The 56,137-nt window shown below is 73.1% G+C and carries 46 protein-coding genes, 4 tRNA genes and 1 pseudogene (1 of these 51 only partly in view); 23 read left to right on the forward strand and 28 right to left on the reverse strand.

The window, feature by feature from the left end; all coding sequences use genetic code 11:
- Window positions 1–430 carry the 3' end of a UvrD-helicase domain-containing protein gene (locus AACH11_RS04830; protein ID WP_341373070.1) on the forward strand. 2,219 nt of this gene lie to the left of the window's left edge, so only the last 430 of its 2,649 coding nucleotides appear in the window; its start codon lies beyond the left edge, outside the window; the stop codon is at window positions 428–430.
- A gap of 170 nt (window positions 431–600) precedes the next feature.
- On the opposite strand, the gene AACH11_RS04835 is transcribed toward AACH11_RS04830, so the two are convergent.
- The 3 genes from AACH11_RS04835 to AACH11_RS04845 are packed head-to-tail and all read right to left on the reverse strand — an operon-like array spanning window position 601 to window position 3,754.
- A complete protein-coding gene (locus AACH11_RS04835) occupies window positions 601–1,251 on the reverse strand; it encodes a c-type cytochrome (RefSeq protein ID WP_341373071.1) in 651 nt (216 codons plus the stop codon).
- Complete coding sequence (locus AACH11_RS04840; protein ID WP_341373072.1) at window positions 1,248–1,808, reverse strand: pentapeptide repeat-containing protein; 561 nt, start codon at window positions 1,806–1,808, stop codon at window positions 1,248–1,250. The genes AACH11_RS04835 and AACH11_RS04840 overlap by 4 nt, the downstream gene beginning before the upstream one ends.
- A gap of 59 nt (window positions 1,809–1,867) precedes the next feature.
- Entirely contained in the window at window positions 1,868–3,754 is a 1,887-nt protein-coding gene (locus AACH11_RS04845) for a methanol/ethanol family PQQ-dependent dehydrogenase (RefSeq protein ID WP_341373073.1), read from the reverse strand.
- Between the two features lie 261 nt (window positions 3,755–4,015).
- On the opposite strand from AACH11_RS04845, the gene AACH11_RS04850 reads away from it, so the two are divergent.
- Genes AACH11_RS04850 through AACH11_RS04860 form a run of 3 tightly spaced genes read left to right on the forward strand, consistent with a single transcriptional unit; the run spans window position 4,016 to window position 6,901 of the window.
- Window positions 4,016–4,654, forward strand: coding sequence for a response regulator (locus AACH11_RS04850; protein WP_341373074.1), 639 nt, complete (start codon window positions 4,016–4,018; stop codon window positions 4,652–4,654).
- Window positions 4,655–4,668: 14 nt separating this feature from the next.
- Window positions 4,669–6,186: a histidine kinase gene (locus AACH11_RS04855; protein WP_341373075.1), complete on the forward strand. Its 1,518-nt coding sequence runs from the start codon at window positions 4,669–4,671 to the stop codon at window positions 6,184–6,186.
- Window positions 6,176–6,901, forward strand: a complete 726-nt coding sequence (locus AACH11_RS04860) for a response regulator transcription factor (RefSeq protein ID WP_341373076.1) — start codon at window positions 6,176–6,178, stop codon at window positions 6,899–6,901. The genes AACH11_RS04855 and AACH11_RS04860 overlap by 11 nt, the downstream gene beginning before the upstream one ends.
- 427 nt (window positions 6,902–7,328) lie before the next feature.
- Here the strand turns inward: AACH11_RS04860 and AACH11_RS04865 are convergent, their stop codons facing one another.
- The 10 genes from AACH11_RS04865 to AACH11_RS04910 form a co-directional block, all read right to left on the reverse strand.
- Window positions 7,329–8,351: a tripartite tricarboxylate transporter substrate binding protein gene (locus tag AACH11_RS04865; protein ID WP_341373077.1), complete on the reverse strand. Its 1,023-nt coding sequence runs from the start codon at window positions 8,349–8,351 to the stop codon at window positions 7,329–7,331.
- The gene (locus AACH11_RS04870; RefSeq protein WP_341373078.1) at window positions 8,342–9,157 is read right to left on the reverse strand and encodes a hypothetical protein; all 816 of its coding nucleotides are present in this window, start codon (window positions 9,155–9,157) and stop codon (window positions 8,342–8,344) included. The genes AACH11_RS04865 and AACH11_RS04870 overlap by 10 nt, the downstream gene beginning before the upstream one ends.
- Before the next feature lie 11 nt (window positions 9,158–9,168).
- Window positions 9,169–9,663, reverse strand: coding sequence for a hypothetical protein (locus AACH11_RS04875; protein ID WP_341373079.1), 495 nt, complete (start codon window positions 9,661–9,663; stop codon window positions 9,169–9,171).
- A 4-nt stretch (window positions 9,664–9,667) separates the two neighbouring features.
- Window positions 9,668–10,276 (reverse strand): hypothetical protein, encoded by a 609-nt coding sequence (locus AACH11_RS04880; RefSeq protein WP_341373080.1) that lies wholly within the window; start codon window positions 10,274–10,276, stop codon window positions 9,668–9,670.
- Between the two features lie 3 nt (window positions 10,277–10,279).
- Entirely contained in the window at window positions 10,280–11,038 is a 759-nt protein-coding gene (locus tag AACH11_RS04885) for a hypothetical protein (RefSeq protein WP_341373081.1), read from the reverse strand.
- A gap of 7 nt (window positions 11,039–11,045) precedes the next feature.
- Window positions 11,046–11,912 carry an ABC transporter permease gene (locus AACH11_RS04890; RefSeq protein ID WP_341373082.1) on the reverse strand — a complete coding sequence of 289 codons (867 nt, stop codon included), beginning with the start codon at window positions 11,910–11,912 and terminating at the stop codon, window positions 11,046–11,048.
- Window positions 11,909–13,156, reverse strand: coding sequence for a type 1 periplasmic-binding domain-containing protein (locus AACH11_RS04895; protein ID WP_341373083.1), 1,248 nt, complete (start codon window positions 13,154–13,156; stop codon window positions 11,909–11,911). Before AACH11_RS04895 ends, AACH11_RS04890 begins: the two co-directional genes overlap by 4 nt.
- 11 nt (window positions 13,157–13,167) lie before the next feature.
- A complete protein-coding gene (locus tag AACH11_RS04900; RefSeq protein ID WP_341373084.1) occupies window positions 13,168–14,157 on the reverse strand; it encodes a PQQ-dependent catabolism-associated beta-propeller protein in 990 nt (329 codons plus the stop codon).
- A 64-nt stretch (window positions 14,158–14,221) separates the two neighbouring features.
- Window positions 14,222–15,037, reverse strand: a complete 816-nt coding sequence (locus AACH11_RS04905) for an ABC transporter ATP-binding protein (RefSeq protein WP_341373085.1) — start codon at window positions 15,035–15,037, stop codon at window positions 14,222–14,224.
- Between the two features lie 91 nt (window positions 15,038–15,128).
- Window positions 15,129–16,004: an MBL fold metallo-hydrolase gene (locus tag AACH11_RS04910; protein WP_341373086.1), complete on the reverse strand. Its 876-nt coding sequence runs from the start codon at window positions 16,002–16,004 to the stop codon at window positions 15,129–15,131.
- Between the two features lie 533 nt (window positions 16,005–16,537).
- Between AACH11_RS04910 and AACH11_RS04915 the strand changes: the two genes are divergently transcribed.
- Window positions 16,538–17,572: a hypothetical protein gene (locus tag AACH11_RS04915; RefSeq protein ID WP_341373087.1), complete on the forward strand. Its 1,035-nt coding sequence runs from the start codon at window positions 16,538–16,540 to the stop codon at window positions 17,570–17,572.
- A gap of 48 nt (window positions 17,573–17,620) precedes the next feature.
- Here the strand turns inward: AACH11_RS04915 and AACH11_RS04920 are convergent, their stop codons facing one another.
- Complete coding sequence (locus AACH11_RS04920; RefSeq protein ID WP_341373088.1) at window positions 17,621–19,906, reverse strand: sigma-54-dependent Fis family transcriptional regulator; 2,286 nt, start codon at window positions 19,904–19,906, stop codon at window positions 17,621–17,623.
- 357 nt (window positions 19,907–20,263) lie between these two features.
- Between AACH11_RS04920 and pedF the strand changes: the two genes are divergently transcribed.
- Window positions 20,264–20,767: a cytochrome c-550 PedF gene (pedF, locus tag AACH11_RS04925; RefSeq protein ID WP_341373089.1), complete on the forward strand. Its 504-nt coding sequence runs from the start codon at window positions 20,264–20,266 to the stop codon at window positions 20,765–20,767.
- Window positions 20,768–20,840: 73 nt separating this feature from the next.
- Window positions 20,841–21,740 carry a substrate-binding periplasmic protein gene (locus AACH11_RS04930; protein WP_341373090.1) on the forward strand — a complete coding sequence of 300 codons (900 nt, stop codon included), beginning with the start codon at window positions 20,841–20,843 and terminating at the stop codon, window positions 21,738–21,740.
- An 83-nt stretch (window positions 21,741–21,823) separates the two neighbouring features.
- Here AACH11_RS04930 and AACH11_RS04935 read toward each other — a convergent pair whose 3' ends face one another.
- Window positions 21,824–25,546, reverse strand: coding sequence for an ATPase, T2SS/T4P/T4SS family (locus AACH11_RS04935; RefSeq protein ID WP_341373091.1), 3,723 nt, complete (start codon window positions 25,544–25,546; stop codon window positions 21,824–21,826).
- A gap of 382 nt (window positions 25,547–25,928) precedes the next feature.
- Here AACH11_RS04935 and AACH11_RS04940 point away from each other — a divergent pair, with 382 nt between their 5' ends.
- Entirely contained in the window at window positions 25,929–26,300 is a 372-nt protein-coding gene (locus AACH11_RS04940) for a BufA1 family periplasmic bufferin-type metallophore (protein ID WP_341373092.1), read from the forward strand.
- Window positions 26,301–26,312: 12 nt separating this feature from the next.
- On the opposite strand, the gene AACH11_RS04945 is transcribed toward AACH11_RS04940, so the two are convergent.
- Complete coding sequence (locus AACH11_RS04945; protein WP_341373093.1) at window positions 26,313–27,353, reverse strand: CDP-6-deoxy-delta-3,4-glucoseen reductase; 1,041 nt, start codon at window positions 27,351–27,353, stop codon at window positions 26,313–26,315.
- Between the two features lie 671 nt (window positions 27,354–28,024).
- Between AACH11_RS04945 and AACH11_RS04950 the strand changes: the two are divergent.
- Window positions 28,025–28,915: pseudogene (locus AACH11_RS04950) on the forward strand (Rossmann-fold NAD(P)-binding domain-containing protein); the annotation flags it as partial.
- Window positions 28,916–28,948: 33 nt separating this feature from the next.
- On the opposite strand, the gene AACH11_RS04955 reads toward AACH11_RS04950, so the two are convergent.
- The 3 genes from AACH11_RS04955 to AACH11_RS04965 all read right to left on the reverse strand — a co-directional run bounded on the left by AACH11_RS04955 (window position 28,949) and on the right by AACH11_RS04965 (window position 31,101).
- The gene (locus AACH11_RS04955) at window positions 28,949–30,232 is read right to left on the reverse strand and encodes a S1C family serine protease (RefSeq protein ID WP_341373094.1); all 1,284 of its coding nucleotides are present in this window, start codon (window positions 30,230–30,232) and stop codon (window positions 28,949–28,951) included.
- A gap of 141 nt (window positions 30,233–30,373) precedes the next feature.
- Window positions 30,374–30,967, reverse strand: a complete 594-nt coding sequence (locus AACH11_RS04960) for a rhomboid family intramembrane serine protease (protein WP_341373095.1) — start codon at window positions 30,965–30,967, stop codon at window positions 30,374–30,376.
- A 49-nt stretch (window positions 30,968–31,016) separates the two neighbouring features.
- A tRNA-Leu gene (locus tag AACH11_RS04965) sits at window positions 31,017–31,101 on the reverse strand.
- 101 nt (window positions 31,102–31,202) lie between these two features.
- Here AACH11_RS04965 and cysM point away from each other — a divergent pair.
- Together cysM and AACH11_RS04975 are read left to right on the forward strand one after the other, a co-directional pair.
- Window positions 31,203–32,135 carry a cysteine synthase CysM gene (cysM, locus tag AACH11_RS04970; protein WP_341373096.1) on the forward strand — a complete coding sequence of 311 codons (933 nt, stop codon included), beginning with the start codon at window positions 31,203–31,205 and terminating at the stop codon, window positions 32,133–32,135.
- A 98-nt stretch (window positions 32,136–32,233) separates the two neighbouring features.
- Window positions 32,234–32,464: a sulfurtransferase TusA family protein gene (locus tag AACH11_RS04975; protein ID WP_341373097.1), complete on the forward strand. Its 231-nt coding sequence runs from the start codon at window positions 32,234–32,236 to the stop codon at window positions 32,462–32,464.
- 152 nt (window positions 32,465–32,616) lie between these two features.
- On the opposite strand, the gene galU is transcribed toward AACH11_RS04975, so the two are convergent.
- Window positions 32,617–33,483 carry a UTP--glucose-1-phosphate uridylyltransferase GalU gene (galU, locus tag AACH11_RS04980; RefSeq protein WP_341373098.1) on the reverse strand — a complete coding sequence of 289 codons (867 nt, stop codon included), beginning with the start codon at window positions 33,481–33,483 and terminating at the stop codon, window positions 32,617–32,619.
- Between the two features lie 87 nt (window positions 33,484–33,570).
- On the opposite strand from galU, the gene AACH11_RS04985 reads away from it, so the two are divergent.
- The gene (locus AACH11_RS04985; protein ID WP_341373099.1) at window positions 33,571–34,677 is read left to right on the forward strand and encodes an NAD(P)-dependent oxidoreductase; all 1,107 of its coding nucleotides are present in this window, start codon (window positions 33,571–33,573) and stop codon (window positions 34,675–34,677) included.
- On the opposite strand, the gene AACH11_RS04990 is transcribed toward AACH11_RS04985, so the two are convergent.
- From AACH11_RS04990 to AACH11_RS05005, 4 genes are all read right to left on the reverse strand, one after another.
- A complete protein-coding gene (locus AACH11_RS04990; RefSeq protein ID WP_341373100.1) occupies window positions 34,622–37,498 on the reverse strand; it encodes a valine--tRNA ligase in 2,877 nt (958 codons plus the stop codon). The two genes, AACH11_RS04985 and AACH11_RS04990, sit on opposite strands and share 56 nt — an antisense overlap.
- A 105-nt stretch (window positions 37,499–37,603) precedes the next feature.
- A complete protein-coding gene (locus AACH11_RS04995; RefSeq protein WP_341373101.1) occupies window positions 37,604–38,464 on the reverse strand; it encodes a BPSS1780 family membrane protein in 861 nt (286 codons plus the stop codon).
- Window positions 38,465–38,601: 137 nt separating this feature from the next.
- Window positions 38,602–39,591 carry a homoserine kinase gene (locus AACH11_RS05000; protein WP_341373102.1) on the reverse strand — a complete coding sequence of 330 codons (990 nt, stop codon included), beginning with the start codon at window positions 39,589–39,591 and terminating at the stop codon, window positions 38,602–38,604.
- A gap of 79 nt (window positions 39,592–39,670) precedes the next feature.
- Window positions 39,671–40,084: a hypothetical protein gene (locus tag AACH11_RS05005; protein ID WP_341373103.1), complete on the reverse strand. Its 414-nt coding sequence runs from the start codon at window positions 40,082–40,084 to the stop codon at window positions 39,671–39,673.
- Between the two features lie 147 nt (window positions 40,085–40,231).
- Here AACH11_RS05005 and polA point away from each other — a divergent pair, with 147 nt between their 5' ends.
- Window positions 40,232–43,144: a DNA polymerase I gene (gene polA / locus AACH11_RS05010; protein WP_341373104.1), complete on the forward strand. Its 2,913-nt coding sequence runs from the start codon at window positions 40,232–40,234 to the stop codon at window positions 43,142–43,144.
- 48 nt (window positions 43,145–43,192) lie between these two features.
- Here the strand turns inward: polA and selD are convergent, their stop codons facing one another.
- A complete protein-coding gene (gene selD, locus AACH11_RS05015; RefSeq protein WP_341373105.1) occupies window positions 43,193–44,296 on the reverse strand; it encodes a selenide, water dikinase SelD in 1,104 nt (367 codons plus the stop codon).
- Between the two features lie 245 nt (window positions 44,297–44,541).
- Between selD and AACH11_RS05020 the strand changes: the two genes are divergently transcribed.
- From AACH11_RS05020 to AACH11_RS05050, 7 genes are all read left to right on the forward strand, one after another.
- Window positions 44,542–45,429, forward strand: a complete 888-nt coding sequence (locus AACH11_RS05020) for a putative selenate ABC transporter substrate-binding protein (RefSeq protein WP_341373106.1) — start codon at window positions 44,542–44,544, stop codon at window positions 45,427–45,429.
- 28 nt (window positions 45,430–45,457) lie between these two features.
- Window positions 45,458–46,288, forward strand: a complete 831-nt coding sequence (locus AACH11_RS05025; protein WP_423228697.1) for a phosphonate ABC transporter ATP-binding protein — start codon at window positions 45,458–45,460, stop codon at window positions 46,286–46,288.
- 59 nt (window positions 46,289–46,347) lie between these two features.
- The gene (locus tag AACH11_RS05030; protein ID WP_341373108.1) at window positions 46,348–47,205 is read left to right on the forward strand and encodes a PhnE/PtxC family ABC transporter permease; all 858 of its coding nucleotides are present in this window, start codon (window positions 46,348–46,350) and stop codon (window positions 47,203–47,205) included.
- Window positions 47,202–48,140: a PhnE/PtxC family ABC transporter permease gene (locus AACH11_RS05035; RefSeq protein WP_341373109.1), complete on the forward strand. Its 939-nt coding sequence runs from the start codon at window positions 47,202–47,204 to the stop codon at window positions 48,138–48,140. The genes AACH11_RS05030 and AACH11_RS05035 overlap by 4 nt, the downstream gene beginning before the upstream one ends.
- Window positions 48,141–48,216: 76 nt before the next feature.
- Window positions 48,217–49,296: a tRNA 2-selenouridine(34) synthase MnmH gene (mnmH, locus tag AACH11_RS05040; RefSeq protein ID WP_341373110.1), complete on the forward strand. Its 1,080-nt coding sequence runs from the start codon at window positions 48,217–48,219 to the stop codon at window positions 49,294–49,296.
- A 58-nt stretch (window positions 49,297–49,354) separates the two neighbouring features.
- Window positions 49,355–51,520: a polyphosphate kinase 1 gene (ppk1, locus tag AACH11_RS05045; protein WP_341373111.1), complete on the forward strand. Its 2,166-nt coding sequence runs from the start codon at window positions 49,355–49,357 to the stop codon at window positions 51,518–51,520.
- 108 nt (window positions 51,521–51,628) lie between these two features.
- Window positions 51,629–52,096 (forward strand): SixA phosphatase family protein, encoded by a 468-nt coding sequence (locus AACH11_RS05050; protein ID WP_341373112.1) that lies wholly within the window; start codon window positions 51,629–51,631, stop codon window positions 52,094–52,096.
- Window positions 52,097–52,181: 85 nt separating this feature from the next.
- Here AACH11_RS05050 and AACH11_RS05055 read toward each other — a convergent pair whose 3' ends face one another.
- The 3 genes from AACH11_RS05055 to AACH11_RS05065 form a co-directional block, all read right to left on the reverse strand.
- A complete protein-coding gene (locus AACH11_RS05055; protein WP_341373113.1) occupies window positions 52,182–53,702 on the reverse strand; it encodes a Ppx/GppA phosphatase family protein in 1,521 nt (506 codons plus the stop codon).
- 125 nt (window positions 53,703–53,827) lie between these two features.
- Window positions 53,828–54,262 (reverse strand): universal stress protein, encoded by a 435-nt coding sequence (locus AACH11_RS05060; protein WP_341373114.1) that lies wholly within the window; start codon window positions 54,260–54,262, stop codon window positions 53,828–53,830.
- A 248-nt stretch (window positions 54,263–54,510) separates the two neighbouring features.
- Complete coding sequence (locus AACH11_RS05065; RefSeq protein ID WP_341373115.1) at window positions 54,511–55,404, reverse strand: DMT family transporter; 894 nt, start codon at window positions 55,402–55,404, stop codon at window positions 54,511–54,513.
- 142 nt (window positions 55,405–55,546) lie between these two features.
- Here AACH11_RS05065 and AACH11_RS05070 point away from each other — a divergent pair.
- From AACH11_RS05070 to AACH11_RS05080, 3 genes are all read left to right on the forward strand, one after another.
- Window positions 55,547–55,623 (forward strand) — tRNA-Asp (locus tag AACH11_RS05070).
- Between the two features lie 209 nt (window positions 55,624–55,832).
- Window positions 55,833–55,909, forward strand: a tRNA-Asp gene (locus tag AACH11_RS05075).
- 137 nt (window positions 55,910–56,046) lie between these two features.
- A tRNA-Asp gene (locus AACH11_RS05080) sits at window positions 56,047–56,123 on the forward strand.
- Window positions 56,124–56,137: the final 14 nt, after the last annotated feature.

The following is a 56,137-nucleotide window of genomic DNA, read 5'->3' on the forward strand; positions in this document are numbered from 1 at the left end:
CGAGCTGCCCGAGGGCGCGCTGAAGTGGCTGGCGCCGCGCCAGCAGGGCTTCGGCTCCGGCTATGCGCAGTCCTACCAGCAGGCCTGGCAGCGGGGCAGCGGGCTGGGCGGCATGGTGGGGGCCGGCCGCCAGCCCTGGCGTGAGGGCGGCGGGCAGGCCGCGGGCCGTGCCGAAGGCGGCCGTGCGCCCTGGGTCGACCGTGACACCATGCCGCCGGCCCCGCCGCTGCCGCCGGCGCTCGCCAGCAAGGCCGGCGCGGGCCATGGCCTGCGCGTGGGGCTGCGCGTGTTCCACACCAAGTTCGGTGAGGGGCTGGTGCTGACGCTGGAAGGCAGCGGCAGCGATGCCCGGGCCCAGGTCAACTTCGGCCGCCACGGCAGCAAGTGGCTGGCGCTGTCGGTGGCCAAGCTGACGCCGATCGACGACTGAGGGCCGACGCGCGCACGGCGCGCGTTCGAAAAGGCATCGACCGGTGCCGCCGTGCAGGGCTGCGGGCCAGGGCGCGTGCGGTTCCACGTTCCTGGCCAGCGGCGCCGGTCGATGCGCCGCAGTCTAGGCGTCAGACTGCGGCGCGTACCGGGAGTCGCTCCCGACCGCCGTCAGGGTGCGACCGGAGGCAGATCGGCCAGGCGCCGTGGGGGTGGCACGGCCAGGGCTTCGGTGTAGCTGCGCACCGCCCAGATCTCCTCCTGGCTGATGAGGCCGCGCCAGGCCGGCATGTGCATCTGCCCCGCACGCAGCTTGCCGTCGAGCACCGACTGCAGGAAGTAGGTGTCGACATCGGTCTGGCAGCGCGGCACCCGGCTGCGGTCCGCCAGGCGCCGGCAGGCGCTGTCCAGACGACGCAGGTCCGGGCCCTCGGGCGACGGCGTGGCGGCCTCGGCCGCGCCATGGCAGACCGCGCAATGCCGGCCGTAGGCGGCGGCACCGGCCTCGCGCACCCGCAACAGGGCCTCGGCGGGCAGGCCGCGGTAGGGATTGGGCAGTTGCCAGCCGTCCGCGCGCTCCGGCCGGGGGCCGCCCGGTGCGGGCAGGGGCGGCAGGGCCGCAGCCCAGGCGGCGGGCACGGCCGCCGAGAGCCGGGCCGGATCCTGCGCCTGCGCCTGCGCCTGCGCCTGCGCGCCGAGACCGCCCAGGCCGGCGATCACCACCAGCACGGCGCTCGCCGGCCGGAGCGCCGCGCGCCAGCCGGACGGCGATGCGCGGCGTTGTTCGGCCGCGTCCGCGGTGCACGTCCACGACGGTTTCATGGGACCTCCGGACAGCCCTCGCAGCCTTCGGTGGCCACGTCGGGAAAGATGGCGAAGCGCAGCCGGTTGTCGCGCATCAGCGCACCGCGCAGATTGCTGGTCACGAACTTGGCCTCCTGCAGGTTCATGCCGACCAGCCGGGCGCCGATGAACTGCGCGAAGTTCAGGCGCGCGGCCTCCAGCGAGGCGCCGCTGAGGTCGGCCCCGCTGAAGTCGGCGCGGAAGAAGCGGCCCTGTTCCAGCACCGCGTCCTGCAGGCGCGCCTCGCGGAACGACACCCCCGGCGCGTTCAGTGCATAGCCATGCACGCCGCGCAGGTCCGCCCCGTCCAGCCGCGCACCGGCGATGTTGGCCGAGCGCAGGTCGGCACCGCGCAGATCGGCCTCGCGGAAGTCCACGCCGCGCAGGTCGAGCCCGACCAGATCGGCGCCGCGCAGGTCGGCGCCGCGGCACTGGGCATAGGGCCAGAGGTGGCAGTCGCCGATGCGGCGCACCTGCAGCGTCTGCGCGGGCTGGGCGCCGGCCGTCGCGGCCGCAACGGCCAAGGTCAGGGCCACGGCAAGGCCCAGGCCTGTGCCTGTGCCTGTGCCTGCCCCGCGGACATCGCCGCGCGGTGTCATCGCCGCGGCAGCTTGAAGGCCCAGTAACTGCCGCCCTGCGTCACCTGGCGGGTCAGCTCGGCCATGTCGCCGCCCCACAGCGGCACCGCACCGCCGTAGCCGTTGGACAGGCCGATGTACTGCTCGCCGTCCTGCTCCCAGGTCACCGGCACGCTGACCACGCCCGAGCCGGTCTGGAACTTCCACAGCTCCTCGCCGGTCCTGGCGTCGAAGATCTTCACGAAGCCGTCCGAGGTGCCGGTCACCAGCAGGCCGCCGGCCGTCGTCAGCGTGCCGGCCCACAGCGGGAACTTCTCCTTCTGCTGCCAGACGATCTTGCCGCTCAGCGGGTCGATCGCCCGCAGGATGCCGACGTGGTCGTCGTACAGGCGCTTGATGCGGAAGCCCTGGCCCAGATAGGCGCTGCCGGCCTTGTAGGTGATGTTCTCGGCCCAGTAGTCCATCGCCCAGTGGTTGCCCGGGATGTAGAACAGGCCGGTGTCCGGCGAGTACGACATCGGCATCCAGTTGGTGCCGCCCAGGAAGGGCGGCGAGACGAAGATCGCGTCGCCCTTGTCCTGCCCCTGGCGCGGCATCGGCGGGTACTGGCCGTCGACCACGTTGGGCATGCCGGTCTTCAGGTCGAAGCCCTTGGACCAGGTGATGCCCTCGACGAAGGGCCAGGCCGCGAGGATCGCGTTCTGCTTCCACGGATGGCCGCCGCCCTGGGCCAGTTTCTCGCGGTCGGTCAGGAAGAAGTAGCCGTTGCGGTCGGCATGGGCCGAGGCCTTGACCGTCTTGCCCGTCTTCGGATCCTTGTAGTCGAACAGCAGCACCGAGTTGTTGCCCGAGAAGTCCCAGGCGTCGTTGGGCGTGTGCGAGAAGAAGCCCTTGAGGTCGCCGGTGGCCGGATCGACATAGGCCTGGCCCGAGGTGTAGAGGCTGGGCCAGTCGGTGGGCTTGCCGCCGGCCGGTGTGCGCTTCCAGGTGTTCCAGGGCGCGGGGTTGCCGGTGCCGATGACGATGGTGTTGGTGTCGATGTCGAAGGAGGCGGTCTGCCACGGGGCGCCGCCGCCCTGGCTCCAGGCCTCGACCTTGCCGGTGGGCGAGTTCGGGTCGTTCGGCCAGGTCGGTGCCTTGGGGTCGCCGGTGTGGCTGCCGGGCTGGCCGTTCAGGCGGCCCTGGTGGCCTTCGACCATCGGCCGCATCCACACCTCCTCGCCGGTCTCCGGATCGCGCGCGAACAGCTTGCCGACGACGCCGAACTCGTCACCTGAGGAGCCATGCACCAGCAGCACCCGGCCGGTCTTGGCGTCCTTGACGACGAAGGGCGCGCCGGTCATGGTGTAGCCGACCTTGTGGTCGCCGAACTTCTCGTTCCACACCACCTTGCCGGTGGCGCGGTCCAGCGCCACGATGCGGGCATCCAGCGTGCCGAAGTAGACCTTGTCGCCGTAGATCGCCGGGCCGCGGTTGACCACGTCGCAGCAGGGCATGATGTTGTCGGGCAGGCGGTGCTCGTACATCCACAGCTGCTTGCCGGTCTTCGCGTCCAGCGCGAAGAAGCGCGAATACGAGGCGGTGACGTAGACCACGCCGTCGTGCACCAGGGCCTGCGCCTCCTGGCCCCGCTGCTTCTCGCCGCCGAAGCTGAAGCTCCAGGCCGGCACCAGGTTCTTGACCGTCTTGCGGTTGATCTGCTTGAGCGGGCTGTGGCGCTGTGCGGTCAGGCCCAGGCCGTAGCTCAGCACGTCCTGGCCGTTCTTCGCGTCGTTGGCGATGTCGTCCCAGGTCACGGGCTTGACGGCCCAGGCCGGCAGGCCGCAGGTGGCGGCGGCCGCGGCCGCGATCAGGCCGTGTCGCAGGGGCCGGCGGCGGCGCGGGGCAGGGTGGGCAAGGGTCATGGTCGTCTCCTGTGTCGGTGGGTCTGGTCGGCAGGACAGGCCGGCTCGGGCGGGGTCGGCGGCCCGGCGGCGCTGTGCTCCGGCCAGTCTAGGAAGCGGCCCCGTGGCCCGTCGCGGGAAAGCGTCCCGCGCAGGTCGGGAGTGATTCCCGGTGCCCGGGCCTGCCCGCCGTGGCCGGCCCGCGGTCCAATGCGGGACCGGCTCGACGGCCCGCCGCGCGGCGGGCGTCCAGCCCCTGAGAACGACAGGAAGGAGACGCGGGTGATCAAGGTCTTGCTGCTCGATGACCACGCGGTGGTGCGTGCCGGCTACCGGCGCTGGATCGACGAGACGCCCGATCTGCGGGTGGTGGCCGAGGCCGCGACCTCGGCCCAGGCCTGCGAGGCCGTGCGCGACCAGTCGATCGATGTGGCGGTGGTCGATCTGGCCCTGCGCGAGGACAGCGGGCTGGAGGTGATCCGCCGCATCCGGGCCCGCAGCCCGCGCACCCGCATGCTGGTGTTCACGATGTTCGACCATGCCGCCCATGCCCTGCAGGCGCTGCGTCTGGGCGCGCACGGCTATCTGACCAAGGACCACGAACCGCAGGCGGTGCTGCAGGCCTTGCGGCACATCGCGGCCGGCGGGCGGGTGTTCAGCCCCGCGGTGCTGCAGAGCTGGGCGACTGATTCCGCCGGCCAGGGCCTGAACCCGCTGTCGGTGCTGACCCCGCGTGAGTTCGAGGTGCTGCGCCTGGCCACCGACGGCCTGGCCACCCGTACCATCGCCGACGCCCTCCACGTCAGCGAGAAGACCGTGCACAACACCCTGTCCCTGGTGCGCCAGAAGCTGAACACACGCAGCGATTTCGCCCTGATGCGTCTCGTTGCGGAGCACGGTCTGGTGCCGCCTCAGGGATGACCATGAGAGCGGACGTGACGGAACGCGCGCTGCGTCCGGCCTTGCCGCGGCAGATCCTGGTGCGCAGCCTGTGGGCGGCCATGGCGGTGCTGCTGCTGGCGCTGACGCTCGGCCTGCTGCGCATGAACGACGACATCGAGGAGGAGGTCGATGCGGCGCTGAACATGGCCGCGTTGATGTCCGACCTCTCGGTGCTGCCGCGGCAGGACGACGAGGCCGCGCTGCGCACCTTGCGTGAGCGGCTGGAGGCCGGTGCGCCGCGCCACCTGGCGCTGCAGGTGCTGGACGTCCACGGCCGGGTGCTGCTGCAGCCGGCGGCCGGCGGTGACGACCACGCCGCCGCCGACGGCCCTGCCATGCGGGCCCTGATGCAGGCCCACCGGCTGCTGGCCGATCCGCCGGACGCCCGCACCGTGGCCTGGACGGTGGCCCGGCCGCAGGGCGGGGCCTGGACGGTGCGCCTGAGCGCCTCGCACGACAGCGAGCGGCGTGAGGCGCTGGGCTCCTTGCTCGACCTGTTGCTGATGCTGTGCCTGTGCGTGGGCCTGCTGCTCGGACTGATGGGCCTGACGCTGCGGCGTGCCTTCGCCCCCTGGGGCGCGTTGCTGGGCGCGATCTCCCGCATCGAGGACGGGGATGGCGGGCCGGTGCGCCGGCTGCCGGCCATGCCCATCGGCGAGCTGCAGGCCTTGCAGACCGCGCTGCGGCATCTGGTCGATGCACTGGACGAGGCCCAGTCACGGCGCCGTGCTCTCAGCCACCAGCTGCAGTCGCTGCAGGACGACGAGCGGGCACGGCTGGCGCGCGAGCTGCACGACGAGTTCGGCCAGCAGCTGACGGCGCTGCGCGTGGACTGTGCGTGGCTGGCCCGGCGCATCGGTGACGATGCCGAGCTGGCCCCGGTGGTCGGTGCGATGGGGGCCACCTGTGCCCGCATCCAGCAGGACATCCGCGCGCTGCTGGTCCGGCTGCGGCCGTTCGCCGGGCTGGAGGCCGACGGCCGCGTGCCGGTGGCCGAGCTGCAGCGTCTGCTGCAGGCCCTGGTCGAGGCCTGGCAGCCACAGGGGCTGGTCTGCCGGCTGCACGTCGAGTCCGGTTCGCCCACCTTGCCCGAGCTGCCGCAGGATCTGGCCCTGACGCTCTACCGCATCAGCCAGGAGGCGCTGACCAATGCCGCACGCCATGCGAATGCCACTCAGGTGGACGTGCAGCTGAGGCTGCAGGCACCGACCACGGCGGCCACCGAGACCGGTGGCGGTGGCGTGCAGTGGTCGGTCAGTGACGATGGGCGAGGGCTGCCGGCTGACGAGGTGCGTCAGGCCATGGGCCGTGGCAGTGGTCTGGCCGGACTGCGCGAGCGTGTGTGGGCCCTCGGGGCCGATCTGCGGCTCGAGCCGGCCCGACCGGGGGCCGCGCAGCCGGGTCTTCGGCTGGCCGCCGTCTTCGGCTGGCGCGGCGTGGCGGCAGAATCGGACGCTCCCGTCTGCCTTGACCGGGCGGCCGAGGCCGCCTCCCCGCGTGATGACCGCTGATCGATCCGATGATCCGGCTGCCGCACGGCTGCCGTCGCCGACCGCCACCCCGGGTGGCCGCACGGGATGCGTGCGGGTGATGCTGGTCGATGACCATGCGGTGGTGCGCACCGGCTACCAGCGCCTGCTCGAGCTCGAGCCCGACTTCCTCGTCGTGGCCCAGGCCGGTGATGGTGACCAGGCCTATCAGTGGCTGCAGCGCCAGGCGGCTCTCGGCCAGGGCCTGCCCGTCGACCTGATGGTGCTCGATCTGGCGATGCCCGGCCGTTCGGGGCTGGATCTGCTGCGTCGCGTGCAGCTGCGCTGGCCGGCCTTGCGGGTGCTGGTGTTCTCGATGCACGACAGCCCGGCCATGGTCACCCAGGCCTTGCAGGCCGGTGCCGGCGGCTACGTCACCAAGAGCAGCGAGCCCGAGCAGCTGGTGCAGGCGTTGCGCCAGCTGGCCTTCGGCCGGGTGCCGGTGCTGTCCCACGATGTGGCCCAGGCACTGAATGCCCCCCTGGCCCGACCGCCGCATCAGGTGCTGAGCGCGCGCGAGTTCGAGGTGCTGCAGGGACTGGCCGGCGGGCAGGGCATCGAGGCCATCGCTCGGCGCCTGAGCCTGAGCGCCAAGACCGTGGCCAACTACCAGACGCTGATCCGCCAGAAGCTGGGTCTGAGCAATGCCGTCGAACTGCTGCGCTATGCCCAGGATCACGGCCTGCTGCCACGCTGAGCCCGCCGGGTGAGCGAGTGCCCGCCCTCGCCGTGCGGTTCCGCATGCCGCCCGGACCAACCCCCCGATCCGTGGGGTGCGGCTCGCCTCTGTCCGCGGGCTCCGGGGCCCCGCCTGAGGGGTGAGCGGCTCCTGCGCATCTCCCCAGGTCGTACGCTTGCGCTCCACAAGGACGTCGTTGAGGGCAGTGCAGTGAATACGCAGACTCGTGAGTGGTATCGGACGCATGGTGGCAGCCGTGGCACGGGCCGGGGCTCGTGGTCCGGCCGTGTGCCGCGCAGCTCGCGCCGCGATGCCCGGGGCTGGGCCCGTCTGCTGGGGCTGGGGGCGGGTTTCGTCGGCCTGGCCGTGGTCATCAACTGGGTGCTGCTGCAGCTGATGCGGATGTGAGCCGGCGCGGCCGGCCCGATGACCGTGCCGCAGGGGCTCAGCTGCCGCCGCGGGCCAGCCCCAGGCGCTCGACGGTGCGCCGCTCGGCCTCGTAGGCGCGGCGCAGCGCCCGCCCGTAGTCCTCGGGCCCCAGATAGGCCAGCTCCTGGTCATAGACCTGCAGTTCGGCCAGATGGGCCGGGTCGTGGATCGCGGCCTTGAACGCATCGTGCAGCGTGCGCACGATGGGCGCCGGCAGGCCGGCCGGCCCGACGATGCCGTAGGGCGAGTTGGCGACGATGCCATGGCCCAGCTCCTTGAGCGTGGGCACCTGCGGCCAGCGCCGGGTGCGCTGCTCGCCGAAGGTCGCCAGCAGGCGTAGCTGGCCGCTGTCGACGAAGGGCGCGAAGCCGTTGCTGTTGATGCCGACCATCACCGTGCCGGCCGCCACCGCCAGCATCTGCTCGGACGTGCCCTTGTAGGGCACATGGGTGTAGCGCAGGCCGCGGCGCTCGAACAGCTCGTCGATCACCACGTGCGGTGTGGTGCCCACGCCGTTGGTGGCGATCGTCAGTTCGCTGCCGGTGTGGACCTGGGCCCAGCGCAGCAGGTCGTCGAAGCTGCGCAGCGGGCTGGCGGCCGGCACCAGCACACCGAAGGTCACGCCCGAGACCTGCAGGATGGGCGTGGTGTCGCGGATCGGATCCCACAGGGTCTTGCGCAGCCAGGGCGCGCGCAGCGCGGGCTGCGGCAGCTGCGCCAGGGTGTAGCCGTCGGGTGCGGCCTGCTGCAGGATGGGCATGGCCAGCGTGCCGCCGGCCCCCGGCTTGTTCTCCACCAGCACCCGCTGGCCGAGCGTGCGCGCCGCGGCCTCGGCCATCACGCGGAAGGTCAGATCGGTGGCGCCACCGGCCGGCCAGGGCAGCCAGATCGCCACCGGGCGGTTCGGAAAACCGCCTTGGGCATGAACGGCCGGCGCCAGGGCCGGCAGGCCGTGGGCGGCCAGCGCCGCGCCGGCGGCCAGACACTGGCGGCGGGAGAGGGCCGCGCGGCTGCGCGGGCGATCGGGCGTCATTGCCATGCGGTCAGCTCCATGACGGTGGTGCCGCCAATCAGGAAGGTGGAATTCTGGGTCGGTTCGTCGCGCTGCAGCTTGACCAGGCCCACGCCGCGGCAATACCACTCGGTGGTCGTCAGCGGCAGGTCACGGAAGCCGTTGACCGGGTCGGCGAACAGGCGGATCACGGCCGTGCCCTTCACGCGCAGGCAGTCGCTGAAGTCGCCGGCCGGCGTGCCGACCTTCAGCCCCAGCGCCTCGATGCGGTAGGTCATCGGCACCGGTGGATGGGTGTTGCGGATCTCGGGCGGGAACTCGGCATGGCGGCGCAGCAGGTAGGCCGGGGTCGGTGCCTTCCATTCGGTGCCCACGCGCAGCGGCATCTTCAGCACGTAGCGCGGTGGCTGGTCGGGTTCGGGCTCGGCCTGCAGCTCATGGCGCATCGCGACGCGGTAGATGCCGCTGTCATCGGCCTTGAGCCAGTAGTGGACGCCGTCGTCGCTGCGGCGGTGCCAGGCCGGCCCCAGGCCCTCGGTCGGGCGGTCCTCGCCCAGGGTCTCCAGCAGCAGTTCGCTGCGCTCGCTGGTCTGGTTCTCCCAGTCGCTGCGCACGGCGTAGGTCCAGCGGTGGCCGGATTCGAGCGGGAAATAGCCGGTGGCCGGCGGCGGGCTGCAGCCGGCCAGCGCGGCCACGGCGGCCAGCGTGGCGGTGGCCAGCAGCGTGCGGGCACACAGGGGCCGCCGGCGGGCGGTGCCGCGGGTGGCGTGGCGTGCGGCGCCGCGGCGGGGTGTCGGGTGCGCGGCACCCCGGGTGCAGGACGGCGGGGCCATGGTCCGGTGCCTCATTTCTCGGGCAGCTGCGGCGCGGGCAGATCGCGGATCTTGATCTCCTGCTCATCGCGGCCCGGGCGCAGCCAGGCCAGCCCGCGCTTGCCCTTCTTCGGCGTGGCCGTGCCCATCTGCGAGACGCCCTGGCGCGCCTTCTTCATGCCCTCGTTGAGCACCGCGTGCAGGTCCTTGGCATAGGGCAGACGGTAGGCGCGTGGCAGGGCCACCGGCTTGCCGCCCTCGATCGCGTTGACCCACAGGTAGAGCGCACCGGCGGTCTTGGCATTCGGCTCCTCGACGACGACGGCCAGCAGCGAGAACCGCTCGGGCAGCGCGTCCTCGGTCGGCCAGCCGCTGAGCTCGTGGACCGTGTGATCGGCATAGAAATGGAAGACGACCACGCCGACGCACAGCGCCAGCTTCAGCCAGCTCGGCCAGTGGCTGTAGAGCAGGGCCAGCAGGGCCAGCCCGGCCAGTACCGCGAGACAGATCGTCAGGGCGAGGGACATCGCTTCACATCCTCTGCACCAGCGGCCGCGGCAGCGTGGTGATGTCGGTGACGCTGCCGTCGGGCAGCAGGGAAAAGCGCACCAGCGTCGCCTCGTCGCCCTTGCGGGCCAGCGTGGCGCTGCCGTAGTAGACGACCTCGGCGCGCGGATTGACCTTGACCACCGAGACGGTGACCTCCACCGGCTGGCCGTCCTTGCTCTCGTAGTAGTGCGCGTTGAACGTGTATTCCCCGGTGGCCATGCCGCGCAGCGTGATGACTTCCTGGTTGAGGGGATTCACGATCGCCTTGCCGTTGACCACGAGGGTGTCGTTGGCCAGCCCGCGGTCATCGCGGTCCAGGTGCATCAGCCCGGCCTCGCGGGCACGGAACCACACCAGGTTGCCCCCCGGATCCTGGCCCCAGGCGTCGATGTCGTCCGGGTTGTTGTCGGGCCAGCTCAATGTGACGATGTACTCGGCCTTGGCCGGGATGTCGCCCGCCTTCAGCGCCTTCGGGTTCATCGCCAGCAGCGCGACGATGAAGCAGAAGACGAAGGCGATCAGCATGTTGAACAACATGTCGTAGAACGGATCGACCTCGGCCTCCGCGCCGTGGCGTCTGCGGCGGGCCATCGCTCAGCGTTCCGTGGCCGGGCGGGGAACTGCCGCCGCAGGCGGCAGGGCCAGGCCGGCGCGCTGGATGTCGGCCGACAGCGCGTCGGCCCAGCGGTCCAGCCGCGTCAGCTGCAGGCCCAGCAGGATGTTGCCCACCAGGCCCACCATCGTCGTCAGCAGCGCGATGCCCAGGCCCGAGGTCAGGCTGCGCAGCAGGTCCTGGCTCTGCGAGGCGTCGAAGCTCTGCACCTGGCCGATCTGCAGTGCCAGCACCGAAAAGCCGATCACCTTGCCCAGCAGGCCCAGCTTGAGCTGGATGCCGTTGACCCACCAGGCGGTGGCGTGCGGGCCGTGGGTGTGCTCGGCCAGCAGCTCGGCCGGGGCGTCGGCGTCGCGCGCTCCGTCGCGCAGTGCCTGCAGGTACTCGCCGGCCCAGCCCGCGCGGCCGCCGGCCACCGCCTGCGCCAGCAGCGCGCGCTGGCGCTGCAGCTCGCGGGCGCGGCCGCCGCACCAGGCGGTGGCGCCGGCGAACACCAGGATGATGACCAGCGTCAGCCCGGTCGGATCGCTGCCCAGCAGCAGGGCCCAGACCCCGCGCGTGCCCAGCACCCAGGCACCGAACAGCAGCAGGCCGCCGAGGGCCAGCCATTCCAGCCACAGCGGCTCCACCGGTTCGCGGCGGCGGTCGGCCGCACCCCGGTGCGTGGCTTCGCCGCCCGTCGATGGCGCGGACAGGCGCGCACCGCGGCCCCGCGTCAGGGCCGTCCAGATCGCGTGCATGGTCACCTCAGGATCCGCGCTTGGTCAGCTGACCGAAGCCGCGCTGCGGGTCGTAGCCCCAGGCCGCCAGCGCGAAGCACAGCGCCAGCGTGCCCAGCACGATCCACGGGCTGACGCCGGGATCCTTGCCGTACATCGCGAAGCGCAGCCACTCGACGGCATGGGTGAAGGGGTTGAAGCGGGCGATCTGCCAGACCCAGGTCGCGCCCGCCTCCTCCAGCTTCCACAGCGGGTAGAGCGCGGTGGACATGAAGTACATCGGGAAGATGACGAAGTTCATCGTCCCGGCGAAGTTCTCCAGCTGCTTGACGTGCACGCTCAGCAGCAGGCCGAGCGCGCCCAGCATCAGGGCGCCGCAGACGGCCGCCAGCAGCAGCGCCGGCGTCTGCGGGCCCAGCAGCGGCAGCTCGGTGCCGATCAGCCGCGCGACGATGACGAAGGCCAGCGCCTGGGCCAGGCTCAGCACGGCGGTGGCCGCCAGCTTGGCGAACAGGATCCACCACCGCGGCAGCGGCGCGGTCAGCAGCAGGCGCATCAGCCCCATCTCGCGGTCATAGACCATGGCCAGGCTGGACTGCATGCCGTTGAACAGCAGCACCATGCCGATCAGCCCGGGCGCGATGTAGACCTCGTAGGGGATGTAGGTGTCGTAGGGCTCGACGATGGCCACGCCGAAGACGTTGCGGAAGCCGGCGGCGAACACCGCCAGCCACAGCAGCGGCCGCACCAGCGCGCTGACCAGGCGGCCGTACTGGCGGCCGAACTTCATCAGCTCGCGCGCCACGATCGCGCGCAGGGCCTGCAGCGCGTGCGGCAGGCCGTGGCGTGCGCCGCCGGCCTCCGGCGTCGGTCGAGGATCGGGCGTGCCGCTCATGGCCGGGCCTTGCAGAGCTTCTCGGGCGCGTCGGCGCCGAGCGTGTCCAGCACGTTCTTCGGGTGCAGCAGGCCGTCGATCGGTGCGGTGCCGATCACGGCCTGGCCATCGGTCAGCAGCAGCGGCTGGCGCAGCTGGCCGTCCCAGGGCCGGAAGCTCATCGCCACGCCCTTGCTGCCGTCGACCTCGACCGCGGCCAGCGCCTTCTGCGTGGCCGCCAGCGGGCCCTTGGGCGCGGCCACCGCGGCGGCCACCAGCGCCTTGCCGGCCAGCCAGGCCGTCCAGTCGTGCGATTCCATGCGCCGGCCCACGGCCTTGGTCAGGCGGCGCGAGACCTGCGGCGCACCATAACGGTCGTACTTGCCGGACCAGGCCAGCGCCACCAGACCGGCATCACCGACCACCGGCCGCGGCAGCGCGGTCCGGTAGGGCAGCATCTGCGCGAACTCGCCGTCGGTGTCGACGATCCAGATCGCGTCGTAGGCGCCGACCGACGCGGCCGTCAGCAGCAGCGGGTTGGCCAGGTCACGCTCGCGCGGATCGGCCGAGAGCTTGAAGGGCTTGCTGGCCACCGTCTTCAGGCCATAGCGCTTGAGGCTGGCCTGCACGATGGCGCCGCGCGTGGCGTCGGCCGGTGTCGGGCCGGTCAGCAGCAGCACGTTGCGCCAGTTGCGGGTGGTCAGCCATTGGGCGACGGCGTCGGCGCGCATGCGCTCGCCCGGGCCGACATGGAACAGGTGCGGCCGGCAGCCGGTGCCCCGCAAGGCCTCGTCGGCGGTGTCGACGTTGAGCACCGGCAGCTTGACGGCGTCGACCGCGGCCGACAGCCAGGGCGCGGGCAGGTCGGCCAGCAGGGCCAGCGCCCCGGCCTTCTCGGCCTTGGCGGCGGCGGCGCGGGCGGCGGCGGCGTCGGCCACCTCCACCGTCTCCAGCGTCAGGCTGGCGCCGGCCGTGTCCAGCTCCAGCCGGCCTTCCTTCAGCGCCACGGCCACCGCATCGGCCACCGGGCCGGTGGCCTGGCCCAGCACGCCGCGCTCCAGGCGGTCGCGTTCCAGCCGCGGGTCATCGGCCGGCACCAGCAGCACGGCCTTGAAGCTGGCGGCTGCGGCCGGGAGCGCACCGGCCAGGCCCGCGGCCGCCGCCAGGGCGAGGCCGGCGGCGGCCAGCGGACGCCTCAATTGGCCCGTCAGGTGGCCCTCCAGGTGGCCGGTCAGGTGACGGGTCTGGCCCGCGCTCGTCCCCATGCCCGCTGTGCTCACTCGACGATGGCCACGCTGTGCGGCACGCGGCCGACCTTGACGGTCTTCAGCGCCTTGGCGCCGTCGATGTCGACGATCGACAGGTCATCGCTCATGCCATTGGCCACCAGCAGCGTCTTCTCGGCCTTGTCGAGACCCAGACCCCAGGCCCGCTTGCCGACCAGCACCGTGTGCGTGACCTTGCGGCTGGCCACGTCGACGAAGGCCACGTGGTTGGCCTTGCCGAGCGCGACGAAGGCCCGCTTGCCGTCGGCCGTCATCGTGATGCCCACCGGCGTGATGTCGGTCGCGCGTGCGCCCTTGATCTCGAAGCGGATGGTGTCGGCGACGGCCTGCGACTTCGTGTCGATCACGCTGACCGAGGCGTCGAGCTCGTTGGTGACGAACAGCGTGGCGCCGTCGGGCGTGATGGCGAAGCGGCGCGGCCGCTTGCCGGCCTTGATGTTCTTGGCCACCTTGCCCGAGGCCACGTCGACCACGTGCACCATGTTGGCCGCTTCGGACGTGACATAGAGCGTCTTGCCATCGGGCGACAGCAGCACGCCCTCGGGCTCCTCGCCGACCTTGATCGCCTTCGTCCGCTTGCCGCTGGCCATGTCGACGATGCCGACCTCGCCGTCCTCCTCGTTGCTGACGTAGAGCGTCTTGCCGTCGGCGCTGACGTCGAAGATCTCCGGGTCCTCGCCCAGGCCGATCTTGCGCAGGCTCTTGCGCGTGGCGGTGTCGATGAGGTCGGCCTGGCCCGAGTCACCGCAGGCCACCAGCAGCTGCTTGCCGCCATCGAGCAGCTTCATGTGGCGCGGCCGCTTGCAGGTCTTGACCGTGCCGGTGACGGCCTGGGTCTTCAGGTCCAGCACCGTCAGCGCATGGTCCTTCTCGCTGGAGATGAAGGCGGTCTGGGCGCTGGCCACGGTGCCGAGCGTGAGCATCAGTCCGGCGGTCAGGGCGGCGCGCAGCACGAGCGGTGGGCGAAGGGTCGCGTTCATGTCGGGTGGGTCTCCTGTCGGCTTGTCGGGGGGAAAGGGATTCCGGTCGTCGTCGGGCGCCGGCTCAGCGGGCCGTGGCGCGGATGAAGGCTTCCTCCAGCGTGCCGCCGCCGAGGGCCTGCGCGACCTGCGCCGGCCGGCCGTCGGCCAGCAGGCGGCCGCGGTGCAGCACGATCACGCGGTCGGCGGCCTCGGCCTCCTCGACCAGATGGGTGGCCCACAGCACGCTGCTGGAGCGGCTCGCCACATCGGCGCGGATCGTGGCCAGCAGCTCGCGCCGGCTCTGCGGATCGAGGCCGACGGTGGGCTCGTCCATCAGCACCAGGGCCGGCTGGTGCAGCAGCGCGCGGGCCAGCTCGACCTTGCGGCGGTTGCCGCCGGACAGCTCGCGCACCGTGCGGCCGCGTTCGGCCTGCAGGCCGACGGCGCTCAGGCCGGTGGTGATGCGGGTGGCGGCCAGCGCCGCCGGCAGGCCGTGCAGGTCGCAGTGGAAGCGCAGGTTGCGCTCGATGCTCAGGTCCAGGTCCAGCGACATCTGCTGGAACACCACGCCGATGCGCCGCAGGGCGGCCACCGGCTGGCGGCGCAGGGACAGCGCGTCGACCTGGACGTCACCGGCATCGGCCGCGAACAGCCCCGTCAGCACCTGGAACAGCGTGGACTTGCCGGCGCCGTTGGGCCCGAGCAGGGCGGTCATCTCGCCGGCCTGCAGCTGCAGGCTCAGGCCGTCGAGCGCGGTGCGGCTGCCGTAGCGCTTGGTCAGGCCCTCGATGCGCAGACGCGCGGTGCCTTCCCCGGCAGGTGAGGGGGCCGTGCGGCCCTGGGCGTGGGCCTCTGCGTGGGCATCGGTGACGGGATCCGTCGGGGGCGCGAGGTTCATGGGTGTGGGTTTGTACCGGCTCGTGCACTGGCGGGCCACCTGCGGAATGCCCGGGCGCGACCGGGAAGATTTCCCGGATCCCGGGCCGCCTTCACAGCGCGATCTCCATGCCGTCGTAGGCCAGCGCGATGCCTCCGCGCACCCAGTGCGCCATGGTGTCGCTGTCGGGCGTGGCCACGCCGCTGCCCGGGCCGTCGAAGACCACCTTGTGGCGCGCCGGCAACGCGCTGAGCAGGCCCAGCCAGTCGCGCGTGGCGCGGCGGCTGCGGCCGGGCTCCTCGCCCGGGCCGTCGAGCAGCAGGCAGTCGGCCTCGCGCATCCAGGCCAGCTCGACCTCGCCGAGCTGGGCCAGACCGGGCGCGGTGAACAGGCGCTGGCCGGTGTTCAGGTCGCGCACGGCCAGTGCGATCGCGTCGCCGACCCGCGGGTGCTCGGTGTGGGCCAGGTGGGGCGGCACCGGCGTCTCGACGGCCAGCGCGGTGAACTCCAGCTCCGGCAGGCCCTCGACGCGGAAACTGGCGGCCAGGCGGTCGCCGGCCACCGGCACCACGTGCCAGTGCACGCCGCAGTAGTGCTGCAGCACCGGCAGCACCGGCAGCGCCGAGGTCAGCTCCTCGAACACCGAGGGCGTGGCGTAGAGGTCGATCGGCGCGCCGTCGCGCAGGCTCAGCAGGCCGCCGACATGGTCGACCTGGGCATCGGTCAGCACCACGGCGCGCATGCGGGCGTCGGGTAGGCCGCTCAGACGCTCCAGGCGCGGGTCGCTGTCGAGCTGGTGGGCGACGGCCGGCGAGACGTTGACCAGCACCCACTGGCCCTGGTCGTTGCCGATGGCCAGGGCGCCGCGCTCGCGCGTGCTGGGCACCGGTGGCTGGCGGCCGGTGCCGCCGGCGCGGCCATCCTGCTCGTGCCGCGGCCCCTGCCGGCTGCGGCGCGGCGCCCCTCCGCGCAGGATCACCACCCGCATCGCGCGCCTCCGCTGGACCGCGGCGGCGGTCGTCTGGCCATCGGACGGCGGATCACTGACGGGCGTGGCGCGCGGGCCGGACGCTGGCGCAGTGGCAGACTGGGAAGCATGATGTGCAAGCCTTGAGGATCGAGCGGATGTCGCGGGCTTGCGCCGCGCCGTGGGCATCGGACGGGACCGCGCCGCGACGCCGGCGGCCCGGGGTGGCGCGGACGTCGGTGTCCACCCTCCTGGCTGTCTCGTCGTCGCTGCGGCCTCTGGCGGGTCGCTGGCGTCGGCCCTCCCGGCCTCTCCGGCCTCAGGCTGCAAGAGACGTGCCTTGGGTCGCGGCCGGTGGTCGGCAGGGCCCGCGGCGGGGTGTCGGACGTCCGGCGACCGTGCGGCGATCGGGATGTCTGCCCGAGGGCTCCGGACTGTCCCGGGGGGTGTGTGCCGGTGTGTGGCGTATTTGTGGCATGGTGGAACAGTGTTTTCCCGGATCTGAGCGGTGGCTGGCGCGGCTGCTCCGTGGGGCAGCGGTGGCGGCGATCGGCATGCTCCTCGCCCTGCCGTCGCGCGCGGAGCCGGCCTGTCCCGGGCCCGCGGTGCCGCTGCGGCCGCTGGCCCCGGGGCTGTGGGCGGTCGATGTGCGCGGGTCCGCGCTGTCGTCCGCGCTGTCCGGGACACCGGGCGGCCCGGGCGTGCCCGTTGCCCCCGCTGCGGTGGACGAGGGGCCCGGCGGCGCGGCGGGCGAGGGCGTGCGGCTGCTGGTCGCGCGCGACGGGCCTGGGCTGTGGGCGCTGGGCAGCGGGCCCTGGCCGGCCTGGGGCCGGGCGCTGGCCTGCCAGTTGCCGCGGCGCCTGGGCCTGCCCCTGCGGGGCGTGATCAGCCCGCTGGCGCGGCCCGAGCAGGTGCTGGGGGCGGTCGGGCTGCCGGCCGGTGTCGTCCACATCGCGCACGAGGACGTGGCCGCGGCGATGGCCCGCCAGTGCCCGCGCTGCATCGCCCGCTGGCGCGAGCAACTGGCCGCCATCGGCGCGCCGGCCGCCGAATGGCTGCCGCCGACGCTGCAGGCGGCGGTGCCGACGCTGCGGCTGACCGGTGGGTCCGGGCGCATCGGGCCCTGGCGCTGGTGGCGGCTGCCCGTCGGCCCGGCCCGGACGCTGACGCTGTGGCGCTGGGTGCACGGCCCCTGGTGGCACGCGCCCGGCCTGCTGGCGGCCGAGGGCCAGCCGCCCGACGGCAGCGACAGCCCGCTCGATGGGCTGCGCGAGGCCTCCGCCCGCGCGCTGGCCCTGTCGGCCACCGATGGCGATGCCGCGCGCTGGACGGGCGGCGTGCCGGCCCGGCCGCGCCCGCGTGCGGCCCTGCAGGCCCAGCGCGACTACTGGGACGGTCTGGCGCAGGCGCTCGACCAGGCGCTGGCCGAGGGCCGGCCGGAGGCGGCGCCACCGCCGTCCTGGCCCGGTCTGCCGGCCGACTGGGCGGCCCGGCCCCGCCACGCGCTGAACTGGCAGCGCGCCTGGCGCGAGCGGGAAGGCCTCTGGCTGGATCCGCTGGAGGCGGCCGACGCGCCGCCGGCGCGCTGAGGACGTGGCGGGCGGTGGCAGGCGCCCGGCCTGCTCAGCCGGCCGTGCTCAACCCGCCGGCCGCTGGTTCCAGCGCAGCTTGCGGTAGATCGTGTTGCGGCTGATGCCCAGGCGCTTGGAGGCCTCGGAGATGTTGCCGCCGCAGGCGTCGAGCGCCTGGCGGATGGCCTCGATCTCCAGCTCCTCGAGTGAGCGGTTGGGCGGCGGTGGCGGCACCGGGCGCGGTGGCTCGGCGGGCAGGCGCGCCGGGGGCTGGCCCGACAGGTGCTGGGCCATGTCGCCGAAGGCATTGCCGACCGGTGCGCCCGCCGCTGGCCAGCCGGTCGGCGGCAGCCCCTGGGCGCCGCCCGGGCCCGCCGGCAGCACCGGCGGCCAGGCGCCGGCGCGCTCGGCCGGGCGGTCGCCCGCGCGGTCGTACAGCGGCGCGCCCATCGCGGACGCCTCCGCCAACGGCTCCTGGGCCCGCCGCGCGGCGGCCTGCCGCGCCTCGTCGAGGAAGTCGTCCGACAGGTGCTCGCGGGTGATCACCAGCTCATGGGCCGCCATCACCGCCGCCGTGCGCAGCACGTTGAACAGCTGGCGCACATTGCCCGGCCAGTGGTAGCGCTGGAACAGCTGCATCACGTCGGGCGAGACCTGCAGCATGCGGCCGTCGCTGCGCGTCTCGCCGAGCTGGCGCTCGAGGATGCGCTGCACCAGCGCGGCCAGATCGCTGCGCTCGCGCAGCGGCGGCAGGCGCACGGCCAGGCCGTTCAGGCGGTAGAACAGGTCCTCGCGGAAGGCCTTCTCGTCGATCATCTGCCGCAGGTTGCGGTGCGTGGCGCAGATGATCGAGACGTCGACCGCCACGCTCTTGCTGCTGCCCAGCGGCGTCACCTGGCGCTCCTGCAGCACGCGCAGCAGGTGGGCCTGCAGGCCGATCGGCATGTCGCCGATCTCGTCGAGGAAGAGGGTGCCGCCGTTGGCCTGCACGATCTTGCCGACCTGGCCCTTGCGGCGGGCGCCGGTGAAGGCGCCGTCCTCGTAGCCGAAGAGCTCGGCCTCGATCAGCGACTCCGGAATGGAGGCGCAGTTGACCGCGACGAAGGGCTGCTTGGCGCGGGCCGAGTCGACATGGATCGCACGCGCCAGCAGCTCCTTGCCGGTGCCGGTCTCGCCCAGCACCAGGATCGGGATGTCGCGGTCGAGCACGCGGCGGATCTTGTCGACCACGCTGGCCACCTGGGTGTCCCCTGTGCGCAGCTGGGCCAGACCGCCATGGGCGGCTCCCGGTGCGCCGCCGGCGGGGGCCGGGCGTGGGGAGAGACCGCCGGACTCCGCGGCGGTGCCCGGCTCGGTGCGCTGCGTGTTGCCCGAGACGGCCTCGGCCAGGCTGGTCCACACCGGCCAGTTGAAGCGCGCGTGCAGGTGGAAGCTGCGCCCCGCGCCCGAGGCCTGCAGCTGCACCGGCATCGGCGTGGCCAGCGGGCTGCGGAAGCGGTCGACCAGCGCGCCCACGGTGGTGCCGAACAGCGTGGTCAGCGTGTGCATGCGCAGGGCGGCGCCGCTCAGGCCGAGCTGCTCCAGCGCGCCACGGTTGGCGCCCACCAGCTTGCCATCGGCGCTGACGGCCAGGATGCCCTCCATCAGCGTGCCGATGAACTCGACCCGGCTGTGGAAGTGCAGCCGCATCACGTTGCGGTAGTCGTCCGTCAGCCAGTGGTTCTCGATCATGCGCGCCGACATCTTCACCAGCGCCATCGTGTGCTGGTGGTAGCTGCGCTGGTCGCCGGAGACGTCGAGCACGCCGAGGATGTTGCCGCGCGGATCGAGGATGGGCGCCGCCGAGCAGGTCAGGAAATGGTTGGCGTGCAGGTAGTGCTCGTCGGCATGGACGAGGGTCGGGATCTCCTCGACCAGCGCGGTGCCGATGGCGTTCGTGCCCTTGGTCGACTCGCTCCAGTTGACGCCCGGCTGCAGCGCGACCTTGCTGGCGCGGCTGAGGAAGTCGTCGTCGCCGATCGAGTGGATGATGGTGCCGGTGGCGTCCGTCAGCAGCACCATGCTCTGCGTGTTGACGATCTGCTCGTAGAGCATCTCCATCACCGGCGCGGCATGGTCATGCAGGCGGGCGTTGCGTTCGCGGACGACACCCAGTTCGTTGCGCGCCAGCGGTGCGAGGTCCGGTCGCTCGATGCGTGAGACACCGAGCGCGGCGCAGCGTTCGTGCGATTGGTCGATGGCCTCGGAATGCTCGTTGCTGAGGTTCAGGCCGGCCGCGATCGGACGGGCCACCTCTTCGCCCGCCCGACGGATGCCGATGGCACCGAAGCCGGGATGGAATGGACTTCTCATGTTGTCTGCCTCCTGGCGCTCAGTGCCGGTCCGCGGTCCGTCCGTCGGACAAGGGCGCTCCGGCCTGGCTGCCGGCGCCTGCTGTCGCAAGACGCGGGCCTGTACCAATTGTCCCACGCTGACACAGGCGTCCCGTCGCGGAAGCGGATCCTAGGGGCCAGCCCTGAGCCGCGTCCATCGGGTCGGCCCCCAGCGTGTGTCAGGACGCGCGCTGCCGACCCCCCGCGTGCGGTCCTTCACTCCTCGGACACGCCCCGATCTGACGCAGCGCAAGGCCGGTGTGACACCATCCGTGGCACGCCTGTTGCAGTCGGGCCCGGCAGTTTCTCGTCAACCCAGAAGCATGGAGACCGACCGATGTCCAAGCCCGCCCCCGCCCCCACCCGTTCCTTCCTGTCCTTCGTCCAGCGCGCCGTGCTGGGCACCGTGCTGGCCTCCGCGGCCGGCCTGGCCGCCGCACACGGCGACGTGACGCCGCAGGCCGTCGACACCTCCGAGCTGCAGCAGCTCGGCGAGGCGTGGCGCGAGACCAATCCCTACCGCGGTGACGAGAAGGCGATCAAGATCGGTTCGTCGGCCTACAACCAGAACTGCGCGCGCTGCCACGGCCTGGAGGCCGTCTCGGGCGGCATCGCCCCGGACCTGCGCCGCCTGGACAACGACTGCTCCAACGTCAAGCAACCGGTCCGCCGCGCGGCCTGTGTCAAGGACGTGGACGACTACTATCTGACCAGCGTGCGCCGCGGCAAGGTGCGCAACGGCGCGGTCTACATGCCGCCGTTCGAGGGCGTGCTCAGCCAGGAAGCCTTCTGGTCCATCAAGGCCTACCTGGAAACCCGCCGCGAGAAGCCGCTGAACTGATCCACCCGGAGGGCGCACGGTCCGCAGGAACGGGCCGGCGCCACCACGGGGGAGGCTGACACGGAGACACGAGATGAATGAACGTCCGACCCGTCCAGGGTCGTCGCAGCGGCCGGCCGACACGTTCGACCGGCGGACCTGCCTGACCGGCCTGGCCGGTGCTCTGGCCGCCGCCCTCGGCGCGGCCCCGTCCGCGGCCCGGGCCCAGGATGAGAAGACGGCGCTGCAGAAGGTGCGCGACCGCGGTCGTCTGATCGTCGGCGTCTACCACGAGATGCCGCCGTTCCATGTGGCCGGCCGCGGCATCGACGTCGGTCTGGCCGAGGCGCTGGCCAAGGGCCTGGGCGTGCAGCTGAGCCTGCTGCCGTTCAACGCCGGCGAGAACATGGCCGACGATCTGCGCAACATGGTCTGGCGCGGCCACTACCTGGGCTACGGTCCGGCCGACGTGCTGCTGCACGTGCCGGTCGACCGGCCGTTGATGGTCGACAACCCGCAGGTCCAGATCTTCGGCCCGTACTACCGCGAGCGGGTGATGATCGCCCGCGACCTGCAGCGCGCGCCGAAGATGGATGCGCTCGATGACCTGGCCGGCCAGCGCATCGCCGTGCCCGGCCAGAGCCTGGCCGGCTGGCTGCTGATCGGCACCGAGGGTGGCCGCTACCGCGAGCAGCTGCAGACCCAGTTCAAGGACGGCGCCGAAGCCGCCCAGGCCCTGCTGCGCGGCGAGGTGGCGGTGGCCGCCGGCCATGCCAGCGAGCTGGAGACGGTGCTGTCGGGCCAGCGTGAGCGCTACGCGATCGAGCCCTTGCCGCTGCCGCGCATGCGCGACGGCTGGCCGATCGGCATGGCGGTGCGCAAGCAGGCCACCGATCTGGCCCAGGGGCTGCAGGCCCAGTTGAACACGCTGGCCGGCAACGGCGAGCTGGCCCGCCTGTTCGCCCAGGCCAACGTGGGCTGGCGCCAGCCCTGAAACGGGAACGGCCACCGCGGGGCGGTGGCCGTCGGGATGGCGCGGCGGGCGCCTCGGTTGTCGTGCGCTGTCGCGCCGGTGTGTCAGCCGCAGGCGTGGAGCGCGTCCGCGCCGATCTGGCCGCCGAGCAGCTTGAGCAGCAGGTCCCGGCGCATCGGCTGCCAGCCGTCGGCGCGGGCGATCGTCCACCAGCTGCCGGGTGACTGGCTCTCGCGCAGGGCCTGGCGCAGGCCGGCGCCGGGCAGCAGCAGTTCGTGCACGCCGACCCAGCCCTCGGTGCCGCGGCCCTCGCAACGGGCGCAACCGGGGGCCTCCCACTGCAGCAGCTGGCCGTCGCGGCCGTGCTCGGCCCGCCAGCGGCGCAGCTGGGTCTCGGCCCCGGCTTCGCCCCGGGTCGCGTCCTCGGACCACAGACGCAGCAGTGCCTGCTCCCATTCCGGCCCGGCCGGGCGGGCCTGGCGGCAGGCCGGACAGCAGCGCGGCAGCAGCCGGGTCGACCACAGGCCGCGCAGGCCTTCGGCCAGCGCCCAGCCCGGGGCGCCGGCCGACTGCAGGCGGGCCAGCGCGTCCAGTGCGTCGGCCGCCCCCAGCGTGCCCAGCACCCGTGTCGGTGTGGCGCGGGCCAGGTCCAGCGCGGCCAGCAGATCGGCCGGTGCGTCCAGGCCCTCGATGGCGACGACGTCGGCATCGGCGTGGGCCAGGGCCTTGAGCGCGGATTCGGCGCTCCAGCCCTGCTGCGGCCGCAGGCGCACCTGGCGCAGGCCCGCGCGTTCGGCCGTGGGCTCCTGGTCCTCGGCCAGCCCCTGCCACAGCCGGCGCTGCGGTGACGCCAGCTCGGCCAGCATGGCCCGCACGCCGGTGCGCCGGCCGCTGCCGGCCGTGCCCACGCGCAGCAGCAGGCCGCCCGGGCGGCCGAGGGCCTGGCGCAGATCGTCCTGCATCGCCGGGCTCAGGCCCAGTGCGGCCAGACCACTGCGCGGCGCCGTGGCCGGCAGACGCAGCACGCCGTCGCGGCCGCCATCGGCCCGGCGCAGCGTCTGCAGCCGGGCATCCCCCCGTTGGCCGGGCAGGCAGCGCGCCAGCGCGATACGGCCATGCGTGGCCGGCGTGGCGGGGCGCGGTTCGTCGACCCCGGCCAGCTGGTGCAACCGGCGCATCAACGGTGCGGCGGCCGCGGCCGGCAGGCTGTGCCACGGGCGCAGTGCGCCAGCCTGACGCAGCTGCAGGGCCACGCCCTGGGTGTCGCAATGGATGTGCAGGTCCTCGGCCTGGGCGTCGAGCGCCGCGGCGATCAGGCGATCGGCCAGCAGGTCCTCGTCGTCCGGATCGAGCGTGGCCAGCGCCGGGCGGCCGTCGTCCGTCGGAGCCGGCGTGCCGGTGTCGTCCGCCTGGGCGGTCGCGAGGGCGGTTCCCGGTCCGGCCGTGAGGACCGGGCCCGACAGGCGACCGCCGGCCGCGCGGTCGTCGGGCAGTCGGGCCAGGGCCTCGTCGAGCGCGTCGCCGTCGCAGGCCACGGCGCGCACCGGCGCCTGGGCCAGTTGTTCCAGCCGGTCGACGACGATGCGCGCCGATGGATCGTCGAGCGCCATCACCAGCGCGTCACCGTGCCAGCACAGCGGCAGCGCCCGGTGCTGGCGGCATTGCGCCGTCGGCAGCGCCCGCAGCGCGTCGTCCTGCGGCGTCAGCGTGTGGAGGTCGACCGGCACATAGCCGAGCTTGCAGGTCAGCGCCGTGCGCAGCATGGTGCGGTCGATCATGCCGCCGCGCAGCAGCAGTTCGCCCAGCGCCAGGCCGGGGCCGCGGGCCTGGGCCTGCAAGGCGTCGCCGAGCTGGGCCTCGCTGAGTGCGCCGAGCGCCATCAGCGCCTCGCCCAGGCGCATCGCCGGCGCGCTCGGGGCGTCCAGCCGGGCGTGCAGCGTGGCGAGGTCCTGGACGGCCGGCGGCGGATCGGCCGGAACGACGGCCGTGCGCAGCGCGGCGGAGCGCGGCCCGGCGGCCCGTTCCGGATCGGCGGCGGGAGGCGTCAGGGGGGGCGAGGGCGGAACCGCGACCGGGGCCGGAACGGTGACCGCCACGGGCAGCGGCGTCGCGGTGGACGAGGTCTCGGTGCCCAGGTCGCCCAGATCGGTCAGCGACAGCTGCAGGTCGGTGTCCAGGCGGGGCAGGCGGGAGGTCGAGGCGGGAGCGGCAGCCGTGGCCGCCGCGATCGAGGACGCCACGGACGAGCGGTCCGCCGCGATCGGCGCGTCCGCTCGCCGGTCGGCCGTGTGCGTGTGTGCGTGCGTGTGTGCGGTGTGCGCGTGGCGGGCGTCGGGCCGTTCGTCCAGCGGCATCGGCAGCGTCGCGTCATGGGGCGGCTCGTGCAGGGCGGCGGGCTCGGTCGGGGCCAGATCGAGCAGGCTGTGCCGGGCGTCGAGCCGGGGCGTCCGCGGGGCCGGCGGCGCGGCGTGCGACGGGCCGAGATCGAAGCTCATCGGCAGCGTCGGGGCCTCGGCCAGCAGGCTGTCGATCGCGGTTCTGGCGGTGGTCGGGGCGGGCTGTGCGTGGGCCTGCGCCTGCGCGGCGACGCCGGCCGAGCGGGGGGGCGACGGGCGGGGCAAGGTGGGGCTCGGTGTGGGGCGCGATGCGCCGGCCGCCGCCGGGCCGCGCGGGGGGCCGCTCGGGGAGGGCGAGACCGGCATCAGCGCGGCGGGCAGCGTATCGGCCGGCAGCACATCGGTCAGGGTCGGCTCGCGACCGCTGGGCTGACCATGGGGCCGAGCGTGGGGCTGGCCGCTGGGCTGACCGCTGGATCGACCGCCGGGCTGGCCGTCGGCCGTGTCGGCGGCGGCAGCGTCGCCGGCCGTGCCGGTCGCGTGCGGGAGGAGGGGGGCGGCTGACGCCGTCCCCGTGGCCCGGCCGGCCTGTTCATGGCGCTCTGCGGCCTCGGCCCGTTCGACCCATGCGGCCAGCGGGGCGACCACCGTGCGCCGTGCCGCCGGTGCGGTCGGCGTGGTCGGTGCGAGGGCGGCGTCCTCGGGCATGCCGTGGTCGATGTCCGGCGCGGCCTGGCCGTCACGGCGGTCTTCACCGCTGTCCACGTCCTGTGCCGGGTGGGTGCCCAGCGCGCCGTGGGCCGCCTCACGCTCGGCCTTGGCCTCAGCCTCAGCCTCGGCACCGTCGCCCGTGGCGGTCTCCGTGGCAGTCCCCGTCGCCGTCTCCGTCGCGCCGTCGGCCCGGTCGCCCGTGAGCCCGGCATCGGTCGCCGCTTCCGGCGGTGGCATGAGCATCAGCGCCGCCGGCAGCGTGTCGGCCGCGTCGGCTGTGGGGGCTGGCGGGGCCGACATCACCTGCAGGCCGGGATGGAAGCTGCATTGCAGCTGGGCCGACGTGTCCACCGGCTGGTAGACGAAGACGCCGCCGCCCAGCGTCAGCGGGCTCAGCGCCTCGCACTGCAGCTGGGCGCCGCGGGCATTGCCCAGCGTCAGGGGGCGGGTCGGCGGGCGTGGGGCGGCCGGATCTTGGGGCTGCAGGCGCTCGCCGAGCGTCAGGCTGCGCAGCTGGTCGAAGCGCAGCGTCACCACCTGCGGGCCGCGGTTGCTGCGCAGCAGCGCGACCTGGCTGCCCAGGTCGAGCGCCGTCAGCTGTCCGCCGTAACGGCGGCCGATGCGGCTCTCGACGATGCAGGGCAGGCCGCCGTCGCGCGGGGCCCAGGCGGGATAGCCGCCTTCCAGCGGTGCAGGCCAGAGCGCGCCGTCGGCGGCGCCGCTGGGGGCGCCGGACAGGGCTCCGGCGATCGGGTTCAGGAGATGGGACAGATCGCTCACGGCACGGACCTCGCGGCATCAGGGCCCGCGGGCGTCCGACCGACCCGCAGGGCGGTCCGGTGGCGGCCACGGGTCGGGGCATGCCGGCGGCCAGGCCGGCGTCGTCCGGATGCTAGAGGGCCGGCCGTCCGCCGCAGCCGCGGAACAAGGCGGTGCTCGCCCGCCTGTTCCGCGTGACATCCGTCGCGCGGTGAGGGGGCCGTGGACGGTCGAGCGCCTGGTGCCCGTGCGCTGCGTCACACCCGGTGCCGCTCACGCCGGGGCAGGGCAGCGGCGATACTGCGCGCCCCGATCCTTCGGGACGGTGGTTCTGGCGCGCGGGCGGATGCCCGCCCCGCCGAACCCCCGCTCACCGACGCCCTGAGCCTGCCGGAGCCCTCCGATGACCGCTGATCCGACCCGCCGCCCCGCCGATGTCCGCTCCGTGCCGGAGCACGCACCGCCCGCCGCCGGGCGTTGGCAGGAGCGGGTGGCCCTGGCCGTCGGTGCGGCGCTGGCCCTCGGCCTGGGCGCGGCGCCCGCCGCGGCCCACGAGGCCGAGGCCGGCCCCGGGCAGGAGAAGTGCTACGGCATCGCCAAGGCCGGCGAGAACCACTGCGCGAGCCTGAGTGGCCGCCACGACTGCGCCGGGCAGTCGACGATCGACCGCTCGCCCGACGAGTGGCAGATGGTGCCCAAGGGCCGCTGCAAGGCGCTTGGCGGCCTGGACGCGGCCCAGGCCCGTGCCGCGCTCAAGCGCGCCAGCCGCGGCTGACGCGGCCGTCCCTCAGGCCTTGTCCTTGGCCGAGGTGAAGGCGTCGGCGTGGAACTGCTCGGCCGGCAGGCCGCAGCGGGCCACGAAGTCGCGCTGGGCGCTGTCGACCATCACCGGCGCGCCGCAGGCATAGACCTGGTGGCCCGACAGATCCGGCAGATCGGCCATCACCGCCTCGTGGACCAGACCGGTGCGGCCGCTCCAGCCGTCCTCGGCGCGCGGCTCGGACAGCACCGGCACGTAGCGCAGCCAGGGCAGCTCGGCGGCGGCCTGTTCGGCCCAGGCGTGCAGGTAGAGGTCGGCGGCGCTGCGGCAGCCCCAGTACAGCACCGTCGGGCGCACGTGATCCAGACCGCGCAGCTGCTCGATCAGCGCCTTGATCGGCGCGAAGCCGGTGCCCGAGGCCAGCAGCACGATCGGGCGCTGGCGGTCGGCCTCCTCGTCGCGCAGGTAGAAGCTGCCGAACGGGCCTTCCAGGCGCAGGATGTCCTTTTCCTTGAGCTTGCCGAAGACCTGGTCGGTGAACAGGCCGCCGGGCATGTGGCGGATGTGCAGCTCGATGGCCGCCGGCGTGCCGAGGTGGGCCGGGGCGACCGCCATCGAGTAGCTGCGCCGCGCGTTGCCCGGCAGCAGCACGTCGACGTACTGGCCGGCATGGAACTGGAAGTTCTGCGTCGCCGGCAGCTGCAGGCGCACGATCGCCACGTCGGGCGCCGGCTTGTCCAGCGACAGCACGCGCACCGGCATCTTCAGCACCGGGAACTGGCCCTCGGCGGCGACGTTGCGCGCCTCCAGCACGCAATCGGTCTGCGGCGCGGCGCAGCAGGTCAGCACCAGGCCGGCGGCCTCCTCGGCCGCGCTCAGCGCCTTTTCCTGGTGGGCGCCGTGGACCACGCGGCCCTCGACCAGGCGCGTCTTGCAGGAGCCGCAGGCGCCGTCGCGGCAGCCGTAGGGCAGGCCGATGCCGGCGCGGATGGCGGCGTTCAGCAGGGTCTCGTCGCGGCCTGCGGTGTACTGGCGGCCGGAGGGTTGCAGCGTGATGGTCAGGCTCATGACGGGGCTCGGAAACGGGGGAACGCGAAGGTGCCGGATCCCGCTGGCGGGTGCGGCCGGCCGTCCCGCGCGACGCGCGCGGATCGGCCGTGGCGCCGCGCGGGCGAACCCGCGATTGTGCCCGGCCGCGGACGGGGTACGGGCATGGCGCGGACAGGGCACGGGCCGTCGGCGGGCCGGCGGCAGACAGACGGCAGGCAAGGGCAGGCAAGGACGGGCAGGGGCGGGCAAGCGCGGCGCGGGCCGACAATCGCCCGACCATGCCGCGTTCCGCCTCCCGTGCCTTCCGTCCCGGCTCCGCGCCGGCCTCGCCCACGGCCCTGCCCAGCGCCTGGTGCGGTCCGCGTCGGCGCACGCTGCTGCTGGTGGGCTGCGGCGATGTCGGTTCGCGGGTGCTGCGCGAGCTGGGGCTGGGCCGCCTGCCCGGTACGGTGCCCCGGGGCGCCGCAGTGCCGTCGGCACCGGTTGAGGCGGCCGTGCCGGCCGCCGCGGCAGGCCGTCCTGGCCATCCTGGCAGGCCGGATACCCCGGATCCGGTCGACGCTCCCACCGCCACCGCCACCGCCACCGCCACCGCCACCGCCACCGCCACCGCCACCGCCACCGCCGCCGCCGCAGTCCGTGCCCTCGCATCGGCCCCTCCGGCGCCGCATGCCCGCCGTCCGTCCCCCTGGCGCGTGATCGCGCTGACCTCCAGCGCCGGTCGTCAGGCCGAGCTGCGCGGCCTCGGCGTGCTGCCGGTGGTCGGTGATCTGGACCGGCCGCGGACCCTGGCGCGCTGGCGTGCGCTGGCGGCGCTCGGCGACGCGTTGCTGCATCTGGCGCCGCCGCCGGCCAGCGGTGCGTGCGACACCCGCAGCCGCCATCTGCGCGCGACGCTGGCGATGGCGCCCCGCCTGCGTCGCGTCGTCTACGGCAGCACGACCGGCGTCTATGGCGATGCCGGTGGCGCCTGGGTCGACGAGACGCGGCCGGTCGCTCCGGCCACCGACCGCGCGCGGCGCCGCGTCGATGCCGAGGCCTGCTGGCGCGAGGCCGCGCGCCGCCGCGCCCGCATGGCAGGCCAGGCCGGACATGCCAGCCACCCTGCCGCGCCGCCCTGGACCGTGCTGCTGCTGCGCATCCCCGGCATCTACGCGGCCGACCGCGCCGGCGGCCATCCGAGTGAACGGCTGCGCCGCGGCACGCCGGTGCTGCGGCCCGAGGACGACGTCCACACCAACCACATCCACGCCGACGACCTGGCCCGCGCCTGCGTCGCCGCGCTGTGGCGTGGCGGCCCGCAGCGCGTGGTCCACGTCAGCGACGACACCGAGTTGACGATGGGCGCCTATTTCCGCCTCGCGGCCGAGCTGTGCGACCTGCCTGCACCGCCGCAGATCAGCCGTGCCGAGGCCGCGCGCAGCCTGGGGCCGATGCAGTTGAGCTTCATGGGCGAATCGCGCCGGCTGCGCAACCGGCGCCTGAAGGCCGAGCTGCGGCTGCGGCTGCGCCATCCGACGGTGCACACCGGCCTGCTCGACGGCTGGCCGGCGGCGGATCCGGCCGCCGGCCCGGCCTGAGGCGGCCCGCGCCGGGTCGGGCCGGTGGCTTCTTCAGATCCCGGTCGGCCGCTTGAGCGCCAGCCGGCGGTCGACGCTGACGGCCTGCAGCGTCAAGGGCTGGCCATCGCGGCGGATGTCCAGCCGGACCTCCCGCCGGCTCTCGCCGGGCGCCCACAGCGTCTGCCACAGCGCCTCGACGCTGCCGATCTCCTGGCCGTCCAGGCGCAGGATCTCATCGCCCGCCTGCAGGCCGGCGACGTCGGCCGGGCTGTCGTCCTGCACCCGCAGCACGCGCACGCGGCCGTCCTCGGCCGTGCAGTTCAGGCCCAGCCAGGCGCGCTCGCTGGCGCGGGTCGTGCCGCGGCTGCGCAGCTCGGCCAGGATCGGCGGCAGCAGCGCTGCCGGCACGAAGACATTGCCGGGCAGCGAGGACGCTTCCACGCGCAGGGCCGTCGCGCTGCCACCGCCGTCGATGTCGCGCAGCAGCAGTGAGCCGACGCCCAGCAGCTCGCCCTCGCGGTTGAACAGACCGGCGCCGCTGTGGTCGGGCCGGGCCGGCGCGGTGTAGTAGGCCTCGGTCAGGTGGTATTCCCAGTGGCCGGTGTAGGCCCGGCGGGCCATCAGACGGGCCAGGCTGATCATGCCGTCCTCGCCGCCGCTGACGACCATCAGCGGCTCTCCCGTCTCGGGAGCCGTGGCGGCGGCCAGCGGTGCCGGGTCGATGCGCAGCGGGGCCAGGGCCTGCACCAGGCCGAGTCCGGTGGCCGCGTCCCAGCCCAGCACGCGCGCCGGCACGCGACGACCGTCGTCCGGTTGCAGCACGACCTGCTCCGCCTCGATCAGCAGGTAGCCGATGGTCAGCACCAGGCCGTCGTCGTCGATCACGATGCCCGAGCCGCTGCGGGCCTGACCCAGCTGGCCCAGTGTGCGGCCATCGTCGACCGCCAGGACCTGTACGCCCAGCACCGCGGCCTGCGCGCGCCGCAGCGCGGCCAGGGTGCGGGCCAGCACCGCGGGGTCGGCCGACGAGGGCGGCAGGGCGGTGGTCCCGCCGGCCCCGTTCATCCGGTCGGCGGCCGTGTCCCGGTCCGCTGCCCGCGGGGTGGCTCCGGTGGCCATGCGTCCTGTCGCCAGGACCGTGGCGGCCTGCAGGGCGGGGGCGATCTGGCGTGTGGCGGGTGCGGCGGCCGAGGTCATCGCGCCGCTCAGCGCCGCGATCAGGGCAGCCGTGCGCAGCAGGGCCCGTGCCGCTGGCCCCGATGGGCTCGACCGGCCGGCCGGCACGGTGTGGTCACAGGGCAGGGGCGGGCGGGACGACGGCAGGCGCGGTCTCATGGCGGATCTCCCGGTGGCGATGACCGGGAGCCAGCATGAACCGGGAGACCGACCCTGGCGATCCCAGGGTCTTGTGGAGGGCCGGACCGGGCGTCCTGCCGTGGGCGTGGGGCCGGTGTCCGCCCTGCGCCGTCGGTGCCGTCAGCGCCGGCGCGGGCCGCCGAACGGCAGCTTGCCGCGCCAGAAGCTGATCATCAGCCAGGCGCCCAGCATGCCGCCCAGGTGCGCGAAGTGGGCGACACCGCTGCCGCCGGTCAGGCCGAACAGCAGCTCCAGGCCGCCGAAGACGGCGACGAAGGTGCGCGCCTTCATCGGGATCGGCGGGAACAGCGGCATGATGACCCGGTTCGGGAACAGCATGCCGAAGCTCAGCAGCAGGCCGAACAGGCCGCCCGAGGCGCCCACCGTCGGTGCGCGCGAGCCGGTCAGCAGCGTGAAGATCAGCTGCACCACCGCGGCCGCCAGCACGCTGGCGATCAGCAGCTGGATGTAGCGGCGCGTGCCCCACAGGCGTTCGAGCTCGCTGCCGAACATCCACAGGCCCAGCATGTTGAAGAACAGGTGCAGCGTGTCACCGTGCAGGAAGCCGTAGGTGCCGAGCTGCCAGGGCCAGAACAAACCACTGGACAGCGGCCACAGCGCGAACCAGGGGTCCAGCGGGAGGAACTGCTGCAGACAGAAGATGGCGGTGCAGATCAGCAGCAGCGCCTTGGTCACCGGAGGCAGTGGGGGCATTGTCTCGGGCTGGAGAAGACCGCCGGAGCCGGGCGGTCCGGGAAGGCCGTGGTGCCCGCGGCCAGACTCGAACTGGCACGCCTTGCGGCGGCGGATTTTGAATCCGCTACGTCTACCGATTTCGTCACGCGGGCGTTGCCGACCCTGCGGAAGGGGCGGCGTAGGCTGCGGATTATGGCATGCGGTGCCAGTGGGGCCTGTGCGGCCTGCCACAATCGGCGCCGGAGGTGAAATCTTGTCGCATGCCCCTGAGTCCGCCGTCCAGACCGGCTATCCCACGATCGAGGACGTGATCGGTCGCACGCCGCTGATCCGTCTGCAGCGCCTGCCCGGCGAGCTCGGTGCGCCGCGCGGCAACGTGATCCTCGGCAAACTCGAAGGCAACAACCCGGCCGGCTCGGTCAAGGACCGCCCGGCCATCAGCATGATCCGCCGGGCCGAGGAGCGCGGCGAGATCCGCCCCGGCGACACGCTGATCGAGGCCACCAGCGGCAACACCGGCATCGCGCTGGCGATGGCCGCGGCCATCCGCGGCTACCGCATGGTGCTGATCATGCCGGAGGACCTGTCGATCGAGCGGGCGCAGACGATGCGCGCCTATGGCGCCGAGCTGATCCTGACGCCGCGCGCCGGCGGCATGGAGCATGCCCGTGACCTGGCCGAACAGATGCAGCGTGACGGCAAGGGCCGCGTGCTCGACCAGTTCGCCAATGCCGACAACCCGCGCGCCCACTTCGAGTCCACCGGCCCGGAGATCTGGGAGCAGACCGGCGGGCGCATCACCCATTTCGTCAGCGCGATGGGCACGACCGGCACCATCACCGGCGTCGGCCGCTATCTGAAGTCGGTCAAGCCGGCGGTGCGGGTGGTCGGCGCGCAGCCGGCCGAGGGCTCGCGCATTCCCGGCATCCGCAAGTGGCCCGAGGCCTATCTGCCCAAGATCCACGATCCGTCGGTGGTCGACGAGCTGGTGCTGGTCAGCCAGGCCGACGCCGAGGACATGGCCCGTCGGCTGGCGCGCGAGGAGGGCCTGTTCGTCGGCATCTCGGCCGCCGGTGCCTGCTGGGTCGCACTGCAGCTGGCGCGCCAGCTGCACGACGCGACGATCGCCTTCATCGTCTGCGACCGGGGTGAACGCTATCTGTCGACCGGCGTGTTCCCGGCCTGATCCGGCCCCCCGCCGCCGCGGGGCGGCCCGCGGCGTGGCGCGGCCCCGCTCCTAGAATCCACAGCCCTGCTGCATTTCCCCGACCTTCCGGAACCCCGATGACCGTCGCACACAAGGAACTGGACGCCCGCGGACTGAACTGTCCGCTGCCGATCCTCAAGGCCAAGAAGGCGCTGTCCGAGATGAACAGCGGCGATGTGCTCAAGGTCGTCGCCACCGATCCGGGTTCGGTGCGGGACTTCCAGGCCTTCGCGCGCCAGACCGGCAATGAACTGGTCGAGCAGCAGACGGTCGACGCCGAATTCGTGCACTTCCTGCGCCGGCGCTGAGCGTCCGGCCGTCCCGCATCGGCGGCTGTCGCCGTCGCCGTCGCCGTCACCGTCACCGTCACCGTCGCTTCAAGCACGAAGGCCGCCCGCAGGCGGCCTTGTCGTCACCGGTCAGCCGCGGCAGGCGGTGACCGGTCCGCTGCCCGGCAGGCTCAGATCTCCAGGCTGCGCAGGTACTCGCGGAAGCCCTCGCCCAGCTGCGGGTGCTGCAGTGCCAGCTCGACGTTGGCCTGCAGGAAGCCTTCCTTGCTGCCGCAGTCGTAGCGCTTGCCCTCGTAGCGGTAGGCGAAGACCTTCTCGCGGCGCAGCAGGCTGGCGATGCCGTCGGTCAGCTGGATCTCGCCGCCGACGCCGCGCGGTTGCGTGGCGATCTCGTGGAAGACCCCCGGCGTCAGGATGTAGCGGCCGGCCACGCCCCAGCGCGACGGGGCGTCCTCGGGCGCGGGTTTCTCGACGATCTTGCTGACGTCCATCAGCTGGTCGTTGACCAGCTGTCCGGCGACGATGCCGTAGCGGCGGGTATGCTCGGCCGGCACTTCCTGGACCGCGAGGATGGACGCGCGCCACTCCTCGTACTGCTCGACCATCTGCCGCAGAATCGGCTTGTCGCCGACCATCAGGTCATCGGCCAGCAGCACGGCGAAGGGCTCGTTGCCGACCAGGCGCTGTCCGCACAGCACCGCGTGGCCCAGGCCGAGCGCCTGGGCCTGGCGCACGTAGATGCACTCCATGTCCTTCGGCTTGACGCTCTGCACCACCTCGAGCAGTTCCTTCTTGCCCGCCTGCTCGAGGGCGACTTCCAGCTCGAAGGTCATGTCGAAATGGTCCTCGATCGGGCGCTTGTGGCGGCCGGTCACGAAGATCATCTCGCGCACGCCGGCGGCGTAGGCTTCCTCCACGGCATACTGGATCAGGGGCTTGTCGACGACCGGCAGCATTTCCTTGGGCTGCGCCTTGGTGGCCGGCAGGAATCGCGTACCAAGACCGGCAACAGGGAAAATGGCTTTCTTGACCAGCATGAGCGGCGAAGTACAGGTGGTTGGGACTGCAGAAGATTCTGGCACGGCGATATTTCAGCAGGGGCATCAGAACGTGGTGGTTGTCTCATGGTGCTCCTGATTGCCGAGCCGCTGGACCCGGAGGTGATGCTCTGGCTGGCCGCACGCCATCCGGTGCGTCAGGCGCCGGATCTGGCGCGCGATCCCTGGGGCCTGCGGCAGGCCCTGCGCAACGCGCGCGCGGCCATCATTCCGCCACAGGTCGCGCTCGACGCCGACATGCTGGCGGCTGCGCCGATGCTGCAGGTCGTCGGGCGCTTGTCCGGTGGCATCGACAACATCGACCTCGAGGCCTGTGCCCGGGCCGGGGTCGAGGTGGTCCGCCAGGACGACGCCAGCGCACGGGCCGAGGCCGAATTCATGATCGGCGCACTGCTGCAGATGCTGCGGCGGGTGCCGGTGGTCAATTCCGAGGGCCTGCTGGTCGGCCGTGAGCTGGCCGGCTCGACGGTGGGCTTCGTCGGCCTGTCCTCGGCCGCGCAGCCGCTGGCGCGTCTGCTGCTGGGCTTCGGCGCCCAGGTGGTCGGCTACGACCCGGCCCTGCATGCCAGTGATCCGCTGTGGCGCCACTGGCAGATCGAGCCGCTGGGCCTGCGCGAGCTGATGAGCCGCTGCGACAGCGTCTGCGTGATGCTCGCCTACTACAGCCGCTACCACGGCCTGCTCGGTGAGCGCTACCTGTCGCTGTGCAAGCCCAACCAGGTGCTGGTGTGCGTGACGCCGGTGGCGCTGTTCGACGAAGAGGCGCTGGCCGACGTGCTGGCCACCGGCCGCATGGCCACGGCCTGGTTCGACTGCATGCTGCCCGAGTGGATGACGCCGGGTCGGCCGCTGCAGCAGATCGACACCATCCAGGTCACGCCCCGCCTGGCGGGCATCACCCGGGAGTCCCGGCTGCGGGCGGCCTGGGCCGTGGCGCGGCAGATCGACGCCATCCTGGCGCCGGCACTGATCACGCCGCGGCCGCCGGCCGTGGCCGCCGGCCCTGTCGGCGGGATGCCGGGGATGGCCGCCTCGCGTGCGGCCGTCGGTCCGGCGATGCCGGACGCGGCGTCGGCCGCCGCCGGTGGTGGGCACCGGGGCCTGGCCCCGGCGGATCTCAGACCGGTTGCAGGCGCTGCAGCTGGTCCTTCAGGCGCTCGAGGGTCCGGCTGAACTCGGCCACGCGGGCGCGTTCCTGCTCGACCACCGCCGCCGGTGCGCGTGCCACGAAGCCCTCGTTGCCCAGCTTGGCCTCGGCCTTCGTGATCTCGCCCGCGATGCGGGTGATCTCCTTGCCCAGGCGCGCGGTCTCGGCGGCCACGTCGACCTCGACCTGCAGCGCCAGGCGCAGACCGCCCTGCACGGCCACCGGCGAGGTGGCGCTGGCCTGCGCGAACGCGGCCTCGTCGTCGCAGACGGTGACCGACGCCAGCTTGGCCAGTGCCTGCAGCAGCGGGGCGATCTCGCGTGCGAAGGTGGCGTCCTCAGCCTCGCCGGCGATGAACAGCGGCACCCGCTCGGCCGGGCTCAGGCCCATCTCCGAGCGCAGGCTGCGGCAGGTGGCGACCACCGCCTGCAGGCGCGCGACCCAAGCCTCCGCGGTCTCGTCGATCTTGGCCGGCTGGGCCACCGGGTAGGCGACGGAGGCCAGGGTCTCGGTGCTGGCCGGGTCCTTGCGGCCGGCCACCGGGGCGACGGTGGCCCACAGCTCGGCGGTGATGAAGGGCGCGATCGGGTGCAGCAGGCGCAGCACCGTCTCCAGCACGCGGATCAGCGTGCGGCGGGTGGCGCGCGCGGCGGCCTCGTCACCGGTCTTCTGGGCCTGGGCCAGCTGCACCTTGGCGATCTCCAGGTACCAGTCGCAGTACTCGTCCCAGACGAACTGGTAGATCGCGTGGGCCACGTTGTCCAGGCGGTAGTCCTTGAAGCCCTCGGCCACGGCCAGCTCGACGCGTTGCAGGCGGCTGGCGATCCAGCGGTCGGCCGGGCTGAAGCGCAGGTAGGCGCCGCTGGCGCAGGCCTCGGCGCCGTGCTCGGCCAGGCCGCAGTCCTGGCCCTCGGTGTTCATCAGCGCGAACTTGGTCGCGTTCCAGAGCTTGTTGCAGAAGTTGCGGTAGCCCTCGCAGCGCTTGCTGTCGAAGTTCACCGAGCGGCCGAGGGTGGCCATCGCCGCGAAGGTGAAGCGCAGCGCGTCGGCGCCGTAGGCCGGGATGCCTTCGGGGAATTCCTTCTCGGTGGCCTTGCGCACCTTGGGCGCCGTCTCGGGCTTGCGCAGGCCGGTGGTGCGCTTGTCCAGCAGCGGGCCGAGGGCGATGCCGTCGATCAGGTCGACCGGGTCCAGCACGTTGCCCTCGGACTTCGACATCTTCTTGCCCTGGGCATCGAGCACCAGACCGTGGATGTAGACGTCCTTGAACGGCACCTGACCGGTGAAGTGCTTGGTCATCATGATCATCCGGGCGACCCAGAAGAAGATGATGTCGTAGCCGGTGACCAGCACGCTGGAGGGCAGGAACAGGTCGAGTTCCTTCGTCTTCTCGGGCCAGCCCAGGGTGCTGAAGGGCACCAGCGCGCTGGAGTACCAGGTGTCGAGCACGTCCGGATCGCGGGTCAGCGTGCCGACATAACCGGCGGCCTGCGCCTTCTCGCGCGCCTCGGCCTCGCTGCGGGCGACGAACAGCTCGCCGTTCTCGCCGTACCAGGCCGGGATCTGGTGGCCCCACCAGAGCTGGCGCGAGATGCACCAGTCCTGGAGGTTCTTCATCCACTGGTTGTAGGTGTTGACCCAGTTCTCGGGCACGAAGCGCACCTCGCCCGATTCCACCGCCTCGATCGCGCCCTGGGCGATCGAGCGGCCGGTCGACGGGCTGGTCCTGGTCACGGCCACGAACCACTGGTCGGTCAGCATCGGCTCGATGATCTGGCCGGTGCGGGCGCAGCGCGGCACCATCAGCTTGTGCTTCTTGGTCTCGACCAGCAGGCCGTCGGCGTCGAGCGCGGCGACGATCTGCTTGCGGGCTGCGAAGCGGTCGAGGCCGCGCAGCGCCTCGGGGATGGCGGCCGCGTCGCCCAGCTCGCCGCCGGCGACCTTGGCCTCCAGCGTGAAGATGGTCAGCATCGGCAGGTCGTGGCGCAGGCCGACCTGGTAGTCGTTGGTGTCGTGCGCGGGCGTGACCTTGACCACGCCGGTGCCGAAGTCCTTGTCGACGTAGGCGTCGGCGATCACCGGCACTTCGCGGCCGGTGATCGGCAGCTTGACCTGCTTGCCGATGAAGGCCGCATAGCGCTCGTCCTCAGGGTGCACCATCACCGCTGTGTCGCCCAGCAGCGTCTCCGGACGGGTGGTGGCCACCACCAGCTCGCCCGAGCCGTCGGCCAGTGCGTAGCGGATGTGCCAGAGGAAGCCGTCCTCCTCCTCGCTCTCGACCTCCAGGTCGGAGACGGCGGACTTCAGGATCGGATCCCAGCTGACCAGGCGCTTGCCGCGGTAGATCAGGCCCTCGTCATAGAGCTTGCAGAAGGTGTCGGTGACGATGGTCGAGCGCTTCTCGTCCATCGTGAAGTACTCGTGGTCCCAGCTGACCGAGTCACCCATGCGGCGCATCTGCCGGGTGATGGTGCTGCCCGACTGGGCCTTCCATTCCCAGACCTTGGCGGTGAAGGCCTCGCGGCCCAGGTCGTGGCGGCTGATGCCCTGTTCCTGCAGCTGGCGCTCGACCACGATCTGGGTGGCGATGCCGGCATGGTCGGTGCCCGGCACCCACAGCGTGTTGTGGCCGGACATGCGGTGGTAGCGCGTCAACGAGTCCATGATGGTCTGGTTGAACGCGTGGCCCATGTGCAGCGTGCCGGTCACGTTGGGCGGCGGCAGCTGGACGCAGAACGAGGGCTTGGCGGCGTCCAGCGTCGGCACGTAGGTGCCGTCGCGCTCCCACGACGGGCCCCAGCGGGACTCGATGGCGGCGGGTTCGAAGGACTTCGACAGTTCGGACATGGCGGGCGGGGCGAGGGCGTCGTGACGCCGCGCGCGGCCGGTCGGCCATGCGCGGGAAGGAAAGCGCCGGATTGTAGGAGGGGGGTGCGCGCCGGACGGTGCGCCTCAGGCGCCGTCCGCGGGGGGCGGGTCGCTGTCCGGGGCCGTCGGTGTGGCGGACGTCGCGCCCGCGGCACCGGGCTCGCCGAAGCAGTCGACGTAGCTCGGCCACAGCGTGGCGTAGAAGACGGCCGAGATCACCAGCGCCAGCGGCAGCATCAGCAGGTTGGGCAGGCTGGCGCCGCCGAGCGCGTGCAGCAGCAGCACGAGCAGCGGGGTGACGAGGGCGACGAGGGCGCCCCAGGTCAGCAGGTAGATCGTGAAGGCCTGGCGCGCGCGCCAGACCGCGACCGTGCTGGAGAACAGCGCCTGCAGCGCGCCCTGGCCACCCCAGTGCACCAGCGCCGGGGCGTGCCAGAAGGGCACGGCCAGCAGCGCCGTCAGGCCCAGGCGCAGCAGCAGCGCGCCGGCCACGCCGTCGTCGTTCAGCGCGTCGGTGTCGGGCAGGGCGGCGCCCTCGTCGGCCGAGGCCGCCATCGCGGCCTGCAGCCGGCCGCCGTCCAGCGTGTCGCTCAGCAGCATCACGCCCAGCGACAGCAGCGCGTAGGCGCCGGCCAGCTGCCACTGCGCGCGGCGCTGTGCCGGCCGCGGGTGGCGCAGCCCGGCGAACAGCTGGCCGGCATGCACCGGCCCGCCCGCCTGCAGGCTGCGGGCGGCCACCATGTAGCCCAGGCTGAGCGAGGGCACGAGGGCCAGCGCCAGCGCGGTGCCGGCCAGCGGCACCAGTCCGACCAGCAGCATGGCCAGCAGCAGGAAGGCCGCCAGCAGGCCGGTCAGGCTCAGCGGTCGGCGGCGCCACAGGGCCCAGCCCTGCGCGATCCAGCGCAGGCCCCGGGCCGGGGCGACGGTCAGCAGGGGCAGTCCCATCGTCTCAGGAGTCGGTCGTTCGATGAAGGTCCAGGGGCGGCAGGCCGCCGCTCGGGCGGGTGCCGTGCATCCGGACCGCGGACGACCATTGTCCGCTCTCGTGTCCGCTGTGGTCGCCGAGCCGGCCGCCGGGCCGCTCAGGCGGCGCCGGCCGCGGCCGGCGGTTGCGGATGCCAGGGCCGTTCGCGGCGGTCGCGCAGCACGCGCTCGAAGTGCTCGGGCGGCTTGGGCGCCAGCAGCTCGGCGTCGCGCGGCAGGTGCCAGTCGGCCAGGCGCGACAGCCAGAAGCGCAGCGCGCCGGCGCGCAGCATCGCCGGCAGCAGGCGCCGTTCGGTCGGGCTGAGCGGGCGTTCGGTCTCGTAGGCCTGCACCAGGGCGTCGGCGCGGGCCTCGTCCAGGCCGTGGCTGTCGGCGGCCAGGCACCAGTCGTTGATCGCCACCGCCAGGTCGTAGATGAAGGGCTCGTCGCCGGCGAAGTAGAAGTCGTAGACGGCGGTCAGCTTCTCGTGGCCGGCCAGACCGTCGAACAGCGTGTTGTCGCGGAACAGGTCGCAGTGCACGGCGCCGCGGGGCAGGGCCGCATGGGCGGCGCTGGCGGCCAGCGAGCGCTGGAAGTCCAGTTCCTCGTCGAGCAGGGTGGCCTGGTCGGCCGACAGGAAGGGCTGCAGCGCGTCGCGGGTGCGGATCCACCAGGGCAGGCCGCGCAGATTGGGCTGGCGCAGCGGGAAGTCCTCGACCCCGCGGTGCAGGCGGGCCAGCACCTGGCCGAGCTGGGCGCAGTGGTGCAGGTCCGGCGCGTCCAGGCCGGCGCCGGGCAGGCGGCTGACCAGCGCGGCGGGCTTGCCGCACAGCGCGTGCACCCGCTGTCCGTCGGCGTCGGCGCGCGGTGCGGGCACCGGCAGGCCGCGCTGCGCCAGGTGGTCCATCAGCGCCAGGTAGTAGGGCAGCTCGTCGGCCGACAGGCGCTCGAACAGCGTCAGCACCCAGCGCGCACCGGCGGTGTCGACGAAGTAGTTGGTGTTCTCGATGCCGCTGCGGATCGGTTCGAGCCCATGGGCGGGGCCCAGGCCCAGCGCGGTGGTCAGGGCACTGGCCTGTTCGGGGGTGACGGGGGTGAAGACGGCCATGGGACGGAAGGCGGCTGGACGGACGGGTAGATCAGGGGCGCGGCACGAGGCCCTGCGGGTGACGGCGGGCGGCGCCGCCTCAGAACTGCAGCACCGGCCAGACGCGCTGGCCTTCGGCGCCGCGCCGCTGGCTGGCGTCACCGGTGCCGGGCGGCAGCACCTGGTAGGCCGGGGCGCTGGCCGCGTGCGGCGTGACGGTGACGGCGCCGGTCTGGCCGCGCACGCGGGTGGCCTCGATGCGGGCCAGATCGTCGTCGCTGCGCAGCTGTTCGACGGCCGGATCGCGGCGGCCGGCCTCGGGCTGCAGCAGGCTGCAGCCGCCGAGCAGGGCGAGGGCCAGGCTGGCGAGGGCGGCGCCGGCGCTGGCGGAGGTGGTGCCGGCGGAGGCAAAGGCCCGCGCGCCGGGCCGGGCGGGCCGGTGCTCGCCGTGGCCGGTGGGCGGGGCGGCGCGCGCGGCGGCTCGGTCGTGCGGACGGTCAGGCAGGACGGACATCACATCAGTTTAGCGGCCGGGTCGGCGCCCGGCCCGGGTGCGGGCGACACCGGCTGGCCCGGATGCGACACGCCCGGCGGGCCGGGGCGACCCGGCGACCCGGTGCGGCCGCCGGCGCCGCCGGCCGTTGCCGCCACAATCCCCGCCATGAGTGACGAGAACACCCTGCTGCTGGTCGACGGCTCCAGCTACCTGTACCGCGCCTACCACGCGATGCCCGATCTGCGCGGGCCCGACGGCTTCCCGATCGGCGCCATCCACGGCATGGTGGCGATGATGCGTCGCCTGCGCGACCAGGAGCTGGGCCGCGACGAGCCGGCCAGCCCGCAGGCCCGGCGCCACCATGCGGCCTGCGTGTTCGACGCCCCCGGCAAGACCTTCCGCGACGACTGGTACCCCGAGTACAAGGCCCAGCGCGCGCCGATGCCCGATGACCTGCGCACCCAGATCGCGCCGATCCACGAGGTGGTCAAGCTGCTGGGCTGGCCGGTGCTGCAGGTGCCCGGCATCGAGGCCGATGACGCCATCGGCACGCTGGCGCGCGTGGGCGCGGCCGCCGGCCACGCGGTGGTGATCTCGACCGGCGACAAGGACCTGGCCCAGCTGGTCACCGAGCGCATCACGCTCATCAACACGATGACCGACGAGCGCCTGGACATCCCCGGCGTGCTGGCCAAGTTCGGCGTGCCGCCCGAGCGCATCGTCGATTACCTGACCTTGATCGGCGACACCGTCGACAACGTGCCCGGCGTGGCCAAGGTCGGCCCGAAGACGGCCGTCAAGTGGCTGGGCGAGCACGGCAGCCTGGACGGCGTGATGGCCGCCGCCGGCCAGATCAAGGGCGTGACCGGCGAGAACCTGCGCGCGGCCCTCGACTGGCTGCCGCAGGGCCGACGCCTGATCACCGTGCGCTGCGACTGCGATCTGGCCGAGCACGTCGCCGGCTGGCCGGTGATCGACGCGCTGGCGCTGCAGCCGGTCGACGAGGCCGGCCTGCTCGATTTCTACGGCCGCTACGGCTTCCGCAGCTGGCGCAAGGAGCTGGAGACGCGGCTGGGCGTCGGTGCCCAGGTGGCGGTGCCGTCGACGGCGCCGGGCGGCCAGAGCGATCTGTTCGGCGGTCCGGTGGTGGCGGCCGCGGCCGCGCCGATCGCCCCGGCCGGCAGCGCAGGCGCGGCCCCGGCCCTGGCCGCCGTGGGCGAGGCCGCCGTCGCCCATGGCCCGGCCAGTGCGCAAGCCACCGCCCAGCCGCTGGCCCGCCGCTACGAGACGGTGTTCACCCGCGAGGCGCTGGTCGCCTGGATCGACCGCCTGCGGGCCGCGCCGCTGGCCGCCCTCGACACCGAGACCGATTCGCTGGACCCGATGCGCGCGCGCATCGTGGGCATCAGTTTCGCCGTCATGCCGGGTGAGGCGGCCTACGTGCCGCTGGGCCACGACTATCCCGGCGCGCCAGAACAGCTGCCGCTCGACGAGGTGCTGGCCGCGCTGCGGCCCTGGCTGGAGGACGCGGCCGCGCCCAAGGTCGGCCAGAACGTCAAGTACGACACCCACGTCCTCGAGAACCACGGCATCCGCGTGCGGGGCTGGGCGCATGACACGCTGCTGGAAAGTTATGTGCTGGAAGCCCACCTCGGCCACGCGCTGGACAAGCTGGCCGAGCGCCACCTCGGCCGCAGCGGCCTGACCTACGAGCAGCTGTGCGGCAAGGGCGCCAGCCAGATCCCCTTCGCCCAGGTCGACATCGAGCGCGCGACCACCTACAGCGGCGAGGACAGCGAGATGACGCTGCACGTGCACCAGGTGATGGCGCCGCAGATCGCCGCCGAGCCCGGCCTGCAGCGCGTCTATGCCGACATCGAGCTGCCGGTCAGCGCCATCCTGCAGCGCATCGAGCGCAAGGGCGTGCTGATCGATCCGGCCGTGCTGCTGCGCCAGAGCAACCAGCTGGCCCAGCGCATGATGGACCTGGAGCGCGAGGCCTACGACATCGCCGGCCAGCCCTTCAACATGGGCTCGCCCAAGCAGATCGGCGAGGTGCTGTTCGGCAAGCTCGGCCTGCCGGTGAAGAAGAAGACCGCCACCGGCGCGCCCAGCACCGACGAGGAGGTGCTGCAGGAGCTGGCGGCCGACTACCCGCTGCCCGCGCGCATCCTCGAGCACCGCAGCCTGGCCAAGCTGAAGGGCACCTACACCGACAAGCTGCCGGGCATGATCAACCCGTCCACCGGCCGCGTGCACACCAACTATGCGCAGGCCGTGGCCGTCACCGGCCGGCTCTCCAGCAACGATCCCAATCTGCAGAACATCCCGATCCGCACGCCCGAGGGCCGGCGCGTGCGCGAGGCCTTCATCGCGCCGCCGGGCAATGTGCTGGTGTCGGCCGACTACAGCCAGATCGAGCTGCGCATCATGGCCCACATCAGCGGCGATCCGGGCCTGACCCGCGCCTTCGCCGAGGGCCTGGACGTGCACCGGGCGACCGCCGCCGAGGTCTTCAACGTCGCGCTCGATGCGGTGACGCCTGATCAGCGCCGTTATGCCAAGACCATCAACTTCGGGCTGATCTACGGCATGGGCGCCTTCGGCCTGGCGCAGTCGCTGGGCATCGAGCAGAAGACGGCCAAGGCCTTCATCGACCGCTATTTCGACCGTTTCGCCGGCGTCAAGCGCTACATGGACGAGACGCGGGCGCGGGCGGTCGAGACCGGCCATGTCGAGACGCTGTTCGGCCGCCGCATCACGCTGCCGGAGATCCGTGGCGGCAACGGTCCGCGCCGCGCCGGCGCCGAGCGCCAGGCGATCAACGCGCCGATGCAGGGCACGGCGGCCGACCTGATCAAGCTGGCCATGATCGCGGTGCAGGACACGCTCGACCGCGAGGGCCGCCGCAGCGCGATGGTCATGCAGGTGCATGACGAACTGGTGCTGGAGGTGCCCGCGGACGAGCTGGACTGGGTGCGCGAGGCGCTGCCGCGGCTGATGGCCTGCGTCGCGCAGCTGTCGGTGCCGCTGCTGGCCGAGGTCGGCGTCGGGCCGGACTGGGACCAGGCGCACTGACGTGGTGAGGATGGCGGCGGTCCGGCCCGCCGCCCGGCCTCGGCCCCGTCAGCCCAGCTGCAGCCGCCCCGCGCCGCCGGCCGCCGGCCGCACCTCGCCGATGACGGCGGCCTGCGCGAAGCCCTCGTCGCGGAAGATGCGCAGCACGGCCGGGGCCGTCTCGGGCGAGCAGGCCACCAGCAGGCCGCCGCTGGTCTGCGGGTCGGTCAGCAGGGCCTGGTCGGGCGCGGCCCAGGCTGCGGGCAGCGCCACCTCGGCGCCGTAGCCGGCCCAGTTGCGGCCCGAGGCGCCGGTGACGTGGCCGGCCTCGGCCAGCGCGCGCACGCCCGGCAGCAGCGGCACGTCGGCCCAGCGCAGCCGGATGTCGCAGCCGGCGCCGCGGGCCATCTCCAGCGCATGGCCGGCCAGGCCGAAGCCGGTGACGTCGGTGATCGCGTGCACGCCGTCGAGCGCGGCCAGCGCCGGGCCCGGCGTGTTCAGCCGCGTGGTGCTGTCGATCATCGCGGCGTAGCCGGCGGCGTCCAGCCGGCCCTTCTTCAGCGCCGCGCTCAGCACGCCCACGCCCAGCGGCTTGCCCAGCACCAGCACGTCGCCCGGTCGTGCATCGGCATTGCGCCGCACCCGCGACGGATGGACCAGACCGAGCGCGACCAGGCCGTAGATGGCCTCGACCGAATCGATGGTGTGGCCGCCGGCCACCGGGATGCCGGCCGCCCGGCAGACCGCTGCACCGCCTTCGAGGATGCGGCCGATGGTGGCCGTCGACAGCACGTTGATCGGCATGCCGACCAGGGCCAGCGCCAGGATGGGCCGGCCGCCCATCGCGTAGACGTCGCTCAGCGCGTTGGTGGCGGCGATGCGGCCGAAGTCGTAGGGGTCGTCGACCACCGGCATGAAGAAATCGGTGGTGGCCACCAGCGCCTGCTCGTCGTTCAGGCGGTAGACGGCGGCGTCGTCGGCGGTCTCGATGCCCACCATCAGCTCGGGCGGCAGCGGCATCGCCGCCTGGCCCTGGCGCAGGATCTCCGACAGCACGCCCGGGGCGATCTTGCAGCCGCAGCCGCCGCCGTGCGAGAGCGAGGTCAGCCGCGGCTCGGCCGGCGGGGTCGACGGGGCGGGGGCGTTCGGGAAGGGGGTCGCGGTATCGGTCATGGTCGGGCGCAAGCATAGCCGGCGCGCCCGGGCGTGGGCCGGCCCCGCGCCGGCCGACGCAGCGGTGCCACCGGCCGGCGCAGCCGTGTCACCACCCGGCGCAGCCGTGCCGCCACCCGGTGCCCGCGGCGCGGCCCGTGTCACGCGGGCCTTGCCGCACTCAGGGTAGAGTGCCGGCCTTGTCACCGGGGCAGCGGCGGTCCGGCCCGTTCCCGGCACCGTCCCACCGCTTCGTCCCGCCCGCCATGAAACGCTCGTCCGCTCCGTCGTCCACCGTCTCCCGTCGTGCCCTGCTGGGTGTGGCCGGCGCCAGCGCGCTGCTGGCCACCGGCCTGGCGCAGGCCCAGTCCGGCGGCGTGCTGCGCGTGACCGCCATCCCCGACGAGTCGCCGACCGAGCTGGCCCGCAAGGCGGCGCCGCTGATGAAGTACCTCGAGGGCAAGCTCGGTCTGAAGGTCGAGTACACGCCGGTGACCGACTACGCCGCCTCGGTCGAGGCGCTGGTCAACAGGAAGGTCGATCTGGCCTGGTTCGGCGGCTTCACCTTCGTGCAGGCCCATGTGCGCTCGGGCGGCAAGGTGATCCCGCTGGTGCAGCGCGAGGAGGACGAGAAGTTCCGCTCGGTCTTCATCACCACCGATGCGGCGATCAGGACGCTGGCCGACCTCAAGGGCAAGGACGTGAGCTTCGGCTCGCAGAGCTCGACCTCGGGCCACCTGATGCCGCGCAGCTTCCTGCTGCAGGCCGGCCTCAACCCCGAGAGCGATTTCCGCCGCGTCGCCTACAGCGGCGCGCACGACGCGACGATCGCCGCCGTGGCCGCGGGCAAGGTGCAGGCCGGTGCGCTGAACATCTCGGTCTGGGACAAGTTCGTGGCCGAGAAGAAGGTCGACCTGTCCAAGGTGCGCGTCTTCTACACGACCCCGCCGTACTACGACTACAACTGGACGGTGCATGCCGACATGCCGGCCGCGCTGCGCGAGAAGCTGTCCCAGGCCTTCCTGACGCTGGGCAAGGACACGGCCGAGGGCCAGGAGATCCTGGCGCTGCAGCGGGCGACGCGCTTCGTGCCGACCCAGGCCGCCAACTACAAGGGCATCGAGGCCGCGGCCAAGAGCGCCGGCCTGCTCTGAGCCTCTGAGCATGTCGTCGGCTCCGGGCCTGGCGCTCGAACTGCAGACGCTGTCGGCGCGCCATCCGGCCGCCCGCCGCGGCGCGGCGCCCGCCCTGCGCGGGCTCGGCCTGCGGGTGGCCGCCGGCGAGCAGCTGGCCGTCATCGGCCCTTCCGGTGCGGGCAAGACCACGCTGCTGCAGGCCGCCGCCGCCGCGCTGCCACCGTCCGCCGGCGCGCTGCGCATCGACGGGCTCGATCCCTGGGCGCTGCCGCGCCGCGGTCTGCAGCGCCTGCGCGGACGCCTGGTGCTGGCGCCGCAGGTGCCGCCACTGCCCCCGCGCCAGCGCGTGGTCACCGCGGTGCTGGCCGGGCGGCTGCCGGCGCTCGGCCTGTGGGCCAGCCTGGCCTCGCTGGTCTGGCCGCACGACATCCCCGCCGCCTGGCAGGCGCTGGAGCGCTTCGACCTCGGCGACAAGCTGTTCGAGCGGGTCGACCGCCTGTCCGGCGGCGAGCGCCAGCGCGTGGGCCTGGCCCGGGTGCTGCTGGCGCCGGCCGGGCTGTGGCTGGTCGACGAGCCGCTGTCGGCGCTCGATCCGTCGCGCGCGGTGCAGGCGCTGCACACGCTGTGCGGCGCCGCGCGCGAGCAGGGCGCCACGCTGGTGGCCAGCCTGCACCAGGTCGATCTGGCGCTGGCCCACTTTCCCCGCATCGTCGGCCTGCGCGATGGCGCGCTGGTGTTCGACCTGCCAGCCGCCGAGGTCACGCCCGAGCGGTTGCAGCGCCTGTATGCCCGTCATGAGCACGAGCTGCAGGCCACACCGCCGGTCGACGACGTGCCGCCCGACGGGCCGCGGCCCGTCGTCATGCACTGCCGATGAGCGCGGCCGGATCCTCCCGCGGGGGGGGCGCCAGGGTCGCGGGGCCGGCGTCCGTTGACGTGGGCGCGGGCGCGGGCGTGCCGGCGGCCATCGCCTGGCGCCGGCCGCCGGACCGCGATCCCGCCTGGCGCGCCCGTCTGGGCGTGGCGCTGGCCGCACTCGTCGTGCTGTGGCCGCTGGCGGTGGCCACCGAGTTCCGGCCCTGGACGCTGTTCGACGAGCGTGCGCTGGCGGTCAGCGGCCAGTTCCTGGCCAGCTTCTGGCCGCCGGCCCATGCGTCGGACTTCCTCGGGCTGGTCGCGCGCGAGGCCTGGCGCACGGTGGCCATGGCCACCGCCGGCATGACCCTCGGCTTCGTCGCCGCCGTGCCGCTGACGCTGCTGTCGACCCGCGCCCTGTCGCTGTCCGCCCTGGCGGGCCGCATGGCGCCGGAGGCGGTCGTGGCGCGCGCCGCGCTGCGGGCGCTGCTGGTGGTGCTGCGCAGCGTGCCGGAGCTGGTCTGGGCGCTGGTCTTCGTGCGCGTGGTCGGCCTCGGGCCGGCCGCCGGGGTCTTCGCCATCGCGCTGACCTATGCCGGCATGCTGGGCAAGGTCTACGCCGAGATCCTGGAAAGCGGCGATGCCCAGGTCACCCAGGCGTTGCTGCGCAACGGCTGCGGCCGGCTGCAGGCCTTCGTCTACGGGCTGCTGCCGCAGAACGCGGCCGAGCTGGCCAGCTACACCGTCTACCGCTGGGAGTGCGCGATCCGCAGCTCGGTGGTGCTGGGCTTCGTCGGTGCCGGCGGCCTGGGCCAGCAGATGGACGCCTCGATGAAGATGCTGGCCGGCGGCGAGGTGCTGACGATGCTGGCGGTCTTCGTCGCCCTGGTGGCGCTGGCCGACCGGGTCAGCGCCGGACTGCGCAGGGCGCTCGGATGAGCGCGGTCCAGCGACCGCGCACCGCGGCCAATCCGCCCTGGCGCCTGCCACCGCCGCTGTTCGATCTGCGCCGGCGCGGCAGCTGGTTCGCGCTGGCCGTCGTCGCGCTGGTGGTGGCCAGCTTCGCCTCGCTGGACCTGCGCTGGGCCGAGTTCGCCTCGCCCGACGCGCTGGCCAGCATGGGCCGCTTCCTGCGCGAGTTCGTGCCGCCGGACACCGATCCGGTGTTCCTCGGCCGCGTCGTGCGGGCCACCGTCGAGACGCTGGCCATGTCGGCGCTCGGCACGCTGCTGGCCGCGGTGGCCGCGCTGGCGCTGGCCCTGCCGGCCGCGCGCCTGCCGGGCGAGCTGCGGAGGCCGTCGGCCGTCCGGGATGCCGACCGGGCCGAGCGGGCCGACCGGTCTGACGGGGGCGGCCTTGCCGCCCGCCTGCGGCCGCGCATCGACGCCGCGGCCGTGCTGCGCACCGCCACGCGCTGGCTGCTCAACGCGATGCGCTCGGTGCCCGAGCTGGTCTGGGCCGCGCTGCTGCTGGTCAGCGCCGGCCTCGGGCCCTTCGCCGGCACGCTGGCGCTGGCCGCCCACACCACCGGCGTGCTGGGCCGGCTGTTCGCCGAGGCGATCGAGAACGTGCCGCCGGGCCCGGCCCAGGCGCTGCGCGCCCAGGGCGTGGACCGGCTGCGCACCTTCGCCTGGGCCACCGGTCCGCAGGTGCTGCCGCAGCTGGCGAGCTACACCCTCTACCGCTGGGAGAACAACATCCGCGCCGCCACCGTGCTGGGCGTGGTCGGTGCCGGCGGCCTGGGCCAGCTGCTGGCCTTCCACATGGGCCTGTTCCACATGGGCAAGACCGCCACGCTGATCGGGGCGATGGTGGTGCTGGTGCTGCTGGTCGATGCCGCCAGCGTGGCGCTGCGGCGCTGGTTGACGCGCTGAGGGACGGCCGAAGCCGGCCGGACGGCCGCCGCGGTCGCCGGAACTCGCGCCCGGGCCGCCGTTATGCTCGCGCCCCATGTCCCTGCATCCGATTCCTGCGCCGGCCGCACTCGCCGCCTATGCCGGCTACGGCGCCATCATCGACGCCCGCTCGCCGGCCGAATTCGCCGAGGACCATCTGCCCGGCGCCGTCAACTGGCCGGTGCTGGACAACGAGCAGCGCATCATCGTCGGCACCACCTACGTCCAGGTCTCGGCGCTGGAGGCGCGCAAGATCGGCGCGGCCATGGTCGCGCGCAACATCGCCGATCACCTCGACCGCGAGATGTCCGGCCTGCCCAAGGACTGGCGGCCGCTGGTCTACTGCTGGCGCGGCGGCCAGCGCTCGGGCTCGCTGGCCTGGTTCCTGTCGCAGATCGGCTTCCGCACCGCGCAGCTGCAGGGCGGCTACAAGGCCTTCCGCGCCGTCGTGCGCGAGCAGCTGGCGCCGCTGTCGCAGGCGCTGTCCTTCACCGTGCTGTGCGGGCGCACCGGCAGCGGCAAGACGCGGCTGCTGCAGGCGCTGGCGCGCCAGGGCGAGCAGGTGCTGGATCTGGAGGCGCTGGCCTGTCACCGCGGCTCGGTGCTGGGCGCCGTCCAGGATCAGCCCCAGCCCACGCAGAAGGGCTTCGAGACGCGGCTGTGGCAGGCGCTGCGTGGCTTCGATCCGGCGCGCCCGGTCTGGGTCGAGAACGAGAGCGCGAAGATCGGCGTGCTGCGCGTGCCCGAGCCCCTGCTCGCGCACATGCAGGCGCGCGGCCGCTGCGTGCAGGTGCGGCTGTCCGACCCCGAGCGGGTGCGCCTGCTGCTGGAGGACTATGCCCAGTGGTTCACCCAGCCCGAGGCCTTCTGCAGCGTGCTCGACGGCCTGATCGAGCTGCGTGGCCGCGAGACGGTCGGCCGTTGGCAGGCGCTGGCCCGTGCCGGCCGCTGGGCCGAGTGCTTCGCGCTGCTGATGGCCGAGCACTACGACCCGCTCTACGACCGCTCGACCCGCCGCCATTTCGGCGCGCTGGCCGATGCGCCGGAGATCGCGGTGGCCTCCAGCGCGCAGTCGGATTTCGATGCCGCGGCGGTGGCGTGGATGCGGGCCGCCCCGCCGTCGTCCGGTCCGTGACCGCGGTGATCCATGGGGGTGTCATCAAACGGACACCGCGCTTTCATAGACTGAAGGCATGAAATGGCAAGAATCCGTGTCCGCCGCCTCCCCTGAGGAAGAGGCGGCAGAGGCATCGCTGACAGGGAAAGTGGGTGGCCTGCGGCTGCTCGATCGGGAACAGGCGATCCTCGCCTTCAACCGCCGCGTGCTGGCCCAGGCCGTACGCGCCGACGTGCCGTTGCTGGAGCGGCTGCGCTACATCACCATCGTCTCGTCCAACATGGACGAGTTCTTCGAGGTCCGCTTCGCCGATGCCCTGGAGGCCATGCGCGACGCGCAGGAGGCGGGCGCCGGCGATCCGCAGCGCGACGCGCTGCGCGGCGTGGTGCACGAGGCCCATGCGCTGATCGACGACGTCTATCGCGAGTTCAACGAGGCCGTGATGCCGGCCCTCAAGCGCCAGGGCATCGTCATCCTGAACCACGCCGAGCGTGATGCCGGCCAGCGCGCCTGGGTGGCCGACTTCTTCCACCGCCAGGTGCAGCCGCTGCTGGTGCCCGTGGGGCTGGATCCGGCCCATCCGTTTCCGCTGGTGGCCAACAAGTCGCTGAACTTCATCGTCCGCCTGGGCGGTCGCGACGCCTTCGGCCGCAGCAAGGCCGGTGGCGGCCACATCGCCATCGTCAAGGTGCCCCGTGCGCTGCCGCGGCTGATCAAGCTGCCGGACGCCCTGGTGCCGGCCGGCACGCAGGCCTTCGTCCTGCTGTCCAGCGTGATCCGCGCCCATCTGGAGGAGCTGTTCGGCGGCCGCCCGGTCGAGGCCTTCTCGCAGTTCCGCGTCACCCGCGACTCCGATCTCGAGGTCGACGAGGGCGATGTCTCCAACCTGCGCCAGGCGCTGCGCCGCGGCCTGACCACGCGCCACTACGGCGACGCGATCCGGCTCGAGGTGGTGGCCACCTGTCCCGAGGCGCTGTGGCGCTTCCTGCTCGAACAGTTCCGCCTGCCCGAGGCCGCGCTCTACCGCGTCAACGGCCCGGTCAACCTGGTGCGCATGGTCCAGATGATCGACCAGGTCGAGGCGCCCGCGCTGCGCTTCGCGCCGCAGGATCCGGCCTGGCCCGAGCGGCGGCTGCCGCGCGGCCGCTCGATCCTGCGCCACCTGCGCGAGCACGGCGACGTGCTGCTGCACCACCCGTTCGAGAGCTTCGATCCGGTGGTCGCCTTCCTGCGCGAGGCGGTCGAGGATCCGGATGTGCTGGCCATCAAGCAGACCATCTACCGCACCGGCGAGAAGTCCGAGCTGATGGACCTGCTGATCGAGGCCGCGCGCCGTGGCAAGGAGGTCACCGCCGTGGTCGAGCTCAAGGCCCGCTTCGACGAGGAGGCCAACATCAACTGGGCCGAGCGGCTGGAGGCGGTCGGCGTGCAGGTGGTCTACGGCATCGTCGGCTTCAAGACCCATGCCAAGCTGATGCTGGTCACCCGACGCGAGACCAGCCGGCGCGGCGCCGTTCAACTGCGTCGTTATGCGCATCTGTCGACCGGCAACTACAACCCGAAGACCGCGCGGCTGTACACCGACATCGGCATGCTGACCGCCGACGAGGCCCTGACGGCCGATGCCGACGCCGTCTTCCATCAGCTGACCTGCCTGACCCGCGTGCGCACGCCGCGCCTGCTGCTGACCGCGCCTTTCGTGCTGCACCGGCGCCTGATCGGTCTGATGGAGCAGGTGGCCGAGGCCGCGCGCGACGGCCGGCCGGCCCGCATCGTCGTCAAGGTCAACGCGCTGACCGATCCGGCGATGATCCACGCGCTGGTGCGCGCGGCCCGTGCCGGGGCCGAGGTCGACCTGATCGTGCGCGGCGCCTGCCTGCTGCCGCCGGGCCTGGTCGGCCTGACCGAGCGCGTCCGCGTGCGTTCGATCGTCGGGCGCTACCTCGAGCACACCCGGGTGCTGTATTTCCGCTGGGGCGAGCACGATGACGACGAGGCGCTCTACCTGAGCTCGGCCGACTGGATGGGGCGCAACATGTTCCGCCGCATCGAGCTGGCCTGGCCGGTGCGTGATGCGCGGCTGCGCCAGCGGGTGATCGACGAATGCCTGGTGCCCTATCTGCACGATGCACGCGACGCCTGGTGCCAGCAGTCCGACGGACGCTATCTGCCGGTGGCCGCCGATGGTCCGGGGGCCCAGCAGGCGTTGGCGGCGCGCTACATGACGCGGCCCCTGCGCTGACCCCCGGCAGGCGCCGCAAAGCGCCTGTCATGCGCCGGATCGACACTGCAGCGCCCGCGCTCCGCGGGCGTGATCTGGGCGGCGCTCGACGCGCTGCGGACCGACGAGATGGACCTGATCCTGTGGCGCCATGCCGATGCCCGTGACGCCGAAGACGGCGAGGACGACCTGCTGCGCCCGCTGACGCCGCGCGGCGAGAAACAGGCGCGGCGCATGGCCGAATGGCTGGACCGCCTGCTGCCGTCCGGTACCCGCGTGCTGGTCAGCCCGGCGCGCCGGGCGCAGCAGACCGCCGACGCGCTGCAGCGGCGCATGCGCACGCTCGACGCGCTGGCGCCGCAGGCCGGGCTGTCGCAGCTGCTGACGGCCGCGCGCTGGCCGGAGAGCCCCGAGCCGGTGCTGGTCGTCGGCCATCAGCCGACGCTGGGCCAGGCCGCGGCCTGGCTGATGACCGGCGAGCTGCCGGCCCATCCCTGGTCGATCCGCAAGGGCTCGATCTGGTGGCTGCGCCGCCGTGAACGCGAGCACGGCGCCGAGGTCGTGCTGGTGGCGGTGCGCACGCCCGACCTGATGTGACGGCTCGATCGCCGGTGCTGCCGGGACCGGCGGCACCGGCCTGAGCGGCAGGCCGGCCGGCCCGCCCGCTCGCTGGTCGCCCCCGTCAGGCGGCCTCGTCGAGCCGCAGGCGCAGCACGCCGCTGCGCTCCCAGGCCTCGGCCTCGTCGCGCAGCAGGTGCAGCGTGCGCGGATGCTGGTCGGCCCAGGCACGCGGCACGCGCAGCCGGGCCTGGCGGCCGTCACGGCGGAAGGCCAGCAGCTGGCCATCGACCAGGCCGCGCGCGTGGCACTGGATCACCGCCAGCCGCAGCGCCATCAGCTGCCACGCGAAGCGTTCGCCGCTGAGCGCGGCCTCCAGCTTGCGCAGGCCGCCGCGCTGGCCCAGCGCGAGATCCGCCATGCGCCGTTGCTGGCTCTGCGAGAACCCCGGTGCGTCCACATGGCCGACCAGATAGGCGCAGTGGCGGTGGTGGTCGTGGTGCGAGACGCTCAGGCCGATCTCGTGCAGCGCGCAGGTCCAGGCCAGCTCGCGCCGGGCCTCGCCGTCGTCGCCGTCGGTCTGGCCGCAGGCGGTGTCGAACAAGGCCAGCGCGACATCGCCGACCCGGCTGGCCTGGGCGATGTCGACGTTGAAGCGGCGCTGCAGTGCGGTGACCGTCAGATCGCGCATGTCACCGCCGGCCTGGCCGCGTGCGGCTTCGTGGCGTTCGTGCAGGTCGATGATCACGCCCTGGCGCAGTGCGCCCTTGGCCGGTCGGATCGCCTGGATGCCGAAATGCGTGCACAGCGTGTGCAGCAGCGCCAGACCGCCACCGATGATCGGCTTGCGGTCCTCGCGCAGCGTCGGCAGCGACAGCGCATCGACATGGCCTGCGGCCAGGCACTGGCGGATGCACCAGTCCAGCCCCTCCGGCGTGATCGTCCCATCGGTGATGCCGGCGCCGGCCAGGATCTGGGACACCGCACCGGCCGTGCCCGATGAGCCCAGCGCCTCCTGCCATTGGCCGGCGGCGAAGGATTCCAGCGCTTCCTCGAGTTCGGCGCCGGCGGCGATCTGTGCCTGGCGGAAGCCGTCCTCGGTGTAGCGGCCGTCGGGGAACCAGCGCATCGACAGGCTGACGCTGCCGGTCTTGAACGATTCGGCCAGGCGCGGCGTGCGGCCGCTGCCCAGGATCATCTCGGTGCTGCGGCCGCCGATGTCGATGACCAGGCGTGGCACCTCGGAGGGTTGCAGAAAGGACACGCCGGCGTAGATCAGCCGTGCTTCCTCGCGCCCGGAGATGACCTCGATCGGATGGCCGAGCGCGGCCTCGCCACGGACCAGGAAGTCATCGCGGTTGCGGGCCTCGCGCAGCGTCTGCGTGGCCACCGCCCGGACCTGCGAGGGCATGAAGCCCTGCAGGCGCTGGGCGAAGCCCCGCAGGCACTCGAGGCCGCGCTGTGCCGCCTCTTCGGTCAGGTAGCCGTTGGCATCGAGCCCGCCCCCCAGGCGCACGGTCTGCTTGAGGTAGGCGATGCGCCGGTAGCGGCCCTGCTGCAGCTGGGCGATCTCGAGACGGAAGCTGTTGGAGCCCATGTCGATGGACGCCAGAGGCGTCCCGGGGCTCGGCAGGGAATGCGGCATGGATGCATGCTAACGCGGCCGGCGGCACGCCGCGGTGCGGCCGGCGGGACAGGGGGCTCCGACGCCCCGCCGATCATGGGGCGGCAGGGGCGTGCGTCGGCTTCGGGACCGAACCGGCCGGCGTCTCAGCGCACGACCAGCACCGGCAGCGTGCTGTGCGTGAGCACCTTCTGCGTCTCGCTGCCGATCAGCAGCGCGGCCACGCCGCGGCGGCCGTGCGAGGCCATCACGATCAGGTCGCAGCCGCGTTCGCGCGCATGTTCGAGGATAGCTTCCCACGGATGCAGGGCCTCGACGGTGGCGCCGTCGGCCGTGATGCCGGCCGCCCTGGCCGCGTCCAGCACGGCCTGCACGCGGCCGGTGGCCAGGCGCTCCTGCGCGTCGTAGTACTCCTGCGGCGGCACCGGCTGCATCTCGCTGATGGCGCTGTAGGGGAAGGGCTCCTTGACGCTCAGGGTGCTGAGCGCGGCGCCGCTCAGGCGGGCCAGTTGCACGGCCGACTGCACGGCCTTGGCGGTGATCTCCGAACCGTCGGTGGGAACAAGGATGCGGGTGTACATGGAGCAGCTCCTGCGAGGCGAGGGCAGCGGCCGTCGACATCTGCGGCGGCCGTCGGCCGGGCGGGGCCGGGCCACGGGATCACCGTGGCCACGGTGTGCGGCGCACCCAGTGTGCGTCGCCCCGGACCGTTCCAGTGTCGGACGATGCCGCGGCCATCGATTGACCCGCATCAAGCGTCGCGCAGGCGGTGTGGACGGCGGGCGTCCCGTCGTCGGCTCGCGGGTCGGGCGCGTGGTCGCGGCGGCGCTCAGTGCTCGCTGGCCGGATCGTCGGGTGCCTGCGGCAGCTGGCGGCGGCGCAGCAGCGTGGCCATGATGCCGGCGCTGACGATCAGCGCCATGCCGGCCACCGTCAGCGGCTCGAAGGGGTCGTCGAACAGCCAGGCACCGTAGATGCAGCTGAAGACGATGCCCAGGTACTGCAGGCTGGCATTGACCAGCGGCCGGCCGACCGCGTAGGCCCGCGTCAGCAGCAGCTGCGCGCTGGTGGCCAGCACACCGACGGTCAGCAGCAGCGCCGCGCCGCGCAGGCTGTGGCCATGCCATTGACCGACGGCCGTGGTCAGCGCCGCGCCGGCCGCCAGGCCGCCGAGCGAGAAGTAGAAGACGACGCGTTCCTCCGGTTCACCGACGCGGCCCAGTGCGGTCACCTGCAGATAGGCCAGCGCCGCCAGCATGCCCGAGGCCAGACCGCTGAGCGCGCCCCAGAGCTGTTCGCGATCCAGCGATGGCCGCAGCATCAGCACCACGCCCGCGAAACCCGCCAGCACGCTGCCGATCAGGCGGCCGTCGACGCGCTGGCCCTGCACCAGCACGGCGCCGCCGATCAGGAAAGCGGCCATCCAGACCGAGGACATGTAGTTCAGCGTCACCGCGGTGGCCAGCGGCAGCAGACTGAACGCGTGGAACCACAGCACCAGCGACGTGACGCCGACCGCACTGCGCCAGACATGCATCATCGGTACACGGGTGCGCAGCGTGACGCCGCGTCGGCGCGTCCATGCCCACAGCAGCAGTGCGCCGGTCAGGCCACGATAGAACACGATCTCGTCCGGCCCGTAATGGGCCGAGGCCAGCTTCACCGCCACCCCCATGGTGGCGAACAGGGCGCTGGCCAGCACCATCATCAGGGCAGCAGACATGGGCCGGGATTGTCGTCGGATCGCCTGCCGTACCGGGCGCGCGCCCCTGTCCACGGTCGTGGGAATGGGTGCGTTGAAAAAAATGGGGCGACGGGCTTGCGCGTCCGTCCAGAATCGGCATATACTGCTAGCTTACCGACGCGGAGTGGTGGTTCAGTTGGTTAGAATACCGGCCTGTCACGCCGGGGGTCGCGGGTTCGAGTCCCGTCCACTCCGCCAAGGTCACGAGCGCTGCTTGTGTCCGTCATGCGCCGCACGATGTGTGTGCTGATGGATGCAGAAGCGCCCTGTGGATGTGAAGCGCGCGTCGCAGATTCGCGCATCACGGCCTCAGGTTCCGGAATCCGGACAGTGGCGGCGTCGAAAAACAGTTGCTTCGGCAGTTGTAAGCTTCGAATGTTCTGCTAGAATCCTGGTTTCTTCCACGTGGAGTGGTAGTTCAGTTGGTTAGAATACCGGCCTGTCACGCCGGGGGTCGCGGGTTCGAGTCCCGTCCACTCCGCCAGATCTGAAAAAGGCCCCGATGCAAATCGGAGCCTTTTTTCATTTCTCGTGTTCTGTCTAGCCGATGCTGCTTGCTGGAGCACAAGAAAAAGCTTGTGACTCGATTCTTTTCTGCTATAGTCATAGGCTTGCTACCGGGGAGTGGTAGTTCAGTTGGTTAGAATACCGGCCTGTCACGCCGGGGGTCGCGGGTTCGAGTCCCGTCCACTCCGCCAGATCCGAAAAGGGC

The organism is Pseudaquabacterium rugosum, from assembly GCF_038066575.1.
In the GTDB taxonomy this organism is placed as follows: Bacteria; Pseudomonadota; Gammaproteobacteria; order Burkholderiales; family Burkholderiaceae_C; genus Pseudaquabacterium; species Pseudaquabacterium rugosum.

Bases quoted from the DNA above. Each gene is read 5' to 3' on its own strand.
- AACH11_RS04835 (WP_341373071.1), bottom strand. From the start codon at position 1,251: ATGAAACCGTCGTGGACGTGCACCGCGGACGCGGCCGAACAACGCCGC.
- AACH11_RS04845 (WP_341373073.1), bottom strand. From the start codon at position 3,754: ATGACCCTTGCCCACCCTGCCCCGCGCCGCCGCCGGCCCCTGCGACAC.
- AACH11_RS04860 (WP_341373076.1), top strand. From the start codon at position 6,176: ATGACCGCTGATCGATCCGATGATCCGGCTGCCGCACGGCTGCCGTCG.
- AACH11_RS04865 (WP_341373077.1), bottom strand. From the start codon at position 8,351: ATGGCAATGACGCCCGATCGCCCGCGCAGCCGCGCGGCCCTCTCCCGC.
- AACH11_RS04870 (WP_341373078.1), bottom strand. From the start codon at position 9,157: ATGGCCCCGCCGTCCTGCACCCGGGGTGCCGCGCACCCGACACCCCGC.
- AACH11_RS04875 (WP_341373079.1), bottom strand. From the start codon at position 9,663: ATGTCCCTCGCCCTGACGATCTGTCTCGCGGTACTGGCCGGGCTGGCC.
- AACH11_RS04880 (WP_341373080.1), bottom strand. From the start codon at position 10,276: ATGGCCCGCCGCAGACGCCACGGCGCGGAGGCCGAGGTCGATCCGTTC.
- AACH11_RS04885 (WP_341373081.1), bottom strand. From the start codon at position 11,038: ATGCACGCGATCTGGACGGCCCTGACGCGGGGCCGCGGTGCGCGCCTG.
- AACH11_RS04890 (WP_341373082.1), bottom strand. From the start codon at position 11,912: ATGAGCGGCACGCCCGATCCTCGACCGACGCCGGAGGCCGGCGGCGCA.
- AACH11_RS04895 (WP_341373083.1), bottom strand. From the start codon at position 13,156: ATGGGGACGAGCGCGGGCCAGACCCGTCACCTGACCGGCCACCTGGAG.
- AACH11_RS04900 (WP_341373084.1), bottom strand. From the start codon at position 14,157: ATGAACGCGACCCTTCGCCCACCGCTCGTGCTGCGCGCCGCCCTGACC.
- AACH11_RS04905 (WP_341373085.1), bottom strand. From the start codon at position 15,037: ATGAACCTCGCGCCCCCGACGGATCCCGTCACCGATGCCCACGCAGAG.
- AACH11_RS04910 (WP_341373086.1), bottom strand. From the start codon at position 16,004: ATGCGGGTGGTGATCCTGCGCGGAGGGGCGCCGCGCCGCAGCCGGCAG.
- AACH11_RS04915 (WP_341373087.1), top strand. From the start codon at position 16,538: ATGCTCCTCGCCCTGCCGTCGCGCGCGGAGCCGGCCTGTCCCGGGCCC.
- AACH11_RS04920 (WP_341373088.1), bottom strand. From the start codon at position 19,906: ATGAGAAGTCCATTCCATCCCGGCTTCGGTGCCATCGGCATCCGTCGG.
- pedF (WP_341373089.1), top strand. From the start codon at position 20,264: ATGTCCAAGCCCGCCCCCGCCCCCACCCGTTCCTTCCTGTCCTTCGTC.
- AACH11_RS04930 (WP_341373090.1), top strand. From the start codon at position 20,841: ATGAATGAACGTCCGACCCGTCCAGGGTCGTCGCAGCGGCCGGCCGAC.
- AACH11_RS04940 (WP_341373092.1), top strand. From the start codon at position 25,929: ATGACCGCTGATCCGACCCGCCGCCCCGCCGATGTCCGCTCCGTGCCG.
- AACH11_RS04945 (WP_341373093.1), bottom strand. From the start codon at position 27,353: ATGAGCCTGACCATCACGCTGCAACCCTCCGGCCGCCAGTACACCGCA.
- AACH11_RS04955 (WP_341373094.1), bottom strand. From the start codon at position 30,232: ATGAGACCGCGCCTGCCGTCGTCCCGCCCGCCCCTGCCCTGTGACCAC.
- AACH11_RS04960 (WP_341373095.1), bottom strand. From the start codon at position 30,967: ATGCCCCCACTGCCTCCGGTGACCAAGGCGCTGCTGCTGATCTGCACC.
- AACH11_RS04975 (WP_341373097.1), top strand. From the start codon at position 32,234: ATGACCGTCGCACACAAGGAACTGGACGCCCGCGGACTGAACTGTCCG.
- galU (WP_341373098.1), bottom strand. From the start codon at position 33,483: ATGCTGGTCAAGAAAGCCATTTTCCCTGTTGCCGGTCTTGGTACGCGA.
- AACH11_RS04985 (WP_341373099.1), top strand. From the start codon at position 33,571: ATGGTGCTCCTGATTGCCGAGCCGCTGGACCCGGAGGTGATGCTCTGG.
- AACH11_RS04990 (WP_341373100.1), bottom strand. From the start codon at position 37,498: ATGTCCGAACTGTCGAAGTCCTTCGAACCCGCCGCCATCGAGTCCCGC.
- AACH11_RS04995 (WP_341373101.1), bottom strand. From the start codon at position 38,464: ATGGGACTGCCCCTGCTGACCGTCGCCCCGGCCCGGGGCCTGCGCTGG.
- AACH11_RS05000 (WP_341373102.1), bottom strand. From the start codon at position 39,591: ATGGCCGTCTTCACCCCCGTCACCCCCGAACAGGCCAGTGCCCTGACC.
- AACH11_RS05005 (WP_341373103.1), bottom strand. From the start codon at position 40,084: ATGTCCGTCCTGCCTGACCGTCCGCACGACCGAGCCGCCGCGCGCGCC.
- polA (WP_341373104.1), top strand. From the start codon at position 40,232: ATGAGTGACGAGAACACCCTGCTGCTGGTCGACGGCTCCAGCTACCTG.
- selD (WP_341373105.1), bottom strand. From the start codon at position 44,296: ATGACCGATACCGCGACCCCCTTCCCGAACGCCCCCGCCCCGTCGACC.
- AACH11_RS05020 (WP_341373106.1), top strand. From the start codon at position 44,542: ATGAAACGCTCGTCCGCTCCGTCGTCCACCGTCTCCCGTCGTGCCCTG.
- AACH11_RS05035 (WP_341373109.1), top strand. From the start codon at position 47,202: ATGAGCGCGGTCCAGCGACCGCGCACCGCGGCCAATCCGCCCTGGCGC.
- mnmH (WP_341373110.1), top strand. From the start codon at position 48,217: ATGTCCCTGCATCCGATTCCTGCGCCGGCCGCACTCGCCGCCTATGCC.
- ppk1 (WP_341373111.1), top strand. From the start codon at position 49,355: ATGAAATGGCAAGAATCCGTGTCCGCCGCCTCCCCTGAGGAAGAGGCG.
- AACH11_RS05050 (WP_341373112.1), top strand. From the start codon at position 51,629: ATGGACCTGATCCTGTGGCGCCATGCCGATGCCCGTGACGCCGAAGAC.
- AACH11_RS05055 (WP_341373113.1), bottom strand. From the start codon at position 53,702: ATGCCGCATTCCCTGCCGAGCCCCGGGACGCCTCTGGCGTCCATCGAC.
- AACH11_RS05060 (WP_341373114.1), bottom strand. From the start codon at position 54,262: ATGTACACCCGCATCCTTGTTCCCACCGACGGTTCGGAGATCACCGCC.
- AACH11_RS05065 (WP_341373115.1), bottom strand. From the start codon at position 55,404: ATGTCTGCTGCCCTGATGATGGTGCTGGCCAGCGCCCTGTTCGCCACC.